The 56700-nt window shown below is 68.4% G+C and carries 51 protein-coding genes and 2 pseudogenes (2 of these 53 cut by a window edge); 24 read left to right on the top strand and 29 right to left on the bottom strand.

The window, feature by feature from the left end; genetic code table 11:
• From ACFVV0_RS11955 to ACFVV0_RS11945, 3 genes are all read left to right on the top strand, one after another.
• Positions 1-601, top strand: partial view of a zinc-dependent alcohol dehydrogenase family protein gene (locus ACFVV0_RS11955; RefSeq protein WP_387062949.1) — the 3' portion only. It extends 446 nt beyond the left edge of the window; the window shows 601 of its 1047 coding nt (coding positions 447-1047); the start codon falls outside the window, past its left edge; the stop codon is at positions 599-601.
• Between the two features lie 4 nt (positions 602-605).
• Positions 606-1211 (top strand): HD domain-containing protein, encoded by a 606-nt coding sequence (locus tag ACFVV0_RS11950; RefSeq protein ID WP_387062946.1) that lies wholly within the window; start codon positions 606-608, stop codon positions 1209-1211.
• A gap of 134 nt (positions 1212-1345) precedes the next feature.
• Positions 1346-2437, top strand: a complete 1092-nt coding sequence (locus ACFVV0_RS11945; RefSeq protein ID WP_387062943.1) for a DUF1611 domain-containing protein — start codon at positions 1346-1348, stop codon at positions 2435-2437.
• A gap of 34 nt (positions 2438-2471) precedes the next feature.
• On the opposite strand, the gene ACFVV0_RS11940 is transcribed toward ACFVV0_RS11945, so the two are convergent.
• Together ACFVV0_RS11940 and ACFVV0_RS11935 are read right to left on the bottom strand one after the other, a co-directional pair.
• Entirely contained in the window at positions 2472-3074 is a 603-nt protein-coding gene (locus ACFVV0_RS11940) for a hypothetical protein (RefSeq protein WP_387062941.1), read from the bottom strand.
• The gene (locus ACFVV0_RS11935) at positions 3071-3550 is read right to left on the bottom strand and encodes a MarR family winged helix-turn-helix transcriptional regulator (RefSeq protein WP_387062939.1); all 480 of its coding nucleotides are present in this window, start codon (positions 3548-3550) and stop codon (positions 3071-3073) included. Before ACFVV0_RS11935 ends, ACFVV0_RS11940 begins: the two co-directional genes overlap by 4 nt.
• Positions 3551-3712: 162 nt before the next feature.
• On the opposite strand from ACFVV0_RS11935, the gene ACFVV0_RS11930 reads away from it, so the two are divergent.
• The 3 genes and pseudogenes from ACFVV0_RS11930 (at position 3713) to ACFVV0_RS11920 (ending at position 5539) form a co-directional block, all read left to right on the top strand.
• Complete coding sequence (locus tag ACFVV0_RS11930; protein ID WP_387062936.1) at positions 3713-4801, top strand: type I restriction endonuclease; 1089 nt, start codon at positions 3713-3715, stop codon at positions 4799-4801.
• A 104-nt stretch (positions 4802-4905) separates the two neighbouring features.
• Positions 4906-5178 (top strand): annotated as a pseudogene (locus tag ACFVV0_RS11925) (dihydrofolate reductase family protein); the annotation flags it as partial.
• A gap of 58 nt (positions 5179-5236) precedes the next feature.
• Positions 5237-5539 carry a dihydrofolate reductase family protein gene (locus tag ACFVV0_RS11920; RefSeq protein WP_387062933.1) on the top strand — a complete coding sequence of 101 codons (303 nt, stop codon included), beginning with the start codon at positions 5237-5239 and terminating at the stop codon, positions 5537-5539.
• A 7-nt stretch (positions 5540-5546) separates the two neighbouring features.
• Here ACFVV0_RS11920 and ACFVV0_RS11915 read toward each other — a convergent pair whose 3' ends face one another.
• The 4 genes from ACFVV0_RS11915 to ACFVV0_RS11900 form a co-directional block, all read right to left on the bottom strand.
• Complete coding sequence (locus tag ACFVV0_RS11915; RefSeq protein ID WP_387063560.1) at positions 5547-6200, bottom strand: DNA alkylation repair protein; 654 nt, start codon at positions 6198-6200, stop codon at positions 5547-5549.
• A gap of 162 nt (positions 6201-6362) precedes the next feature.
• The gene (locus tag ACFVV0_RS11910) at positions 6363-8918 is read right to left on the bottom strand and encodes an ATP-dependent Clp protease ATP-binding subunit (protein WP_387062930.1); all 2556 of its coding nucleotides are present in this window, start codon (positions 8916-8918) and stop codon (positions 6363-6365) included.
• Positions 8919-8981: 63 nt separating this feature from the next.
• Positions 8982-10238 (bottom strand): low temperature requirement protein A, encoded by a 1257-nt coding sequence (locus ACFVV0_RS11905; RefSeq protein ID WP_387062927.1) that lies wholly within the window; start codon positions 10236-10238, stop codon positions 8982-8984.
• A gap of 54 nt (positions 10239-10292) precedes the next feature.
• Positions 10293-11189 (bottom strand): sigma-70 family RNA polymerase sigma factor, encoded by an 897-nt coding sequence (locus ACFVV0_RS11900; protein ID WP_387062924.1) that lies wholly within the window; start codon positions 11187-11189, stop codon positions 10293-10295.
• A gap of 85 nt (positions 11190-11274) precedes the next feature.
• On the opposite strand from ACFVV0_RS11900, the gene ACFVV0_RS11895 reads away from it, so the two are divergent.
• The 3 genes from ACFVV0_RS11895 to ACFVV0_RS11885 all read left to right on the top strand — a co-directional run bounded on the left by ACFVV0_RS11895 (position 11275) and on the right by ACFVV0_RS11885 (position 15040).
• Positions 11275-12120: an SDR family oxidoreductase gene (locus ACFVV0_RS11895; protein WP_387062921.1), complete on the top strand. Its 846-nt coding sequence runs from the start codon at positions 11275-11277 to the stop codon at positions 12118-12120.
• Positions 12121-12259: 139 nt separating this feature from the next.
• Positions 12260-13642, top strand: coding sequence for a DUF222 domain-containing protein (locus ACFVV0_RS11890; RefSeq protein ID WP_387062918.1), 1383 nt, complete (start codon positions 12260-12262; stop codon positions 13640-13642).
• Positions 13643-13954: 312 nt separating this feature from the next.
• A complete protein-coding gene (locus ACFVV0_RS11885; RefSeq protein ID WP_387062915.1) occupies positions 13955-15040 on the top strand; it encodes a DNA glycosylase AlkZ-like family protein in 1086 nt (361 codons plus the stop codon).
• Positions 15041-15082: 42 nt separating this feature from the next.
• On the opposite strand, the gene ACFVV0_RS11880 is transcribed toward ACFVV0_RS11885, so the two are convergent.
• The gene (locus tag ACFVV0_RS11880; protein WP_387062912.1) at positions 15083-15847 is read right to left on the bottom strand and encodes an SDR family oxidoreductase; all 765 of its coding nucleotides are present in this window, start codon (positions 15845-15847) and stop codon (positions 15083-15085) included.
• A gap of 101 nt (positions 15848-15948) precedes the next feature.
• Between ACFVV0_RS11880 and ACFVV0_RS11875 the strand changes: the two genes are divergently transcribed.
• Positions 15949-16788 carry a helix-turn-helix transcriptional regulator gene (locus ACFVV0_RS11875; protein WP_387062909.1) on the top strand — a complete coding sequence of 280 codons (840 nt, stop codon included), beginning with the start codon at positions 15949-15951 and terminating at the stop codon, positions 16786-16788.
• 28 nt (positions 16789-16816) lie between these two features.
• On the opposite strand, the gene ACFVV0_RS11870 is transcribed toward ACFVV0_RS11875, so the two are convergent.
• The gene (locus ACFVV0_RS11870) at positions 16817-17413 is read right to left on the bottom strand and encodes a class I SAM-dependent methyltransferase (protein WP_387062906.1); all 597 of its coding nucleotides are present in this window, start codon (positions 17411-17413) and stop codon (positions 16817-16819) included.
• Positions 17414-17499: 86 nt separating this feature from the next.
• Between ACFVV0_RS11870 and ACFVV0_RS11865 the strand changes: the two genes are divergently transcribed.
• The gene (locus ACFVV0_RS11865) at positions 17500-20808 is read left to right on the top strand and encodes an ATP-binding protein (protein WP_387062903.1); all 3309 of its coding nucleotides are present in this window, start codon (positions 17500-17502) and stop codon (positions 20806-20808) included.
• An 81-nt stretch (positions 20809-20889) separates the two neighbouring features.
• On the opposite strand, the gene ACFVV0_RS11860 is transcribed toward ACFVV0_RS11865, so the two are convergent.
• The 6 genes from ACFVV0_RS11860 to ACFVV0_RS11835 form a co-directional block, all read right to left on the bottom strand.
• The gene (locus tag ACFVV0_RS11860) at positions 20890-22449 is read right to left on the bottom strand and encodes a PH domain-containing protein (RefSeq protein ID WP_387062900.1); all 1560 of its coding nucleotides are present in this window, start codon (positions 22447-22449) and stop codon (positions 20890-20892) included.
• Positions 22446-22958 carry a PH domain-containing protein gene (locus ACFVV0_RS11855; protein ID WP_387062897.1) on the bottom strand — a complete coding sequence of 171 codons (513 nt, stop codon included), beginning with the start codon at positions 22956-22958 and terminating at the stop codon, positions 22446-22448. Before ACFVV0_RS11855 ends, ACFVV0_RS11860 begins: the two co-directional genes overlap by 4 nt.
• Positions 22959-23016: 58 nt before the next feature.
• Complete coding sequence (locus tag ACFVV0_RS11850) at positions 23017-23832, bottom strand: ABC transporter permease (protein ID WP_387062894.1); 816 nt, start codon at positions 23830-23832, stop codon at positions 23017-23019.
• A complete protein-coding gene (locus tag ACFVV0_RS11845; protein ID WP_387062892.1) occupies positions 23829-24833 on the bottom strand; it encodes an ATP-binding cassette domain-containing protein in 1005 nt (334 codons plus the stop codon). The genes ACFVV0_RS11850 and ACFVV0_RS11845 overlap by 4 nt, the downstream gene beginning before the upstream one ends.
• 105 nt (positions 24834-24938) lie before the next feature.
• Positions 24939-25436, bottom strand: coding sequence for a Clp protease N-terminal domain-containing protein (locus tag ACFVV0_RS11840; protein WP_387062889.1), 498 nt, complete (start codon positions 25434-25436; stop codon positions 24939-24941).
• Complete coding sequence (locus tag ACFVV0_RS11835; protein ID WP_387062886.1) at positions 25429-25671, bottom strand: helix-turn-helix domain-containing protein; 243 nt, start codon at positions 25669-25671, stop codon at positions 25429-25431. The genes ACFVV0_RS11840 and ACFVV0_RS11835 overlap by 8 nt, the downstream gene beginning before the upstream one ends.
• A 146-nt stretch (positions 25672-25817) precedes the next feature.
• Here ACFVV0_RS11835 and ACFVV0_RS11830 point away from each other — a divergent pair, with 146 nt between their 5' ends.
• Entirely contained in the window at positions 25818-27203 is a 1386-nt protein-coding gene (locus ACFVV0_RS11830) for an L-serine ammonia-lyase (protein WP_387062883.1), read from the top strand.
• A gap of 142 nt (positions 27204-27345) precedes the next feature.
• Entirely contained in the window at positions 27346-28272 is a 927-nt protein-coding gene (locus tag ACFVV0_RS11825) for a sulfurtransferase (RefSeq protein ID WP_387062880.1), read from the top strand.
• On the opposite strand, the gene ACFVV0_RS11820 is transcribed toward ACFVV0_RS11825, so the two are convergent.
• A complete protein-coding gene (locus tag ACFVV0_RS11820; protein ID WP_387062877.1) occupies positions 28269-28973 on the bottom strand; it encodes an aspartate/glutamate racemase family protein in 705 nt (234 codons plus the stop codon). The two genes, ACFVV0_RS11825 and ACFVV0_RS11820, sit on opposite strands and share 4 nt — an antisense overlap.
• Positions 28974-29113: 140 nt before the next feature.
• Here ACFVV0_RS11820 and ACFVV0_RS11815 point away from each other — a divergent pair, with 140 nt between their 5' ends.
• Positions 29114-29599 (top strand): glutathione peroxidase, encoded by a 486-nt coding sequence (locus ACFVV0_RS11815; RefSeq protein ID WP_387062875.1) that lies wholly within the window; start codon positions 29114-29116, stop codon positions 29597-29599.
• Positions 29600-29687: 88 nt separating this feature from the next.
• On the opposite strand, the gene ACFVV0_RS11810 is transcribed toward ACFVV0_RS11815, so the two are convergent.
• Positions 29688-29963 carry a hypothetical protein gene (locus ACFVV0_RS11810; RefSeq protein ID WP_387062872.1) on the bottom strand — a complete coding sequence of 92 codons (276 nt, stop codon included), beginning with the start codon at positions 29961-29963 and terminating at the stop codon, positions 29688-29690.
• A gap of 202 nt (positions 29964-30165) precedes the next feature.
• Here ACFVV0_RS11810 and ACFVV0_RS11805 point away from each other — a divergent pair, with 202 nt between their 5' ends.
• Positions 30166-30546 carry a TraR/DksA family transcriptional regulator gene (locus ACFVV0_RS11805; protein WP_387062869.1) on the top strand — a complete coding sequence of 127 codons (381 nt, stop codon included), beginning with the start codon at positions 30166-30168 and terminating at the stop codon, positions 30544-30546.
• A gap of 34 nt (positions 30547-30580) precedes the next feature.
• On the opposite strand, the gene ACFVV0_RS11800 is transcribed toward ACFVV0_RS11805, so the two are convergent.
• Both ACFVV0_RS11800 and ACFVV0_RS11795 read right to left on the bottom strand, forming a co-directional pair.
• Positions 30581-33544: an AAA family ATPase gene (locus tag ACFVV0_RS11800; RefSeq protein ID WP_387062866.1), complete on the bottom strand. Its 2964-nt coding sequence runs from the start codon at positions 33542-33544 to the stop codon at positions 30581-30583.
• A 101-nt stretch (positions 33545-33645) separates the two neighbouring features.
• On the bottom strand, positions 33646-33906 hold the full coding sequence (locus ACFVV0_RS11795; protein ID WP_387062863.1) for a hypothetical protein: 261 nt from the start codon (positions 33904-33906) through the stop codon (positions 33646-33648).
• A 133-nt stretch (positions 33907-34039) separates the two neighbouring features.
• On the opposite strand from ACFVV0_RS11795, the pseudogene ACFVV0_RS11790 reads away from it, so the two are divergent.
• A pseudogene (locus ACFVV0_RS11790) lies at positions 34040-34633 on the top strand (NADPH-dependent FMN reductase).
• Here ACFVV0_RS11790 and ACFVV0_RS11785 read toward each other — a convergent pair.
• The 3 genes from ACFVV0_RS11785 to ACFVV0_RS11775 are packed head-to-tail and all read right to left on the bottom strand — an operon-like array spanning position 34630 to position 38788.
• On the bottom strand, positions 34630-36078 hold the full coding sequence (locus ACFVV0_RS11785; RefSeq protein ID WP_387062860.1) for an MFS transporter: 1449 nt from the start codon (positions 36076-36078) through the stop codon (positions 34630-34632). The pseudogene ACFVV0_RS11790 and the gene ACFVV0_RS11785 overlap by 4 nt on opposite strands.
• On the bottom strand, positions 36075-37106 hold the full coding sequence (locus tag ACFVV0_RS11780) for an aldo/keto reductase (RefSeq protein ID WP_387062857.1): 1032 nt from the start codon (positions 37104-37106) through the stop codon (positions 36075-36077). Before ACFVV0_RS11780 ends, ACFVV0_RS11785 begins: the two co-directional genes overlap by 4 nt.
• A 53-nt stretch (positions 37107-37159) precedes the next feature.
• A complete protein-coding gene (locus ACFVV0_RS11775) occupies positions 37160-38788 on the bottom strand; it encodes a methyltransferase (RefSeq protein ID WP_387062854.1) in 1629 nt (542 codons plus the stop codon).
• 91 nt (positions 38789-38879) lie between these two features.
• On the opposite strand from ACFVV0_RS11775, the gene ACFVV0_RS11770 reads away from it, so the two are divergent.
• The 3 genes from ACFVV0_RS11770 to ACFVV0_RS11760 all read left to right on the top strand — a co-directional run bounded on the left by ACFVV0_RS11770 (position 38880) and on the right by ACFVV0_RS11760 (position 40612).
• The gene (locus ACFVV0_RS11770) at positions 38880-39155 is read left to right on the top strand and encodes an acylphosphatase (RefSeq protein WP_387062852.1); all 276 of its coding nucleotides are present in this window, start codon (positions 38880-38882) and stop codon (positions 39153-39155) included.
• Between the two features lie 4 nt (positions 39156-39159).
• Entirely contained in the window at positions 39160-40113 is a 954-nt protein-coding gene (locus tag ACFVV0_RS11765) for an aminodeoxychorismate lyase (RefSeq protein ID WP_387062849.1), read from the top strand.
• Positions 40114-40276: 163 nt separating this feature from the next.
• Positions 40277-40612 carry a hypothetical protein gene (locus tag ACFVV0_RS11760; RefSeq protein WP_387062846.1) on the top strand — a complete coding sequence of 112 codons (336 nt, stop codon included), beginning with the start codon at positions 40277-40279 and terminating at the stop codon, positions 40610-40612.
• 21 nt (positions 40613-40633) lie between these two features.
• On the opposite strand, the gene ACFVV0_RS11755 is transcribed toward ACFVV0_RS11760, so the two are convergent.
• A complete protein-coding gene (locus tag ACFVV0_RS11755) occupies positions 40634-42478 on the bottom strand; it encodes a thioredoxin domain-containing protein (protein WP_387062843.1) in 1845 nt (614 codons plus the stop codon).
• A 137-nt stretch (positions 42479-42615) separates the two neighbouring features.
• Between ACFVV0_RS11755 and ACFVV0_RS11750 the strand changes: the two genes are divergently transcribed.
• The gene (locus ACFVV0_RS11750) at positions 42616-43758 is read left to right on the top strand and encodes a fatty acid desaturase family protein (protein WP_387062840.1); all 1143 of its coding nucleotides are present in this window, start codon (positions 42616-42618) and stop codon (positions 43756-43758) included.
• Between the two features lie 36 nt (positions 43759-43794).
• Here ACFVV0_RS11750 and ACFVV0_RS11745 read toward each other — a convergent pair whose 3' ends face one another.
• The 3 genes from ACFVV0_RS11745 to ACFVV0_RS11735 form a co-directional block, all read right to left on the bottom strand.
• Complete coding sequence (locus ACFVV0_RS11745; protein WP_387062837.1) at positions 43795-45192, bottom strand: NtaA/DmoA family FMN-dependent monooxygenase; 1398 nt, start codon at positions 45190-45192, stop codon at positions 43795-43797.
• 33 nt (positions 45193-45225) lie between these two features.
• Positions 45226-45837 carry an FMN reductase gene (gene msuE, locus ACFVV0_RS11740; protein ID WP_387062834.1) on the bottom strand — a complete coding sequence of 204 codons (612 nt, stop codon included), beginning with the start codon at positions 45835-45837 and terminating at the stop codon, positions 45226-45228.
• 98 nt (positions 45838-45935) lie between these two features.
• The gene (locus ACFVV0_RS11735) at positions 45936-46418 is read right to left on the bottom strand and encodes a hypothetical protein (protein WP_387062831.1); all 483 of its coding nucleotides are present in this window, start codon (positions 46416-46418) and stop codon (positions 45936-45938) included.
• Between the two features lie 93 nt (positions 46419-46511).
• On the opposite strand from ACFVV0_RS11735, the gene ACFVV0_RS11730 reads away from it, so the two are divergent.
• The 3 genes from ACFVV0_RS11730 to hrpA are packed head-to-tail and all read left to right on the top strand — an operon-like array spanning position 46512 to position 51697.
• Positions 46512-47345, top strand: coding sequence for an aldo/keto reductase (locus ACFVV0_RS11730; RefSeq protein ID WP_387062829.1), 834 nt, complete (start codon positions 46512-46514; stop codon positions 47343-47345).
• 17 nt (positions 47346-47362) lie between these two features.
• On the top strand, positions 47363-47770 hold the full coding sequence (locus tag ACFVV0_RS11725) for a hypothetical protein (protein WP_387062827.1): 408 nt from the start codon (positions 47363-47365) through the stop codon (positions 47768-47770).
• A gap of 36 nt (positions 47771-47806) precedes the next feature.
• The gene (gene hrpA / locus ACFVV0_RS11720; RefSeq protein WP_387062824.1) at positions 47807-51697 is read left to right on the top strand and encodes an ATP-dependent RNA helicase HrpA; all 3891 of its coding nucleotides are present in this window, start codon (positions 47807-47809) and stop codon (positions 51695-51697) included.
• A 93-nt stretch (positions 51698-51790) separates the two neighbouring features.
• Here the strand turns inward: hrpA and ACFVV0_RS11715 are convergent, their stop codons facing one another.
• From ACFVV0_RS11715 to ACFVV0_RS11705, 3 genes are read right to left on the bottom strand one after another with little or no spacing between them, the layout of a single operon-like run.
• Entirely contained in the window at positions 51791-52543 is a 753-nt protein-coding gene (locus ACFVV0_RS11715; protein WP_387063557.1) for an amino acid ABC transporter ATP-binding protein, read from the bottom strand.
• Between the two features lie 50 nt (positions 52544-52593).
• Entirely contained in the window at positions 52594-53595 is a 1002-nt protein-coding gene (locus tag ACFVV0_RS11710) for an amino acid ABC transporter permease (protein WP_387062821.1), read from the bottom strand.
• Positions 53596-53601: 6 nt separating this feature from the next.
• Positions 53602-54501: an ABC transporter substrate-binding protein gene (locus ACFVV0_RS11705; RefSeq protein ID WP_387062818.1), complete on the bottom strand. Its 900-nt coding sequence runs from the start codon at positions 54499-54501 to the stop codon at positions 53602-53604.
• Positions 54502-54722: 221 nt separating this feature from the next.
• On the opposite strand from ACFVV0_RS11705, the gene ACFVV0_RS11700 reads away from it, so the two are divergent.
• Complete coding sequence (locus tag ACFVV0_RS11700) at positions 54723-55232, top strand: GNAT family N-acetyltransferase (RefSeq protein ID WP_387062815.1); 510 nt, start codon at positions 54723-54725, stop codon at positions 55230-55232.
• A 9-nt stretch (positions 55233-55241) separates the two neighbouring features.
• Here ACFVV0_RS11700 and ACFVV0_RS11695 read toward each other — a convergent pair whose 3' ends face one another.
• A protein-coding gene (locus tag ACFVV0_RS11695) for an aromatic amino acid ammonia-lyase (protein WP_387062813.1) crosses the window boundary here: on the bottom strand, positions 55242-56700 show its 3' portion. It continues 29 nt past the right edge of the window; only the last 1459 of its 1488 coding nucleotides appear in the window; its start codon lies beyond the right edge, outside the window; it ends in the stop codon at positions 55242-55244.

Below are 56700 nucleotides of genomic sequence, written 5' to 3'. Positions count from 1 at the left end.
ATTCGCCACCGCCTACCGGGCGGTCAACGCCCGCGCTCGCGTGCAACCGGGCGAATGGGTGGCGGTGTACGGCGCCGGCGGCGTGGGGCTGAGCGCCGTGATGATCGCCTCGGCTCTCGGCGCCAGGGTCATCGCCGTCGACCGCAACCCGGCAGCTCTGGAACTGGCGCGTTCGGTCGGCGCCGAGCACGCCCTGCCCGCGTCTGCATCCACCCCGGCCGAGATCGCCGACCTGACAGGCGGCGGCGCGCACGTCAGTGTCGACGCGGTCGGTTCGGCGAACACCAGCACCGATGCCGTGAGCTCTCTCCGTCGCCGCGGACGGCATGTGCAGATCGGGTTGCTCGCGGCCGGTCAGATGCCTGTCCTCCCGCTCGACCGCATCCTCGCCTGGGAACTCGACGTGCTCGGCAGCCACGGGATGGCCGCAGCCGACTACCCCGGCATGCTCGACCTCGTCGCGCGCGGCAGGCTCCGGCCCCAAGACCTGCTCGGAGCGACCGTCAGCCTGGAGGCCGGGGCCGAGCTGCTCCCCCGGCTCGATCAGGTCGCCGGGAGCGGGATCACCGTCGTGCTTCCGGCCGCCCGGGCAGGAGAATAGGCAAATGCGCCTCGCCGACTTCACACCGCCCGACACCCTTGCGGCCCACGCCGCCCTCGAGTTCGCCACGGTCTCGCAGAGCGAATCAATGCTCAACCACTGCGTGCGTTCCTGGCTCTGGGCGGCGGGCTTCGCGGCGGTCGAGTCTCGCGGATACGACGCCGAGCTCCTCTACGTGGCAGCCCTTCTCCACGACATCGGGCTCGTCGAGGCCTTCGACAACCACACCCTGGCGTTCGAGGACGCGAGCGGTCACGCGGCCGATGCCCTCACGGCGGGCGCCGGCTGGCCGGCCGAGCGGCGCATCCGGGTGCGCGAAGTGATCCAGCGCCACAACTGGCCCTCCGTCGATCCCGCGATGGACGTCGAGGGCTACCTCCTCGAGATCGCCACCGCGCTCGACATCTCGGGAGCCCGCGCAGACGTGCTCCCGCTCGACTTCCAGAAGGAGGTGCTCGCCGCCTACCCACGGCTCGACCTCGCCGCAGAGTTCGGGGCGAGTGTCGCCGACCAGGCCGAGCGCAAGCCGGCCAGTGCCGCTGCTCGGCTGATCGGCGGCGGGATGCACCGCAAGCTGGCCGAGAATCCCCTGGAGCAGCGCGGCCGCTGACCGACGGACGACGGCGGTGGCAACGGCGACGGCAACACCCAGGAACCGCTGATAGCTTTCCTCCGTCGGCATCGCGCCGACCTCAGGGAAGATGCCCAGACCGTCGCCTCCTCTGATTCATTCAGAGGAGCATCATGCCCGTCTCAGCCACCGCCGTCATCTATTGCGAGGGCAAGTTCGGCGCCCAGGACGGGAAGACCGCCAACGGCCTCGTCCGGCACTCCGAGAAGTACGAGATCCTGAGCGTTATCGACAGCACCCGCGCGGGTCAGGATGCGGGCGACGTGCTCGACGGCATCGCGAACGGCATCCCCGTGCTCGCCACCCTCACTGAGGCGATCGCGCACGCCGGCGGCCTTCCGACCACCCTCATCTTCGGCATGGCGCCCGCCGGCGGTCTCCTGACGACAAGCCAGCGCACCGACCTCCTCGACGGCATCGCCCGCGGGATGAACCTGGTCAACGGCCTGCACGAGTTCCTCGACGACGACCCCGAATTCGCCTCGGCCGCGCTCCTCGCCGGCGTCACCATCACCGACGTCCGCCGCCCCAAGGACAAGAAAGATCTGAAGCTCTTCACGGGCAGGATCTTCGACGTCACCTGTCCGCGGATCGCGGTGCTCGGCACCGACGGGGCCATCGGGAAGCGGACCACGACCACCCTGCTCGTGCAGGCACTCAACGCGCGCGGCATCCGCGCCGTCATGGTCGGCACCGGCCAGACCGCGCTCATCCAGGGCGCCAAGTACGCGGTGGCTCTGGATGCGACGGTTCCGCAGTTCTGCTCGGGCGAGGTGGAGGCGCAGGTCGTCGCCGCGTTCGAGAACGAGGACCCCGACATCATCGTTGTCGAAGGCCAGGGCGCGCTCAGCCACCCGGCCTACCTGACGTCGGCGTACATCCTGCGCGGCAGCCGTCCGGACGGTGTCATCGTGCAGCACGCCCCGAAGCGCGGGATGCTCGACGACTTCCCCGCGCTGCCGATGCCGACCGCGGCGAGCGAGATCGCCCTGATCGAAGCCTTCGCCGACACGCGAGTCATCGGCGTCACCATCAACCACGAGAACATGACCGACGACGAAATCGCCGAGTCCATCGACGAGCACGAACTCGAACTCGGGATTCCGGCGACGGACCCGCTGACCCGACCGCTCGACCGGCTGGTCGACATGGTGCTGCAGGCGTATCCCGATCTGGCGCACCGAGCGGCGCTGGTCGGACGGTAGCTGCTCGCGCTCGCTTGCACGATTGAGGCTGCTGTCAGATGTGGTGTCTGACTTCGTTCATGAATCCCGTGACGTCGTCGACGAAGATCCGCACCTCGCTGACGGACTCATCGCGTCCCCGAAGACGGATGGATGTCGGCCGTTCCAATCGGATCGCAATATTCGTCTCGAGTTGAACCCGCAGGTGAAGGATGGTGCCTACTTCCGCGACTTCCAGCCGCGGGCTCTTCGACGATTCGACCGTGTGTCGTTCGCGCGCGACCGATTCGACGTCGTCCCAGGCGAGCGGAATGTCGATCCCTGCGCCGTGTCTGGCCCGGATGCCGTCGGGCCCGACACTGTGGGGCCGCGTCACGAAACCGAGCATCAGGCCGACCATGAAGGTCAGACCCCAGAGCCCGAGCACCAGTAATGCGACGCGAACGACCGGCCAGCGGTTCACGATCAGATCGATGATCGGGATCTCCACGGCCGAAAGCACGATGAAGATGCCGAGCACCGTCGCGATCGGCTTGTGATAACTGAAGCCCACCGCGCCCGAGGGAACGCGCGGCCTCCGGAACACGAAGCGGTACAGGCTCTTCCAGACCCCGGCCTCCGATTCCACGGTCCTTGCGAGGGTTTCCCGAACTGTCACGACGCGGCCTCGGGCCTGGACGCAGCCGTCCCACCGTTCTCGAACGTCTCCGGCGTCAGAACGATCTGAAGCCGCCGGATGAGCTCGTCCAGGTCTCCTTCGATACGCTCGACCTCTTTCAATCCGTCCACGAGACCTTCGGAGAGCATCTGGTGCTCCCGTTGCATCCTCGCCATCGTCGCCTCACCGAGCCCGGTGAGCGACACGACAGAGATGCGACGGTCGGTCGGATGCGGTGCTCGGGAGACGTACCCGCCGGCTTCGAGGGCATCGACCAGGCCGGTGACGTTCCTCGCACTGACATCGAGCGCCGCGGCCAAGGCGTTCTGCGGCGACGGCCCCAGCGCGGCGAGCTCCCACAACAGGTGGGTGCGAGCGCCAGTCAGCCCCGTCCCCTCGAACGACTGCGCCATGTCCTTCTGCAGGATTGCTGCTATCTGGAGGAGCTGATCGAAGACACGCGCTTGCTGGGTCATACTAGTGAATGTACTACATCATTACCTACATTCACGACTTTGAACGCGCTTTGCCTGAGTCATTTCACGTGACCCCAGTTCGAGGCACCTTCGTGCCGTCGTGCCGTCGCGCCGGGTGACATGTCGATAACCTTCTGAACGCATCCACAGGATCGGAGAAACATGGAATTCGCGGAAGTTCTCGCAGCGATGGCGCTCAAGGTGAAGAACCAGCGCGACGCGATACAGACGGAGGAAGGGACGAAGAACGCTTTCGTCATGCCTTTCATCTCGAACGTTCTCGGATACGACGTCTTCAACCCACTCGAAGTGGTGCCAGAGTTCACCGCGGATGTTGGAATCAAGAAGGGCGAGAAGATCGACTACGCCATCGTGCGCGATGGCGAAGTCCAGATGCTCATCGAGGCCAAGAAGTCGACCGAGTCGCTCAAGATTGAAAACGCCTCGCAGTTGTACCGATACTTCGCCGTGACCAACGCACGCGTCGCCGTGCTCACGAACGGCGAGATCTACCACTTCTACACGGACCTGGACGCGCCGAACCGGATGGACGCCAAGCCATTCCTGGTTCTGGACCTCCTCGATATCGATGAAACCCTCATCCCCGAGCTTCGGAAACTGACAAAGGATGCCTTCGATCTCGAATCGATCATCAACGCGGCAGGAGAGCTCAAGTACATCGGTCAAATCAAGCGCGCGCTTGCGTCGGAGTTTCGAGAGCCGAGCGATGAATGGGACCGCTTCTTCATCAGCCGCGTCCACGACGGATCGATTACCCAGAAGGTCCGCGAGCAATTCGCTCCCCTCGTTGCCAAGGCGACAAAGCAGTTCCTCAACGATCAGGTCAATGAACGCCTCAAGGCCGCTCTCGGCGGCTCAAACTACGCGACCAACGAGGCCGATCTTGACGCGGTCACGAGCCAGCCCCCGGCGCAGGAAGATCTCGAGCGAGACACTGAGATCGAAACAACTCTCGAGGAACTCGAGGGCTATCAGATCGTGAAGGCGATCGCGTGCAGCGAAGTCAAGCCCCAGCGCGTTGTCCATCGTGATTCGAAGACGTACTTTGCGATCCTCCTCGATGACAACAACCGGAAGCCCATTGCCCGCCTGCACTTCAACGCCAAGTCCAAGAAGTACATCGGTCTCTTCGATGAGGAGAAGAACGAGACAAGGCACGAGATCGGTTCTCTCGATGAGATCTATCAGCATGCTGCGACGATCCGCGAGACTGTGAGACTGTTCGCCTGACGCACGATCGCCTGCGTGCCTGTCGAGATCCGTCGCCGCCGTTCGACGTCATAGTAGGAGGGCGGCTCACTGGGGTCGCCGGCAATGTGGGCGGGGTGTGAATCATGGAACTCAGCGTCAATGTCTTCGTCAGCCTGGACGGCGTCATGCAGGGGCCGGGTGGTCAGGAAGAGGACACCTCCGGCGGTTTCGGCGGTGGGGGCTGGCTGGTTCCCTTCGCCGCCGACATGGGCACAGCGATCGGGGACGACTGGTTCGCCGATACGGATGCGATCCTGCTCGGACGCACGACCTTCGACCTCATGAAGCCGTACTGGACGACCGTCACCGACCCGGACAACGCGGCCGCGGCGGCCCTCAACACCTTCCCCAAATACGTGGTGTCGAACAAGCTCACCGACCCCGATTGGGGCGACACCACGGTTCTCTCCGGGGATGTCGTCGAACAGGTCCGGGGCGCTCAAAGCGAAGCCAGGAGGGGAGATCCAGGTGCACGGCAGCTGGCAGCTCGTCCGGACACTGCACGATGCGGGTCTTGTGGATGTCTACCGCCTGCTGATCTTCCCAGTGGTCGTCGGCGTCGGGAAGCGGCTCTTCCCCGAGGGGAGCATGCCGGCCGCCTTCGACGTCGTCGACCGGCGGGCCACGGCGGACGGGGCGACCTACCTGGTGCTGCGTCCGCGCGAGTTCGCCACGGGCACCTTCACAGTCGACGACGGGAAAGAGTCGGTCGTCTAGGTCCCGGTTAGTCTGCGGGCACCAGGGTTCGGCGGCGGACGATCTCGTTGATCCAGATCGGCGCGTACGGGGACGTGCAGTTCGGCGGGGTGGGGTAGTCCTTGAGCACTTCGAGGCGCTCGCCGATGCCGATCGCGCGGGCGCGATATTCGGGGTGGTGGATGCCGATGGTGGCGAGGCACTCGTTCATCGCCCACTGAAGCCGATCGGGCGCATCCTTCATGTGCGTCTCGATGAGGTCGAGGAGCCCGGGCAGGTCGAGCCCCTCGGGCGCTTTCGCTACGCGGTCACTGGTCAGAGCCCATCCGGCGCTCGCGACGACAGGGTCGGGATCGGCGAACCAGGCGGTGCGAAGCTCTTCGACGTGCGCGTTCTTCTTGACGATGTAGTTGACGAGCCAGTCGTGCACCTTGGGCACGCGCCCATCCCGCAGCATGGCATCCAACTCGGAGGCGGTGTATTCCTTGGGACGGCTGATCAGGATGGCGACGAGACGAGCGGCCGTGTCACCGGTCCCCCACAGTTGAACGGCGAGGTCTTGCTGCACCTTGAGGTCCTTGGCGACCGCGCGCAGCTTGCTGAGGTTGACACCGTGGTCGTCGCCGTGGCGTTGATTCACCGCCCGGATCTTCGGGTCTTCCAATGCCGACAGCTCTGCCATCACGTCGCTGACAGTGGCGGCTGGTGCCGAACTGATCGCCACAACGATCTCCTTTGCTTCGCCGTCGGTCCTCGTTCCCCAGCTTACGGCGAAGACGCGAACGAAAAAGGGGACGCCCCCGAGTCTCCTCGGGGGCGTCCCTTCTTGTCGTACCTGCGAGCCTTACGCCGCGAGCGTCAGACCCACCGGCTCGGCGCTGACGTCGAACACTCCGTCGCGAGCGTCCAGCCGCACCGCTCCCCCGTCCGTGAGCTCTCCGCTCACGAGCAGGTCCGCGATCCGGTCGTCGACCTCGCGCTGGATGATCCGGCGCAGCGGCCGAGCGCCGTACTCGGGCTCGTAGCCGGTGTCGGCGATCCATGCGACCGCCGCATCCGTGACATCCAGCGCGATGTCGTGCTGGCGCAACCGCGCAGCCGTGGCGTCGAGCAGCAGGCGCACGATCCCGTGCAGCTGGTCGGCGTCGAGCTTGCGGAACAGCACGATCTCGTCGATGCGGTTCAGGAACTCCGGACGCATGGCCTCACGAAGCTTGCCCATCACGCGGTCGCGCAGATCCTTCTCCGAAGCGAAGCCGCTGGCGTCTCCGGATGCGCCCACCGGCACGAAGCCGAGCGCACCGCTCCGAGAGGCCAAGAACTCCGAACCGAGGTTCGACGTCATGATGACCACGGTGTTGCGGAAGTCCACCGTGCGACCCTGACCATCGGTGAGGCGTCCGTCGTCCAGCACCTGCAGCAGCAGGTTGAAGACGTCGGGGTGAGCCTTCTCGATCTCGTCGAACAGCACGACGGAGTACGGGTTGCGGCGCACGCGCTCCGTGAGCTGACCGGCCTCGTCGTAGCCGACGTATCCCGGAGGGGCACCGACCAGACGGGCGACCGTGTGGCGCTCGCCGAACTCGCTCATGTCGAATCGCAGCATCGCCTTCTCGTCGCCGAACAGCGAGGACGCAAGGGCCTTCGCGAGCTCGGTCTTTCCGACGCCCGTCGGGCCGAGGAAGAGGAAGCTGCCGACCGGGCGACCCTCGTCGCCCAGACCGGTGCGATTGCGTCGCACAGCCTTGGCGACCGCGACGACCGCGTCGTCCTGACCGATGATCCGCTGGTGCAGCTCCGACTCGAGGTGGCCGAGACGTGCACGGTCGGCCTCGCCGATGCGGGACACCGGAATACCGGTCGCGCGAGAGATCACCGCGGCGATCTCGGTCTCACCGACGACCGCATCCTTCTGGGGCTTGGCGGTCAACGCGTCGAGCGAGGCCTGAACGGACTCGATCTCGTCGCGCAGCTTCGAGGCCTCCTCGTAGTGCTCGGCACTCACGGCCGCGTTCTTCGATGCCTCCAGGGATGCGAGCTGCGAGAGCAGGTCGGAGGCGTCGACGCGCTTGCCGAGAGACAACCGCAGTCGCGCGCCGGCCTGGTCGATCAGGTCGATCGCCTTGTCGGGCAGGAAGCGGTCGGAGACGTAGCGCGCCGAGAGCTCGACGGCCGACCGGATGGCGTCATCGGTGTAGGTCACACCGTGGTGCTCCTCGTAGGCGCTGCGCAGACCCGAAAGGATCAGCACGGCATCCTCGATGCTCGGCTCGCCGACCGTGACCGGCTGGAACCGGCGCTCGAGAGCGGGGTCCTTCTCGATCCGGCGGTACTCCTTCAGCGTGGTCGCGCCGACCAGGTGAAGGTCTCCGCGAGCGAGGCGGGGCTTCAGGATGTTGCCCGCATCCATACCGCCCTCGCCTGAACCGCCTGCGCCGACGACCGTGTGCAGCTCGTCGATGAAGACGATGAGCTTCTCACGGCCCGCACTGATCTCGTCCATCAGCTTGGTCAGCCGCTCCTCGAAGTCACCGCGGTAGCGGGTTCCTGCGAGCATGGCGGGCAGGTCGAGCGCGATCACGCGCTTGTCCCGCAGCTGCTCGGGCACGGCACCCTCGGCGACGGCCCGAGCGAGTCCCTCGACGATGGCGGTCTTGCCGACGCCGGCCTCGCCGACGAGGACAGGGTTGTTCTTGGTGCGACGCGAGAGGATCTCGACGGTCTGCTCGATCTCGTCGAGTCGACCGATCACCGGGTCGAGCTTGCCCTCGCGGGCGAGCTCGGTCAGGTCGGTGCCGAACTGGTCGAGCATCGGGGTCTCGGATGCGCTGCTCGCAGTGCCCTCAGGGGAGACGCCGTCCGCGTCGACTGTCGCCGGCTCGCGCACGATCGACGTGAGTGCCTCGGCCGTGACGCCGGCCGCGTGGAGCACCTGCCCGGCGGGCGAGTCCTGCACGATGACGAGCGCGAAGAAGAGGTGCTCAGGGTCGATGTAGGTGGATCCGGATGCGCGGGCGACCTGGTACGCGTGGAAGAGCGCACGCTGCGCGGCGGGCGTGATGGACGCGGAATCCACATCCACAACAGTGCCGGGCTGGGGCAGACGCTCTTCGGCCGCGAGCGCGACCTTGGCTGGGTCGACGCCGATGCGGCGCATGGCGTCGGCGGCAGGGTCCTCGCCGGCCATGACGCGCAGGATGTGCAGCGCGTCGAGCTCGCGGTGACCGTGCTCGATGGCGAAGCGTCCGGCTTCGACCAGGATCTCCTGGGCGCGCCGGCTCAGGTAACGGCTGATGTCGATGGAGCGCGCGGCGCGCGCACGCTCACCCGCGAGATAGCGGGAGAGGAACTCGTCGAACGAGTTGCTACCGTCACCCTCGGGAGTGAAGTTCTCGGGCACGAAATCTCCTGTTTCTTGAAAGTTGAGTCGTGAACACTCAAGTTCAACAAACGGGGACCGTTGTTATTCCCGGGCCAGCTGACGACTCAGCGCGGCGGTCTGATGTCGGTGCCCGACCAGCTCGTAGCCCACCACGACCACCGTCGGCGACAGGGTGACCAGCACCAGACTCACCCCGAGCGGCCCGCCTGCGGCCACCAACCACACCGACGCCACGAGCATTCCGACCGTGCCGACGAACAGCCCGAGGTGGAGTGGATCGCCCTCATGGATCAGGTAGGTGTACAGAGAGAACAGCACGATCGAGAACAGCAGCACCGGGATCGCGACACTGAGCACTGCCCCCGTCGTATCGATCGACGCTTGACCCTCCACCACGAAGGCGACGACATGGAGACCTGCCCCCGTCGCCGCGATCGCCCCATAGAGAAGGATGTGGCTGTATCCCCAGATCACGGCTCGACGCCGGTACCGGTTCAGAACCTCGGCGGACGGCATGATGAAGTACGTCCACCACAACCCGAAGGTCAGACCCACGCCGGCGACGACGACCAGTACCGCATCCGTGCTCCATCCCTGTTCGGCGACGAGGGCGGCGACCGAGGTCACCGTTCCGAAGAGCACTTCGCCGAGCGCGATGATCGTCAGCAGCCCGTAGCGCTCAGCGATATGGCTCGCATTCCAGGGGGTTCCCCCGAGTTTGGTCTCCGCGAGTGCGGGACCTCCGAGCTCGACGATGAACAGCACCGGCACGAGAATGAGCACCGTCTCGAAGGGAAGGTCGGCGAACGCCAGAAGCACCCAGCCGACCTGGGCCAGCGTCACGAAGCTCGCATAGCTGATCGCCACGCGTCTGCGCGCCGGGTCCTGCGCAGCCGCACGCAGCCACTGGGCGACCATCGCCACGCGCATCACGACGTAACCGGCGACCATCACCCCGTTGTCGAACGACTCGCCGTGTGCGACCGAGGTGAACAACGCAGGCAGCCCCAGTGCGAGAACCACGACTCCGACCATCTGCACCATGGTCGCCACCCGGTAGAACCAGTCGTCGGTGTCGTAGGCCGAGGCGAACCACGAGAAGTTGATCCACGCCCAGCAGATCGCGAACATGGCGAAGGCGAAGGCCCCGAGCCCGGGCAGCCACTGATCCTCGGCGACGAGGTGGGCGAACTGCTCGCCCGCCTGGCTGAAGGCGACCACGAAAGCGAGGTCGAACAGCAATTCCAGCGGGGTCGCAGCACGATGCGATTCCAGCGGGTCCCGCCCCGTCATCCGGTGCAGGCGGTGACTGCGTTCGGTGCTCATGAGCTCGGACACGGTTCTCCTTGGGGAGTCGAACGATCGGCTGCCCCAATTGTGTCGCACCGCGGATCAGACCGCCCAGTCCCCGAGCTCGAGCGTACGCAGACGCTCAGGGTCGGCAAGCACGTCGACGGCCGCGATCCGCCCGTTCTGCACGACGAACGCCATGATCGAGACAGGCTGCTTCTTCGGCGCGACCACCACCCCCGCCGCCCCGTTGACGAGCGCCGGATGCGCGAACGGAGACAGCTGGCCCCACGTGACCGCCTGCCTCGCGAGCGCCGTCGCACCGCGGATGATCTCGGTCGCGACCGGACGGCCGGATCCGCCGTCGGACCGCAGCACGACATCCGGGGCCAGTACACCGATGAGCGCCTCGAAGTCGCCCTCGCGCGCTGCGGCGAAGAAGGCATCGACGACCTGCCGCTGACGCGCCAGATCGGGGTCGGGGGTCGGTGCGGAGCTCACCCGCTTGCGTGCGCGACTGGCGAGCTGCCGCGCGTTGGCCGCTGTGCCGTCCAGAATCTCCGCGATCTCGTCGAACGCGACCCCGAACGTGTCATGCAGCACGAAGGAGAGTCGCTCGGCCGGCGTCAGCGTATCGAGCACGACGAGCAGGGCGAGCCCCACCGCGTCGGCGACCAGAGCCTCGTGCTCCGGGTCCCCGCCGGTCACTCGGCTCACCACAGGATCGGGCGTGTGCACCGGCACGGGATGCTCGGGGAGCGCTGACTCGCGCCTGCTCGCCCGCGACCGCAGCATGTTGAGACACACCCGGGAGACGACCGTCGTGAGCCAGCCGCCGAGATTCTCGACCGCGCCCGCATCCGAGCGACTCACTCGGAGCCAGGCCTCCTGCACGGCGTCGTCGGCGTCGCTGAACGAGCCGAGCATCCGGTAGCCGACCGCACGCAGACGGGTTCTGTGCTCCTCGAACCGCGCTGCGAGGACGTCGATATCGCTCATCTGTCACATTCTGCCGCCGGGGAGTGTCAGAACAGTGAACCCGGCTGATCGAGTCGGACAACCGATCCTTCTGGAGGAGAGAATCATGACTGCACCCGTTCTGGTCACCGGCGGCACCGGCACCCTCGGCCGACTCGTCGTCCCGCGTCTGTGCGCGGCAGGGCGCGATGTGCGTGTGCTCAGCCGTACCCCGCACCCGTCGCGGGCCGGCGTCGACTACGTGATCGGCGACATCTCTACGGGAATGGGCCTCGAGGCCGCGGTGAGCGGCGTCGACACCATCGTGCACCTCGCCGGCAGCGCCAAGGGCGACGACGAGAAGACGAGTCACCTCGTTCGAGCGGCCCTCGCGGGAGGTCGTCCGCACCTCGTGTACATCTCTGTCGTCGGGGCGGACCGCATCCCGATCGTCAGCGGGATCGACCGAGCCGCGTTCGGCTACTACGCGGCCAAGCTCGCCTCGGAGCGGATCATCCGTGAGTCGGGGCTCCCGTTCACGATCCTCCGAGCGACCCAGTTCCAGGAGTCGATGCTGGCGGTGGCGAAGGCAATGACCAGGATGCCCGTGGTGCCGACGCCGGTCGGCAGCTTCCAGCCGATCGCCGCCGGCGAGGTCGCCGACAGGCTCGTCGAGCTCGCACTCGGGTCGCCTGCCGGACTCGTGGCAGAGATGGGCGGACCCCGCACCTACGCGATGGCCGACCTCATGCGGGACTACCTGAAGGCGACCGACCGGAGGCGTCCGATCCTTTCGGTGAAGGTTCCCGGCGGCGCGAGTCGTGCGCTGCGGGCGGGCGGGAACCTGACGCCCTCACATGCGGTGGGACGGCGGACGTGGGAGGAGTTGCTTGCGGAGGATGCTGCTGGGGCTGGGGCTGGTTCGGAGGCGGGCGCGGGTGGCGGTGGTAGTGCCGGTTCGACTACCCGTTGACTGTCAGCCGACTACGTGGTGGCGTTGGGCTGACGTTCCTCCACAGGTGGGGTGATTTCGGAGTTGTCCACAGGTAAATGGCTGGTCAGAGGGTGTTTTAGCGGGTTGGAATGTCGGTGGGTCGTGGTGGACTTGACGCATGACCACCACTCCTGACACTCCCGCCGACCCGGTTGCGGTGTTGCGGGATGCGCTGGACCCGTTCAGCACACCTGCCGGGCTGGGCCGGGACGAGCTGTTGGACCTGTTGACCGTGTTGGGTGATGTGCAGGCGGTGTTGGATGCGGTGAAGCTGCGGGCGGCTGGGGAGTTGGTGGCCCGGTCGGTCCTGGTCGGGGAAGAGAACCCGGTGACCCGGTGCGGGCACAGCAGCCCGGCCGTGTTGCTGGCGGAGCGGTGGCAGATAACGGTCCCGGCCGCCCGACAGTACTGCCTCGTCGGGACGGCGACCGCACCCCGGGTGAGTTTGGTCGGGGAGGTCCTGCCAGCGACGTTCCCGGTGTTGGCGACTGCGGTGTCCGCACCCGTCGACACCCCTTCTGCGGGTTGGGTGAGTGTGGAACAAGCGGCGGTGATCGTCCGCGAACTCCAGAAAGCCGCACCCGGCTGCACTATTAGCGACCTCGCCTGCGGTGAACGGGTCCTGGTGGAGCACGCGCCGAGTCTGACTGTCACCGACCTCCGTGCGTTGGCTGGGCAGGTCCGCGACCGGCTCGACCAAGACGGGATCCTGCCGCGGGAGCACCGGCAACGACAACGCCGGTCGTTGACGATCAGCAGCACCACGGATGGGATGACCCACCTCGACTGGTACTTGGACCCGGAATCCGCCGGGTATGTGATCACCGCCATCGACACCCTCGTCGGACACGAACTCCGGAAAGTCCGATTCCACGATGCAGGCGCCGCCACCGACACGGATGGTGATGAGATGCCGGAGTCTCGGAGTATGGCGCAGATCCGCTCCGACACGGCTGTCGACGTGTTCCGGCACCTCGCCACCTGCACCGCAACCGGAGTGAACAGCAAGCCGCCGGTGACCGTGATCGTCCGCATTCCCCTCGACGCGTTGCAGTCCGGGGTCGGTGCCGGTGAGATCGACGGCATCCCCAGCCCGGTCAGTGCCGGCACGATCCGGCGGATGGCCGCCGACGCCCACCTCATCCCCACCATCCTCGGCACCGACAGCGAAGTCCTCGACCTCGGCCGCAGCCACCGCCTCTTCACCCGCACCCAGAAACTCGCCCTCGCCGAACGTGACGGCGGCTGCGCCTGGACCGGCTGCCCCCACCCACCCGCCTACACCGAAGCGCACCACATCAGATGGTGGGACGCCGACGCAGGGCCGACAGACCTGAACAACGGCATCCTGCTCTGCAGCTCACACCACCACCGCATCCACCACGACAACTGGGATATCCACGTGCGCAACAACGTGCCCTACTTCACCCCACCACCCCACATCGACCCCCACCAACGACCACGACCCGGCGGACGCATACGAATACCCAACGCCGCGTAGGCAGCTCAGAAGTCGGAGGTTCTAGACAAAAGCACTCGGAGAGACGATCACGATCGTTTGCAACACGTCGGTTGAGGCCGCGCCTGTCGTTCGCGGCACCCAGCGTCCAGCACGTGGCACCTGGTACCCAAGCGCCCGGCCCACAGCCCAACCACGGCACAGAGCCCCGGCACCCAGCACACGGCGCCCAGTCCCCGGCACACCCCAACCCACAACCCACAACCCACAACCCACAACCCACAACCCACGCCAGACCCACCCTCAGCCCGAGACCGTCGCCCAACCCGCGGCCGCTGCGTTAGCTTGAGGAGCATGTCAGCTGTGCAGCTCGACCGGGACGAAGCCCGGCGCATCGCCATCCGTGCCCAACGACTCGACGCCGAACGACCGAGCGACCTGCTCGCTCTGGTGCAGCAGTTGACGTTCCTTCAGCTCGACCCGACTGCAGCCATCGCCCCCAGTGCGGACCTCATTGCGTGGTCGCGAATGGGCTCTTCATACCAGCCGGCGCAGTTGAAGCAGGCGATCGAACGAGACCGCACGCTGTGGGAGCACAAGGCCCAGGACGAGATCACGAGCCCGGCCATTGCGATGGTGCGCCCGACGTCCGACCTTGGGCTCCACCTCGCGGAGATGGCATCCGGGGTCCGCTACAAGGACGCTCGTGAGTGGCTCCAGGCGAACGAGTCGTTCCGGCAGGACGTGCTGGCCCGACTCAGGGATGCGGGTCCACTCCTCTCACGCGACGTGGCCGACACGAGCACGGTGCCGTGGGTGTCGACGGGTTGGACGCACAACCAGAACGTGACACGGATGCTCGAGTTCCTGGTCGCCCGCGGCGAACTCGCGACCGCGGGGCGGATCGGCCGCCAGCGCACGTTCGACCTCGCCGAGCGGGTCTACCCACCGGGCGTGGAGACGCTCCCCCTGGAGGAGGCGAAGCGCATCCGCGACCAACGCCGGCTGCGCGCACTCGGAATCGCCCGAGCGCCGATGGTGGGTGAGGCGGGCGAGCCGGTCGAGGTCGAAGGCAGCAGCCGCGAGTGGCGAGTCGACCCGGATGCCCTCGACCGGCCGTTCACGGGACGCACGGCGCTGCTGTCGCCGTTCGACCGTCTCATCCATGACCGCATCCGTGCACAGGAGATCTTCGAATACGAGTACCTGCTCGAGATGTACAAGCCGGCCGACAAACGCCGCTGGGGCTATTTCGCCCTACCGATCCTGCACGACGACCGTCTCGTCGGAAAACTCGACGCGCTCGCCGACCGCAAGGCCGGGGTGCTCCGGGTGAACGCGATCCACGAAGATGTGGCGTTCACGGCGGCGATGACGTCGGACGTGCGATCCGAGATCGAGGCACTCGCGACGTGGCTGGGACTGCGAGTCGCAGACTGAGGCCCACAGCCCCGCCACGCCGACGTCCGTTCGGAGCCGCCCCTACTTCCCGTGCGGATCGGAGCTGTTCAGCACAGCGACGACCTGGTCGTAATCGCCGCGAGCCTCCCCGTAGCGCAGGAACTTCACCCGCTCGACCTGGATCTCTTTGACGTCAGGCTGGGTCTCGAACAGTTCGATGGTCTCGGCGATGAACTCGTCCAGCGGCATGGCCACTTCGTTGCTCTCCTGACCGGGCATGAGGCCGGTGCGAACCGATGGCGGCACCAGCTCGACGACCTTGACACTCGTGTTCGCGAACTGCAGCCGGATGCTCTCGCTGAGCATGTGGATCGCCGCTTTGGTCGCGTTGTAGCTCGGCGTGGCCGCGAGCGGTGTGAAGGCGAGCCCCGACGAGACGGTGACGATGGTCGCATCCGGACGCCCCTCGAGGTGCTCGATGAAGGCACCGATCAGCCGGATGGGACCGAGCAGGTTGGTCGTGACGGTCGCCTCGGCACTCGCGAGGAACCCTGCGGGTGTGTGCCAGTCCTCGGCACGCATGATTCCGGCTACGGCGATGAGCACGTTGAGCTCGGGATGCGCGGCGATGACCTCCGCCGACGCGGACGCGATGCTCGCTGCGTCCGTCGTGTCGATCCGGACGGTGTCGATGCCGGGATGCCCGGCAGCGATCTGCTCGAGCAGCTCGGTGCGGCGACCACCGACGATGACGGTGTTGCCTTTGGCTTGGAAAGCGAGGGCGAGAGCGAGCCCGATGCCGCTCGTCGCACCGGGGATGAAGATGGTGTTCCCTGAGATGTTCATGTCCCCACTGTCTGCCCTATCGACCGCAAGCGGGAGAGGAGGGATGATCGGGGGATCGCGGGTCCCTGGATACGCCGGTCGGCACAGCGCATGATGGATACATGGACCGCGCCGCACTCGCAGACTTCCTCCGCCGCCGTCGCGCGACCCTTCTGCCGACGGATGTCGGGCTGCCGTCGGGCGCCCGCCGCCGCGCACCCGGACTTCGCCGCGAGGAGGTCGCACAGCTCGCGGCGATGTCGGTCGACTACTACACGCGCCTGGAGCAGAAACGCGGACCGCAGCCGAGCGAACAGATCCTCGCATCCCTCGCCCGCGCCCTGCGCCTGACGGATGACGAACGCGACTACCTCTACCGGATGGCCGGACACAGCGCACCCGACCGCCTCACCGGTGGCGCGCACGTCTCCCCCGCACTGCAGCGGGTGCTCGACCACCTCGACGACTCGCCGGCGCTGATCCTCTCGAACCTCGGCGAGACACTGCTGCAGAACGGACTCGCCGCCGCACTACTCGGCGATCGAACGGGCCTGACGGGGCTGGAACGCAGCGAGGTCTACCGGTGGTTCGTGCATCCCGAGACCGAGCGCATCCGCTACCCCGAAGACGACCGCGACCGTCAGAGCCGTGCACAGGTCGCCTCGCTCCGGGTCGCCTACGGCACGATGGGCGCGGACTCGCGGGCGGGCGAACTGGTACGCGCACTGCAGAAGGCGAGCCCCGAGTTCTCCGAACTCTGGGACAGGCACGAGGTCGCCAAGCGGTTCGAAGACCACAAGACGCTCATCCACCCGGAACTCGGACCGATCGAGCTCGACTGCCAGGTGCTGTTCACGGAAGACCAGTCGCAGTGCCTGCTGGTGCTCACGGCCCCGCCACGCTCGGAGGCTGCGGAGAAGCTCGCGCTGCTCGGCGTGCTGGGGACCCAGGCGTTCAGCTAGACCCCGAGGCCCGCCCGCCCGCGCGCGACTAGGCCCGCGCGACCACGTGGAAGACGTGCCAGTGCTTGGGGCCCTCGAACGACATCCCGCGCCGATCGTCCTCGACGAGTTGCACGACATCCAGGCCGACCAGCATCGCCTCGACACCCGCGCGGTCGTGGAAGTTCATGCCGGCGCGACCGAACCACTCGTCGTCCGGCCCGAACAGCTCGCCGGCGAAGACGGCTCCCGGGCGAAGGGCATCCCGGATGTCGGCCCAGAGGTACGGGAAATGGCCGGGGTCGCAGAACGGCAGAGCGAATCCGGCGTAGATGAAATCGCTGGGCGGCAGCTCCCCGAGCGACTCGAAGGACGCTTGCCGAACGTCGACCAGCGAAGCCAGCGCATCCCCCACCTCGGCTCTCACCCGCTCGTCGACGCCGGGGTCGGAGTCGACGGCGAGCACGTGCCAGCCCTGCTCGGCGAGGTGGCGGGACTCGACACCGTCACCGCAGCCGAGGTCGATGGCATCGCCCGGCGCGCTGGTTCCGCTCGCGTCAGCCCACGCCTCGAGCCCGGCCGTGAACGTCGGGCGAACGCTGCGGGCGCCCTGCGCCGAATAGAAGCCGGACCAATCGAAAGCCATACGATCTCCCCATCGAGGTGGCACTGTTCGCCACGAGCCTACGCGCCCGGGTCTTCGACCGGCCGCAAGCTCGCTAAAATCGGCGAGTGGACTCCAAGCCCAGCACACCTCGGATCGCCGTCCTCGGCCCCGTACTGGTCGAGGACCGCTCCGGAGCGCTCACCGAACCGGCGGGTGCGCTCGGGAAGAGTCTGATCGTGGCGCTCGTGCTCGCACGGGGGTCGCTGTCGGTGCAGTCGCTCGTCGCCGACCTCTGGGACGACGCACCACCCCGGCAGGAGAGGGCAGCGCTCCAGACGCTCGTGTCGCGTGTTCGCACAGCCAGCGCCGACGGGCTGCTCGAGTCCACGTCGACCGGATACGCGCTCGCGATCGACCCGAAGCTCACCGACCTGGGCCTTGCCCGCGTGCACCTCGACCGAGCACGCGAGGCGGATGCGGCCGGGGATGCGGTCACGGCCGCGGGCGAGGCGGGCTGCGGTCTGGCGCTCTGGCGCGGGGAGCCGGGCGTGGAGCTCGGAGCGGGTCCGCTCGCCGACGAACTCAGCCGCACCGCTGCAGAGTTGCGCGACGAGCTCCTCCTGCTGCGCGCTCGATCCCGCCGCCTGCTCGGTGACCCGGCGCACGCCCTCGCCGACCTGGAGCCGCTGCTGGCCGAGCATCCGTTGGACGAGCGCCTCCAGCTCGAACGGATGCGCACCCTCGACGCCGCGGGCCGCCGCAATGAGGCGCTCCACGCCTTCGCCCAGTTCAAGGAGGCTCTGCTCGACCTCCTGGGCACCCGACCGGGCCCGGAACTGGTCGCGTTGAATGCGAGCCTCCTGGTCGAGGACGATCGCGACGACGAGGAACCGGCGCCGACACCCTCTTCAGCCAGGGTGCAGCTCGGGCTCCGCAGCGCGCCGAACGAACTGATCGGACGCGAGTACGATCTCGACGCACTCGAGGACCTGATCGCCACGTCGCGCCTCACGACGATCCTCGGTGCGGGCGGACTCGGCAAGACCCGGCTGGCGCAGGAGATCGGCCATCGCGCTGTGCACACGCCCGCGGTGGTGTTCGTCGAGCTGGCGAGTGTGCGATCCGCCGACGACATCACCCTGGCGTTCGCGTCCACCCTTGGGATCCGGGAGGCGCGCGCGACACGCCCCGGCGACCCGCTGGCCGGGATCGACCTGCGCTCGCGCATCCTCGGGGTGCTCTCGGAGCGCGAGACCCTGCTGATCGTGGACAACTGCGAGCACATCGTCGACGGCGCGGCCGCCTGGATCGCTGACATCCTCGAATCCACCACCACCGTGCGTGTGCTCGCTACGAGCCGGGCCCCCCTGGCGATCAGTGCCGAGCGCGTCTACCCGCTGGACTCCCTGGCCAGCATCGACGGTCCCGATGAGGCGGCACCCGCGGTGGCGCTGTTCATGCAGCGCGCGCGTGCCGCGCGTCCCAACGTCGTTCTGCCCCCGGATGTCGTCGCCCGCCTCTGCACGCGTCTCGACGGGCTGCCGCTCGCGATCGAGCTCGCGGCCGCTCGAACCCGCTCGATGTCGGTCGAGGAGATCGAGCGGCGTCTCGGCAACCGGTTCGTCCTGCTCACCGGTGGCGAACGGAACGCCCCCGAACGGCACCGGACACTGCTCGCCGTCATCGACTGGAGCTGGAACCTGCTCGGCGGATCCGAGCGTGCCCTGCTTCGGCGGCTCTCCCATTTCCCTGACGGCTTCAGTGCGGAGGCGGCCGAGATCGTCTCCGGCGACGACGCGGGCACGGTGCTCGACGACCTCGAAGCGCTCGTCAATCAATCCCTGGTGTCCGTCGCCGAGGACCCGGCCACGGGCATCCTGCGCTACCGGATGCTCGAGACGGTGCGCGAGTTCGGCGACCTGGCGCTCGTCGAAGCCGGCGAGACACGACTGGTGCAGGAGGGCATGAACGCCTGGGCGGTGCAGTTCTCCCGCGAGACGCTCGGGAGGATGCACGGCGCGACGCAGGTCAGCTCCTTCAACCTGATCACCGCGGAGCAGGACAACCTGGTCGCCATCCTGCGTGTCGCCATCGACCAGCGCAACGGCCCCGTCGTGGCAGCGGTCTTCGCAGGTCTCAGTTACTACTGGTCGCTGCGAAGCGCCCACACCGAGGTGCTCGCGTTCGGCCAGATCGTGCTGGACGCCCTCGCGGGCTGGCAGCCGAGCGACGAGGAGCGCGACGACGCAGCGGCCACGTACGGCATCATCGCCGGCACGTTCCTCTACACCGGGCTGCGAACCTCCGCGCGGGCGAGTTCCCGACTGCGCCGGGTCAAGCGCGGCCATCCGCTGAAGGACTCCACTCTCGACTCGCTGACGAACCTCATCCTCCTCGCCGGGCGGGAGGAGCCCGGGATGGCGCTTCTCGCGGAATACCGGGTGTCCACCGACCCGGCCATCTCCTCGATCGGCAACCTCATCGCCGCCCAGTTCGCGGAGAACCAGGGTGATCTCGACCTTGCGATGGAGTACGCCACCGTCGCGTACGAGAAGTCCTTGCAGATCGAGGACACCTGGAACACGGCGACGGCAGCCCAGTCGCTCGCGCAGCTGCACAGCCAGCTCGCGCATCCGGCGGAGGCCGTCCACTGGGGCGAACTGGCGCAGGAGGGCCTGTCGAAGCTGCAGGCGGTCGGGGACCTGCGACAGCTGGAGTGGGTCATCGCCATCAACACGATCTCGGTGGGTGACCTGGTGCGCGCCCGCGAGATGCTGGAGCGCTACCTGAGTGCGGAGACTCCCACCAGCGGCGTCGAATTCGTCGACTACTTCGGGATCGGGCACGCCGGGCTTGCCGAGATCGCCCTCGCCGAGGGCAACGACGCTGAGGGACTCGCCCGCTACCGCGAGGCGATCGGACTGTACAGCGAGAGCGACGACCGGACCAACCCCTGGCTGACGATTCTGTCGAGCGCGAGCCTGGCCGCCCATGTGCGCGCTGCTGTCGCGGACTCAGCGGGATCCGGCACCGCGGAGGCCGACCCTCGACGGGTCGACTGGCCGGACATCGACGACATGGCCCGCGCGCTGCGTACGCGCATCCTGGTCAATCATCGGCTGCAGTCGAGCTACATCGACAAGCCTGTTCTCGGTGCAGGCCTGTTAGGGCTGGCCTGCTGGATGCTCGCCCCGCGAACGGATCTCGAGCGCTCCCCCGAGTGGTTCCAGGCCGGTTTCGAACTGTTCGCGATCGCGGACCGGATCAACGCCCGCCAGGACCAAGCGAGCCTCAACCGCGAGCGGCTCCGGAACGAGCTGGCCGGCGCGTGGGGAGCTGAGCGCCCGGATGCTGCGCGGGCGCTATACGCCGAGGTGAGTCGCAACGACGCCGCGAGTCGCGGACTCGAGTTGCTCCACGACCTTCGGTTCTAGCGCGGCTGGATCAATCGAGTCCATGGTCGGTGCGACCGTGGTGCGATCGTGATTCACAGACGGTGATTCACAGACCGCGGCTCACAGCGCTGCGGCGTAGCGGGCGAGGTAGCGGCAGCCGATCAGCTCTTCGTGACGGAGTGAGATCGCCTCGATGATCGGCCAGACCTCGCTCTCGGGCAGGTCCGGGATGATGACGCGGTGACGGCCGGCCGCGGTGGTGGCGATCAAGGTCGCCAGTCCCGCTCGGCGCTGGAAGAAGCTGCGGCGGATGGTCCAGCCGATGATGCCGTCGGTCGCCAGCACCGAGCGGCGCCGGTTCAGCGACCCGCTCTGCGCGATCAGCCAGCCCGGGAGCAGCGCATGACCGAGTCCGCGCCAGCGGTCGGCGGCGAGGAGCGCGGAGGCGGGCACGATCACGACGAACGCCCACCAGACGAGCGGTCCGACGACTCCGGCCAGCTGGAGCACGAGAGCGGCGGCCGCGAGCAGACCGGCGAAGGATGCCGCCCGTGTGTAGCGCCGACGACGGGCCCGCGGACCGTGCTCGGTGAGCGGCACGTCGAGCGGTTCGCTGGTGTGGAGCACCTCGGCGGCGATCCTCACGGCCTCCTCGCGCGGCCCGGGCGGGGCGAGCAGAGCAACCCCGCCACGCTGACGGCCGAGGCCGGTCATGATGGCGTGAGCGGATGCGGCACCCGCCAGCCGGAGTGAGAGCGGCTCGGAGAGCTGGGCGCCGCGGAGGCGCGTCTCGTCGAGGGTGATTTGCCGGGCGCGCAGAAGTCCATGGCTGATGTGCAGGGTCGTTGGCCCCGCGCGGTGGATCGAGAATCTGCCGTAGCCGAGCGCGTAGCGCACCATCGCCACGGCCGAGGCGACGACGATCAGTCCGAGCGACCCCCAGAGCGCGGTCGTCGTGAGCGGGAGACGGGTCAGCCAATCGATCCCCTGCTTCACGACGGGCAGGCGAGTGAGGATGCCGCCCTCGAAGAAGTTGATCTGCAGTACCGCGATCGCCACGAAGACGATCGAGGCGACCCCGCTCAGGGTGAGCGGCGCATACTTCACCCAACCCGGGCGCCAGCGGCTCAGGTTGACCGGCCGCTCAGAACCCTCGACGTCCGAGGGCGGAGCGAGCCGCAGCAGTTCGCTGCGCAGGGTGGGCACATCCCGCAACGCGACGGCGTTGAACTCGAGTTCGTCCTGGCCGTGCGAGGCCCCGGTGCCGACCTTGACGATGGCCAGGCCGAACAAGCGGTGCAGAATCGTCGAATCGACATCGACGCTCCGGATGCGGTCCCGCGGCGCCGAGAGCGTCCGCCGGTTCAGCACACCCCGCCTCACCTGCACATGGGTCGGGGTGATGCGGTAAGTGGTGGTGAAGAAACGCAGGATGCCGAAGACGATGCCCAGTCCGGACAGTACGTACGCCCACCACGGCTCGCCGCCGGCCGCGCCGGCGATGAGCGCGATCAGGAGCACCGGAAGGTAGCGGATGAGCTCGCGCAGCGGGTGCACGAGCAGCATGAGCGGGTTCAGGCGGCGCCAGGGCTCGGTCGACGGATCGGCATCCGGGGCGTCGCTGCCGCTGGTCTCGACGACCGCGTCGGGTTCGACGACCGCATCGGGATCGCCCGTCACGTCGCATCCCCTTCGCTGTGCTGCGCCACCTCGGCGAGCACGGCGACGACGTCCGCGGCAACCGCGTCGTCGAGGGCGTGGATGGTGAGGGCGCCGGCGGAGGACGCCGTGGTGATCGTCACCGTGGTGAGCCCCATCATCCGCGACAGGAAGCCGCGTCGGGAGTCGACGGTCTGGAGCCGCGCGATCGGCGCGACCCGGGTCTCCTGGGTGAACCAGCCGGAACGCACGAAGATGGCGTCGTCGGTGATCTCCCAGCGATGGACGCGGTAGCGCCAGCGCGGCATGACAGCGACGTGCACCGCCGCGGCGACCACGGTGAGCGCGAGCCCGGCGAGGTGCAGCGGCTGCGTCCAGGCGTCGGCGAGGAGCATCCACAGCACTTGCAGTGCGGCGAACACGGTCCAGCCGACCGCCGCGTTCCACGCCCAGAATGTGACGGCGCGCTCGCTGGGGCGGCCCGAAGGCTCCCTGACCATGGCGGCGATGTTTCCGACGATGGTGCTCATGAGCGGTCCTTACTGTCTTCTCTGGGTGGGATGCGGCGGCCGGCTGATGCGGACGAACCTACGCCTTGCGCATATAGGCCCGCACGGTGAGCGGCGCGAAGACGACGACGATGACAGCGGCCCCCAGCAGGGCGAGCCAGGCGTCAGCGCCCCAGGTTCCGTTGTTCGCCAGATCGCGTACAGCCGTGACAAGGTGCGAAACCGGGTTGATGTTCACAAACCACTGCAGCCAGTCGGGCATCGTGTCGGCGGGTACGAAGGCGTTCGAGAGGAATGTCAGCGGGAACAGGATGAGGAACGAGATTCCTTGAACCGAGCTGGCCGTGCGCGCGATCACGCCGAAGAAGGCAAAGATCCAGCTGATCGCCCAGGAGCAGACGATCACGAGCATGCCGGCCAGCACCACGAACCCGAAGCCGCCACCCGGGCGATAGCCCATGATGAAGCCCATGACGAACGTGAGCGTCGTTGCGATCGTGTACCGGATCGTGTCGGCGAGCAGAGCTCCTGCGAGCGGCGCGATGCGGGCGATCGGCAGGGACTTGAAGCGATCGAAGACTCCCTTGTCCATGTCTTCACGCAACTGCACTCCCGTCACGACGGAAGTGGTGATCACGGTCTGCACCAGGATGCCGGGAATGATCGTCGGCAGGTAGTTGATGACGTTGCCCGCGATGGCTCCACCGAAGATGTACGTGAACATCAGCGTGAAGATGATCGGCTGCAGTGTCACGTCGAACAGCTGCTCGGGCGTGCGCTTGATCTTCAGGATGCCGCGGTACGCCATCGTGAACGAGTTCGCCACCGACTGGGTGAGGCTCACGTGGTTCTTGAGCTTCCGCTGCGCGGGCGGGGTGATGGTGATCGCACTCATGCGTTGACCTTTTCTGCTTCTGCGGCGTCCTCCGTGGAGGCGGCCGTCTCGTCTTCGACGCCGTGACCGGTGAGGGTGAGGAACACCTCGTCGAGGGTCGGCTTCTGAACGGACATTTCGGTGAGGTGGATTCCGGCTTCGCGGAACGTAACGAACAGGTCGGTGACCGTGTCGGGGTTGCGCATGGGTGCGGTGATCCGCGAGCCCTCCGGCGAGATGACCGCTTCGACACCGAGCACGGAGGCGATGGCGCGGCGCGCATCCTCCATGTCGGCCGGGTCGGCGAGGCGCAGCTGCAGCGAGGACTCGCCGACCGATGCCTTGAGCTCGTCGGCGGTTCCTTCTGCGACGACGCGACCGGTGTCGATGACCGCGATGCGGTCGGCGAGCTGGTCCGCTTCGTCGAGGTACTGCGTTGTGAGCAGCACGGTCGAGCCGGTGGAGACGAGACGCCGGATGGTGTCCCACATCTGAGCGCGCGTGCGCGGGTCGAGACCCGTGGTCGGCTCGTCGAGGAACAGCAGCGGCGGCTGCGAGATGAGGCTGGCGGCGAGGTCGAGGCGGCGGCGCATCCCGCCGGAGAACTTCTTCAGCGGGCGCTTGGCGGCTTCGGTCAGGCCGAACTCTTCGAGCAGTTCGGCGGACTTGCGCTTCGCGTCGGCGCGGCTGAGGCCGAGCAGGCGGGAGAAGATGACGAGGTTCTCGGTCGCCGAGAGGGTCTCGTCGACGGATGCGAACTGAGCGGTCACGCCGATGAGCTGTCGCACGACCTGCTGCTCTCTGCGGATGTCGTGGCCGAAGATGGTGGCTTCGCCCGCATCCGGCTTCAGCAGGGTGGCGAGCATGGAGATAGTGGTGGTCTTGCCGGCGCCGTTGGGGCCGAGCACGCCGTAGACGGTTCCGGCGCGAACGGTGAGGTCGACCCCGTCGACCGCACGGTTGTCGCCGAAGACCTTGACGAGCCCGTGGGCTTCGACAGCCCACTCTGAGCTGTTGGCCATGGTGGTCCTTCCTGTGGAGGATGTTGATGAGTTCAGGATGCGCGGGCGCGCTTACAGGGCGCTTACGCGGCGCTTACACGCTCCGCGCCCGGCTGTAAGCGGGGCTCAGGCGGCCGACGGACGCGCGCTTGCGTGAGCGAGGATCGCCGCCCGGTCGACGCCGGCGAGGTCGAGCGCCCGCGGAACCGTGCCGAGATCGAGACCGAGGATGGCGGCGAGCAGGTCGGTCTCGGCCGTGCGCCCACGGCGCGTGGCCGTGGCGGCCCTGTGGGCGCGCACCAGCACATCCCGGGCCGACGTCCCCCAGCGAGGGCGGGTGACACGGGGCGCCGCCTGCAGCCGCTCCTCGGGGATCGGTTCGACGCCGGCAACACGGAGGCTCGCGTCTCGTTCTGCCCGGAGCACCGCTTCGATGCCCGCGTGATCGAGTCCGGCGGCGTCGAGCGCTGCGGCGGCGGATGTGCCCTTCTCGAGTGAGAGAGCGAGAAGAAGGTGCTCCGCCTCGACCAGCGCTGCGGAGCGCTGCTGGGCTTCGGTGATCGAGCGGATGACCACCGATCGCAGGGCGCGCGACAGCGGTCGGTCGGCGTTGTTGTCAGCCAAGGCGTCTCCTTGTTTCGATTCCGGCGCCTGCTATGCGGCGCAGGTGCTTCTTGTGCACGGCCTGTCGTGTCACGCCGAGAGCGTCGGCGACCTGGCTCCACGTCCAGCCGGCGCGGAGGGCGCGTTCGACCTCGGCGTCTTCGAGACGGTCCGCGAGTTCGCGGAGGGCGACCACGGCGGCGAGGCCGTCGGCGGCCCCGCCGATGGCCGATGGGGGCGGAGTGCTGGGAACCATGTAAGCAACTTAAGTTGCTAATCCGGATTTGTCAACTCATGTTGCTTAAATGCCCGCGACAGCCGAAGACACCCGTGGTGCATTCGTGCGCGAAAGCGCAGCCGAACGCACGGATCTTGCTCCCCTGCCCACGTAAGCTGGAGGATGTGACAGCGTACGTCTCGGCCTTCGACCTCTTCTCGATCGGCATCGGTCCCTCGAGTTCGCACACCGTCGGACCCCTGCGGGCAGCGAAGTCGTTCGCCGACCACCTCATCGATGAGGGCCTGCTCGATCAGGTCAGCCAGGTCACCTGCACCCTCTACGGTTCGCTCGGCTCGACCGGTATGGGACACGGCACCCCCGACGCGATCATCGCCGGACTCTCGGGTCTCGAGCCCGAGCGCTGCCGCCCCGCCGATGTGAGAGGGGTGTGGGCCGACCTGAGCACGGGCTCGACCCTGCGGTTGGCCGGCGTCCGCGACATCCAGTTCAGCAAGGACGACATCGCGTTCGAACCGCGCACCCGGCTCCCGGGGCACCCGAACGCTCTCACGCTGAGCGCCTGGGGCACCCGCCCGGACGGGACGACGGATGCGCTGCCCCTGATCGAGGAGACCTACTACTCGATCGGCGGCGGCTTCATCCGCCGAGACGGCGAGGAGGCCGCGCTATCGGCCCGCGCACAGCATCCGCTGCCCTATGCCAGCTCGGAGGAGCTGCTGCGTATCTGCGACGAGCTCGGGATTCCGATCTGCGAGGTCGCCCGCCGCAACGAAGCAGCGATCCACGGAGCGGAGGAGACCCGCGAACGCCTCGACCTGATCTGGTCGGCGATGGCCGAGTGCGTCACCAACGGGCTCGCCGGCGACGGCACCCTCCCCGGCGGGCTCGGGGTCAAGCGACGGGCCGCCGCCCTGCGAGAACATCTGGAGGCGGCCGACCGCATCCCCGCCCGGGACACCTCGATCGAGTGGCTGCACGCGTTCGCGCTGGCGGTCAACGAGGAGAACGCGTCGGGCGGTCGCGTCGTGACGGCGCCGACGAACGGAGCGGCCGGCATCGTGCCGGCAGTCGCCCATTACTACCTGCGCTTCGTTCCCGGAGCGTCGGATGAGGGCATCCGGCAGTATCTGCTGACGGCGACCGCGATCGGCTCCCTGTTCAAGGCGAATGCGTCGATCTCCGGAGCCGAGGGCGGCTGCCAGGCCGAGGTCGGCTCGGCGTGCGCGATGGCCGCCGGAGCGCTCTGCGCCGTTCTCGGCGGGACCCCGCGCCAGGTGGAGAACGCGGCGGAGATCGCGATGGAGCACCACCTCGGCCTCACCTGCGACCCGGTCGGCGGCCTGGTGCAGATCCCCTGCATCGAGCGCAACGCGATCGCGGCCTCGACCGCTGTCTCCGCGGCGCGGCTCGCGCTCCACGGCGACGGCTCCCACCTCGTCTCGCTCGACACCGTCATCGAGACGATGCGGCAGACCGGCCTCGACATGTCGACGAAGTATAAGGAGACCAGCGAAGGCGGCCTTGCGGTCAACGTCATCGAGTGCTGAGCGCTGAGTGCTGGGCGCTGAGTGCTGGGCGCTGACGAGACGCCGCGTCCGTCTGGGCTCGTGTCGCCGTGTGACGCGAGCGCGTTACGCCCCGTTGCGCGTCTCGTAGGCGGATGCGCGACCGCTCGTTAGCGTGGACGGCGTGACCAGCGCATCCGACCCCGCGACCCGTGCCTCCGCTTCCGGCGCCCTCGCTGCGGCCCTCGACCGGCCCCTCGTCTCGACCCAGTGGCTCGCCGATCACCTCGGCGCCGACGGCCTCGTGGTGCTCGACGCGACCGTCGTACCGTCTGTCCGGCCCGACGGCGGCCAGGTCTATCTGAGTGGACTCGACCAGTACCTGGTCGACGGGCACGTTCCGGGAGCCGTCTTCGCCGACCTGCTCGGCGACTTCAGCGACCCGTCGGGTGAGTATCCCTTCACCCGGCCGGGCGCTGCCGCATTCGAGGCGGCGGCCGCCGCCGTCGGGATCGACAACGACACGACGGTCGTGGTCTACGACGCGTCCGTCAGCCAGTGGGCGTCTCGCGTCTGGTGGTTGTTCCGAGCGTTCGGCTACGACCGCGTCGCCGTGCTCGACGGCGGAATCGCCAAATGGCGGGCCGAAGGCCGAACGACCGACCTCGGACATGTCGAACCGCGCGCCGGCGTCGTCTTCGATGCCGAGGAACGGCCTGGATCGTGGGTCGACAAAGACATCGTCGCGGCGGTCGTCGGCGGCACGGAGTCTGCGACGCTGATCTGCGCCGTTCCTCCGAAGGAGTTCTCCGGCGAGGCCGGCCAGCGTTCGCGTCGGGGCCACATCCCGGGCAGCCTCAGCGCGCCGGCGGCCCGGCTGGTCTCACGCGAGACCAACGCCTACCTGCCGTTCAGCGACCTGCGGACCATCTTCGCCGATGCCCTGGCGTCACCGGACCGGATCGTCGTGTACTGCGCCGGTGGCATCGCGGCCGCCTCCGATGCCCTCGTCCTGGCGCTCCTCGGCCGTGACGACGTTGCTCTCTACGACGGCTCGCTCAACGAGTGGTCGGCAGATCCGGATGCCCCGCTGGTGACACTGGCCGCCTAGGCGCCGGGCTCGGCTGCGAGCGCCGCCTCCACGGCCGCGTGCGCATGCAGCCGCGTCGTCGGAAAGACCGGCACCGGGCTGTCCTCGGCCCCGACGAGTAGTTCGATCTCTGTGCAACCGAGGATGATCCCCTCCACGCCGTCAGCGACCAGGCCCCGGATGATCGAGCGATACGCCTCGCGCGACGGCTCGGTCACCACACCGAGAACGAGCTCGTCGTAGATGATGCGGTTTGCCTCGGAACGACCCGCCGCATCCGGGACCACCACCTCGAGGCCGCGGGACCGCAGCCGGTCGACGTAGAAGTCCTCCTCCATGGTGAACCGGGTGCCGAGGAGACCGACCCTGCGGATGCCGGCCGCCAGAACCGCGTCGGCGGTGACATCGCCGAGGTGGAGCAGAGGGATGCCGACGGCGGCCTCGATCGCATCCGCCACCTTGTGCATCGTGTTCGTGCAGAGCACGAGGACGTCGGCGCCGGCGCTCTCGAGACGGCTCGCCTCCCGGCCGAGCATGGCGCCCGCGGCCGCCCAGTCGCCGGCGGACTGCATCCGTTCGACCTCGGCGAAGTCGACGGACACCATCAGGCATTCAGCGGAGTGCAGGCCGCCGAGACGCTCACGCACCCCCTCGTTGATGAGCGCGTAGTAGAGCGCGGTGCTCTCCCAGCTCATTCCGCCGAGCAGTCCGATTCGCTTCATAGTCCTGTCCTAGCAGAGCGGCGGGGATCCCGGCCCTGTCAAGCGCCCGCGACCCGTCAGGATGAAGGTTTTCTGAGTCTTGGCTGGAGACATGGAAACGATGCGTACGAATAGTTATATAGCGTGCCTATGCTCACAGTATGAGTCTTACGGACATCCCCCTCACCACCATCGACGGCGAAACCACCTCCCTCTCGGAGTACGACGGCAAAGTCGTCCTGATCGTCAATGTCGCCTCCCGCTGCGGCCTCGCGCCCCAGTACGAGAAGCTCGAGCAGCTTCAGAAGACCTACGGCGACCGGGGCTTCACGGTCATCGGTTTTCCGAGCAACCAGTTCCTGCAGGAGCTCAGCTCGACCGATGCCATCAAGGAGTACTGCTCCACGACGTGGGGCGTGACGTTCCCGATGATGGACAAGGTTCGCGTGAACGGAAAGTCCGAGCATCCCCTCTACACCGAGCTCAAGAAGACCCCGGATGCGGAGGGCAAGGCGGGCAAGGTCAAGTGGAACTTCGAGAAGTTCGTCGTGACGCCGGATGGCGCCGTTCACCGTTTCCGCCCGGCGGTCGAGCCGGACGCACCCGAGATCGTCGGCCTGATCGAGCAGTCGCTTCCGGTTCACTAGGCCATAGACGGTGCTGGGCCGGTCCCGACGCGATGGCGAGTCGGTGCCGGCCCGGTGCTGGGGTTGCCGGTGATCACCCGCCTGAGGGCTAGGCGCGACGGAACCAGCGTCCGCCGACCCGCTCGGTGGCCTGCCACCGCCCGACCTCGGCCAGAGTGCGGATGCGCTCCACGACGTGCTCGGCGACGGTGATCGCTTCGTCGACCGTGTCGGCGGTGAACCGCACGGTGAGGCGCGCCTCGCGGGCGACCACGTCGACACTCGATGCTTCGACCACGGTCAGCTCGGCGCCGGCAGCGGCCGCGGCGGGCAACACGTCGGTCGGCAGCACGCCCGGGCGTAGAGCGCCGACGGCGACAGTCACACGAAAAGACGGCACCATCTGAGAGTACGCGAGCGAGGTTGAGCCAATTTCCGGCGACCGGGGCGTACTCTCGTCTGGTCGGCGAGCGTACGCCGCAACCGTCGGCTTCGCCGCTCGGCGGTCGCGGCACCGGGGTGGCTCGCTTCGAGAAACGATCTGGGGCAGACATGATGAGGATTCGGACGTTCGTGCGGAGCACGACATGGTGACCGACAGCGACCTGACGGAAACGGAGCTCGCCGAGCTGGCCGAGCTGCTGAACGCCCGCCGGGCCGCAGACGTGGCGGAGTCCGAGCACGTCGCCGAGTCGCTCGGCATGGTGCTCTCGGCTCGCTCCGAGGGCACGGCCGACGACGAGCACGATCCCGAGGGCCCGACGATGTCGTACGAGTGGACCCGTCTGCAGACCGTGCGCTCCGAGACGGCCGATGATATCAAGGCCGTGGATGCGGCGCTCGAGCGGGTGGCGAACGGCACGTACGGCGTGTGCATGCGCTGCGGCCGCCCGATCGGAACGGACCGGCTCCGCGCCCGTCCGACGGCCGAGCTGTGCATCGCGTGCGCGCGCACCGTGGACGGCTGAGCCATCCAGTGATCCACCCCTGATCCACCCGTGATCAGAGGGTTGCTCGGGACGCCCGATACACCGCCTCGGTGCGGGAGGTCGCGCCGACCTTCTTCAGGATGCTCGACACGTGGACGCTCGCCGTCTTGGCGCTGATGTAGAGGGTCTCGCCGATCTGCTTGTTGCTGAGGCCCTGCTCGATGAGCGCCAGCACCTGCACCTCCCGTTCGGTGAGGGACGTGTCGGGCGTGCGAGCCTGCGGATGCCGCCCGAGAACGGCCCGCTCCCGCAGCCGGTCGACGGACTGCACGATGAGGCCCAACCCGGCCGAGTTCGCGATCGCGCGGCTCTCCGTCGCGGCCGTCTCCGCCGCCGCCCTGTCTCCCTGCGCGGCGTTCGACTCGGCCAGACGCTGCAGAGCGTAGGGCCGCAGGTGTGCTGGAGCGAGAGACGACTCGGCGGCCTCGGCGGCGCGACGCCACGCGCTCGCCACGACATCGGGATGCGTGGCTTCGAGCTGCGCGGACCGCGGACGCGCGTGCTCCGGATGCGCGTGAGCAGCACTCACGAACCCGGCCGTTTCGCGCACACTGACCAACTCGGCTTCGACGATCGGCGCCCACACCGGGTAGGTCGGCCACTCGGAGAGGGTTCCGAGGATCGCGCGGAGTCGCGCGACCTGGCCGGGCACATCGACTGACGCTCGACTGTCGTCGGTTGCGGAGCCCACTCCGCTGTCTGCGCGTTCGGCTTCGCAGAGATTCGCCAAGGCACGGGCGGCGACCGCGAGGAGCGGCAGATCGTAGGCGGGAATCGACCGCCACTCGGGCGATGTGATGACACTCGCCTCGCCCCAGGCTCGCCGGGCCTCACCGCGTGCGATCGCGACCTCCGCAGCGACCCGGGCGAAACCGAGACGCGACTGCATCTCGATCTCGCTCTGCACGAGCATCCCCGCCCGCCAGCGGCGCGCGAGTTCGTCGGCACGGTCGGGATCGCCCCGCCACAGTGTGACCCACAGCTTCATCCGCTGCAGGTGCACGCGGAAGCCCGGCGGCGCTTCGAGCGCGAGCGCCGGGTCGAGCAGCTTCTCCGCCCGGTCGAGTTCGCCGAGCGCCAGCAGCGGCTCGACAGTGTTGGAGGCGAGCATGACGCCGGAGGTACGCTCCACGCCGCGATGACGAGCCTGCGCCACCCCCGCCTCGGCGATCTCGACGGCGTCGCGATAGCGCCCGAGCACATTCATGGCGTCGGATGCGTTGACCGCGTTGCGCAGGAGCGGACCGACGTCGCTGCCCGCGAGCTCGCGCGCCGCCTCGAGATCGGCGAGTCCCGCCTCGATGTCGCCCCGGTCGATGCGGGCGATGCCGCGCACGGTTCGCGCGACCGACCCGCGAGACCCGCTGACGTCGCTCGCCTCGTCGATGGCGAGCGTCGACATCTCGATCGCCTCTTCATATCGCGCCTCGAGCATCAGACGACCGGCGACCTCCGCGAGGAGTTGCGTGCGCAGGCTGTCCGACGGATCGACGGGGGCCACCGCGAGCGCCTCCTGCAGCAGCTCGACCGATCCCGGTCGGCTGAGGTTGGCGAGGTACTGGGCCTTGTCGCGGAGCAGGCGGGCACGCCGGTCGGGAGTCAGACCGTCCGCGTCGTCGAGGGCGAGATTCGCGAGGGCGAGCGCCCGCTCGCTGTCGCCCGCGTTGCGGAGCGCCGAGGCGGTGCGCGACAGCAGTTCGGTGCGACTGCGGCCGGCGATGGCTTGCGCGTCGTCGACCTGATCCCAGAGCTCGAGCGCGCGGTCCCCCATCGCTGCGGCCGTGCGGTACGCGTACGAGAGGCGCGCCTCTTCCATCGCCTCCAGAGTGGTGATGAACGCGCGACGCAGGTCGTGAGCGGCCATCCAGTGGTATGAGATCTGGCTGGCGGAGCGCTGCCGGGCGTTCTCGAGCGCGACGGCGTAGCGCGTGTGGAAGCGCGTGCGCTCTCCGGGCAGCAGGTCGGCGTGGATCGCCTCCCGCACGAGCGCCTGCCGGAACGAGTAGTCGGTGGTGTCGGTACTGAGCACGTTGGCGACGACGGCTTCGCGCGCGGCGGCGTCGAGCTCGTCGGCCGATCCTTCGAATACCGCTTCGAGCAACCAGTGGTCGACGGAGACGCCACCCGCCGAGATGAGTCGCAGCATGCGCTGAGTCGGCTCACTCAGCCGCTCATACCGGGCCAGAAGCAGTTCGCGGAGAGTCTCGGGCAGGTCTTCGCCGGTGCCGAGGTGGTCGATTCCCACCAGCTCTTCGACGAAGAACGGCACACCCTCGCTGAGCGTGTAGATGCGGTCCACGGTCTCTGCATCGGGCACGCATCCCAGGATCTCCTCGGCCTGAGCCGCGACTTGGGCTCGGTCGAGCCGCGCGAGCTCCCAGCGCGTCACCCGGCGGGTGCGGTCGAGTTCGGGCAGGTAGGCACGCAGCGGATGCCCGCGCAGCACCTCGTCGCTCCGGTAGCTGAGAACGAGCAGAAAGCGCCCGCCGGCCATCATTCTGACGACGAATCGGATCAGTTCGAGGGTGGCCGTATCCGCCCACTGGAGGTCTTCGATCACCACGACGAGGGGTTTCGACGCGGAGATGTTCTCGAGCAGCACCGTCACAAGCTCGTAGAGCCGCTCTGCGCCGGTTCGAGGCGAAGCCGTGGATTCGAGGCCCAATTCCGGAAGGAACACCGAGAGCACGCCACTGCCCGGTCCCGCAGCGTCGAGGACAGCCTCCACACCGACCTCGTCGACCAGCTGACGAAGGATGCCGGTGAACGGGGCATAGGGCGCGCCGTCAGTGCCGAGATCGACGCTTCGCCCGGTGAGGACGACGGCCGAGAGTGCCGCTTCGGACCGGAACTCGTCGAGCAGCCGCGTCTTGCCGATGCCCGCCTCGCCGCCGATGACGACGACGCGCGGCTGACCTGAAACCACCAGCTCCAGCTCGTCGCGCAGGGCACCGAGGTCGGACTCCCGTCCGATCAAGGAAGCACTGGACGCCGGCGATCGCATGGCTTCATCGTGCCACGGACCACCGACATCCTCACTCCCCCGAAACGCCTTCTTCGCCGCCGGCGAGAAGTTGCTCACCTCCCCGCCGATTGCAGCTCTCTGGCGTCTCCCGACGCCTCCGAGACGGCCTCGCTGCGGCGCGTGCCTGCAGGGTGCTCGGCGCGCGCCCGAAGGAGGCTTTCAGCACCGGCGACCACCGCATCCGCCGGCGAGGCGACGATGCGACGACGCGTCTGCTCTTCGCGGACGCGGCGCGCCATTTCGATCTCCCGGTCGCGCTCCACGGTCTCCCGCGCGTTGATCCGGCCGATCGCGAACTCTTCTGACAACAGCATTTCGTTTCCCCATCCCGCTCTTCCTGAGTAGTTCAATGCTGTTCTCTAAGGTGGGCGCGCCACATCGGTAAGATGCCCTATTTGGGCTCCTGAGGCCTCTCGACTTCCTCCGGCCGCGGGGGATGCTGGCGGTATGGCAACAATCAATGAACTCACCCCGCCCTACCGGGTCGGCTACATCGTGGGGAGCCTCTCCACGCAGTCGATCAATCGTCTGCTCTCGAAAGCCCTGCTGCGCCTCGCCCCCGGTGACCTCGAGTTCACGGAGATCCCGATCGGCGATCTCCCGCTGTACAACCGCGATCTCGACGGGGACTTTCCGCAGACGGCGATCGATTTCAAAGCCTCGATCGCTGCCCAGGATGCGCTGCTCTTCGTGACCCCCGAGTACAACCGGTCCCTTCCCGGTGCGCTCAAGAACGCGATCGACTGGGCGAGCCGTCCATACAATCAGAACGTGATCGCGCGCAAAGCCACGGCCGTGATCGGCGCCTCACCGGGCCCGATCGGCACGGCGGTGGCGCAGCAGCAGCTCCGCAGCGTCCTCAGCTTCCTGAACGCGCCTCAGATGAACGCGCCGGAGGCGTAAATCCAGATGACCCCCGGTCTGGTGTCCCCGGATGGCGAGGTCACCGATCCGCGGACGGAGGCCTCCCTCCGCGCATTCATGAACGCCTTCTTCGAGTTCATCGAGCGCGTGCTGACAGTCGTTCCCAAAGCCCACTAGACGCGAGCGCGACGAAGCGGGCGCGCGCGATGCGGCGGCCGGATGTTCTCACCGGCAGTGCGCGACAGGCGCAGGGCCTCGACGACCGACCCCACCGCGACGAGCGCGATCAGGACGAACGCGACGCGATAGGCGCCGGCCGCGTCGTCGATCCCGACCGCTGAGGCGATCGGTGCCCCGAAGCGGAGCGCCACCGCGCCCACGGCCACTCCGAGCCCGGCAGCGATCTGCTGCACCGTCGAGGCCAGCGTGTTCGCTCCGGTCATCTCGTCGGACGGCACGTCGGCGAACGCGATGGTGTTGTACGCGGTGAATCCGCTCGATCGGGTCATCCCGCTGACCAGGAGCAGGGCGACGACCAGTGCCACGGGCGTGAGTTCGGCGATGAAGGCCGAGAGCAGCATCGTGATCACGGCGCCCGCGGTCGACCAGATCAGCACCGTTCGGAAGCCCCACCGGGTGAGCATCGGCGTGGTCGCCGGTTTGATCACGAGGTTCCCGACGAAGAGGGCGAGCACCACGGCGCCGGCCTGCACGGGCGACCAGCCGAGCGCGTCCTGGAAGAAGAGCGGCAGCAGGAAGGGGACCGCGGAGATCGACAGACGGAAGAGGGATCCGCCCGCGTGTGTCACCCGGAACGTCTCGATGCGGAACGCCCGGAGATCGAGCAATGGATGCTCGGTGCGGCCCAGATGCCAGATCGCGGCGGCCGTGAGCACCGCACCCGCCGCACCGGCCACGATCGTGGCGACGGCCGGGGCGGCCGGATCGGCCAGGAGGGCACCGAAGACCACCACTCCTCCGACCCCGGTGAACGTCAGCACGAAGCCCAGCCAGTCCAGCGGCTTGCGTGATCGTTCGGCTTCTGCCGGCGTCAGGCGCAGCGCCGCGCCGAAGGCGACGACGCCGAGCGGTATGTTCAGGAGGAAGATCCACTGCCAGCTCGCGTAGGTGACCAGCAGTCCACCGACCAGCGGCGCGAAGATCGGCGCCGCGAGGGCCGGCCAGGTGAGCCATGCGATCGCGCGCACCAGATCGCGCTTCTCGGTGACCCGCAGCACAGCGAGCCGGCCGACGGGGACCATCATCGCGCCGCCCGCGCCCTGCAGGATGCGCATGGCCGTCAGCTGCGCGAGGTCGCCGCTGAGCGCGCACAATGCGGAGGCGATCGTGAAGATCGCGATCGCACCCGCGAACACGGTGCGCGCGCCCAGCCGTTCGGTGAGCCAGCCGGAGATCGGGATGAGCACCGCGAGGGTCACGAGGTAGGCCGTGATCGCGATGCCGACCGCTGCCGAGTCGATCCCGTAGGCGCGCCCGATGGTCGGCGCCGCCGTCGCGAGGATCGTCCCATCCAGGTTCTCCATGAAGAACGTTCCCGCGACCAGCAGCGTCAGCGCGAGATGCCGGCGGTCGAGGCGTGCTCGGGAACCCTCCGCGATCATCGACCGCCTTCGAGCTTGCGGTGCCGCTGCTGACGGCCCGGCTCGCCGTACGGATAGTCCTCGACGACAGGAGCGCTTGCGAGCGTCAGCGCGGCGAGGTGGTGCGGTTCCAGGCGCAGATCACCCGCGCCCAGGTTGTCCTCGAGCTGCTCGGTGGTGCGGGCGCCGAGGATCACCGAGGTCACGGCCGGCTGTGCGAGCAGCCAGGCCAGAGCGACCTGCGACGGCGATGCGCTCTCCTCGGCGGCGATGCGGGTGACGGTGTCGATCACCTTCCAGGTGCGCGGGTCGGCATTGCGCTTCTCCCACGCCTCCATGCCGCGCGTGGGGTTCTCACCGAGCCGCGTGGCACCCGTCGGAGATTGGTCGCGCCGGTACTTTCCGCTCAGCCAGCCGCCGGCGAGGGGCGACCAGGGCAGCAGGCCGATGCCCTGGTCCAGCGCCGCGGGAACGACCTCGTGCTCGATGCCGCGCACCAGCAGATTGTATTGCGGCTGCAGCGTGACCGGCGGCGCCCAGCCGTGCAGCCGCGCCGTCGCAGCCGCCTTGGTGAGCTGCCAGCCGAGGTAGTTGGAGAAGCCGTAGTAGGAGATCTTTCCGGCCGTGACGGCGTCGTCGAGAAAGCGCAGGGTCTCCTCGATCGGTGTGCGCGCATCCCAGGCGTGCATCTGGTAGAGGTCGATGTGGTCCACCCCGAGCCGGGCGAGGGAGGAGTCGAGGGCTTTGCGAAGGTGCGTGCGGGAGAGCCCGAGGTCGTTGGACCCCTGGCCCATCGGGAAGCGGCCTTTCGTGGCGATGACGATGTCGTCACGCCTGCCCGGATGCGCCGCGAGCCAGCTCCCGATGATCGTCTCGGAGGTTCCCGAGCTGTAGACATCGGCCGTGTCGAGGAAGGTGCCGCCCGCCTCCAGATAGGTATCGATGAGAGTGTGCGACGTCGCCTCGTCGGCCTCCGCTCCGAAGGTCATGGTTCCGAGGGCGAGGGAGGAGACGACTGTTCCGCTGTTTCCGAGAGTTCGAAGGTCCATGATTAGACGCTAACGCTCGCGGCCGCGTTTGCGAACCGCTTGCCACCGGTCGGTCACTCGACAGGCCGGAGGAACCCGTCGACGACCAGCGCTCGAACGACGGGCAGGAGCTCGGCCGCGAGTTCGGGTTCGCCGACCTCCAGGAGCTGTGCAAGCGCTCCGACGATCGCTCCGGCCGTCAATTCGCCGTCGCAGGCGCCCACCAACGCGATCAGCGCCGTGCCACCCTGGATCGTGCGGCCGAAGCCACCTCCCTGGCGCAGCAGCATGGCGGTGGGCGACTCGTCGCCCGGCCAGAAATGGCGTTCCTCGGTTACATCATCCGACACGACGTAACGGGTCGCCGCCACGGCCGCATCGTCGAGGTCCGACTGCCAGTCGTGGGCGGCCAGGGCGGCTCCCAGGTGCACTCCGAGGCCGGCCTCGCTCGCTCCGAGGGCACCGTGCATCCGTTCGAGCCGGCGAAGCGTCGGGGTTCCGTCGGCAGGCCGTCGGAGCAGCACGTAACCAAATCCGACCGACTCGACGCCGCGGTCGGCGAAGTCGGACAGCCAGGCGTCGTAGAGCCGGTCGAAGTCGACCGTGCCCGGCCGGGTGCCGCCGTCGCGGATCCAGGTCTCCGCGTATTCGGCCGCATCCTGCGCTTCCCGTTCGATGATCCAGGCGTCCAGTGCCACCGGAGCGGTGTCGATCCAGTCGGCGACCCGGTCGAACGCGTCGACGGCAGCGGACGCGGCCGGCGAACCGAGCACGGGTGCGGGCACGCGATACTCCCAGTTCGCCAGCAACTGAGCGACACCTCCCGGTGTCAGGTGCTCACCCGCCGACCGGATAACGGCCTCGACGAGCCCGTCGCCGACCATCCCGCCGTCCCGGTACTCGTACTCGGGAACCCCGTCGGTGCGCGGCGTGATGACGAACGGCGGGTTCGACACGATGTGGTCGAACGTCTCCCCGGCGACGGGTTCGAAGAGACTGCCGAGCCGGAATTCGACGTTGCCGATCCCGTTGAGCTCGGTGTTGAGCGCGGCGAGGTCGAGCGCGCGCACGGAGATGTCGGTCGCGACCACGTGGCGGGCGTGACGGGATGCGTGCATGGCCTGGATCCCGCATCCGGTGCCGAGGTCGAGCGCGCGCTCGACCGGAGCCTGCAGCATGAGTCCGCTGAGGGTGAGGGATGCTCCTCCGACGCCGAGCACATGATCGACGGGAAGGGCGTGACCGAGAGCGAGCTCGCCCAGGTCGGACACGATCCACCACTCGGCCGCCCCGAGCGCATCCACGAAACTGTACGGACGAAGGTCGACCGCCGGTTCGACGGATCCCGCCTCTCCGTCACCCTGTTCCGGCTGCCGCACCAGGCCGAGCTCTCGCGCGCCGGCGACCCCTGCGGTGGGGAGGGCGCGCGCGAGCGCGTCCACCGTCACGGGTCTTCCGAGCACGAACAGTTCGGCCAGCGTTGCGATCGCTGAATCGCCCGACTGCCCGCGCCGGGTCTCCAGCGCACGCAGGGCGGGGATGCGCTGCCCGCGATGCAGGGCTTCCGCACCGGTGCTCCCCCAGAGTTCCGACAAGGCTGCGACCGTGAAACCGGCGGCCTGCAGGTCGGCACGGAGCGCCGCGATGGCAGCGGTCGTTTCGGCAGGTGCGGCTGGCTGGTCGGCTGGACGCGAAGAAGTCACCGCACCATTCAAACGCACTCCACCTCGAACGGACTCCACGATTCGGGAGCGCCACCACCGCCTCGGCGGCGGCAGGAGCAGAATAGGGGCCATGATCCGCAGACACGCGATCGTGACAGGAACGGTGCAGGGCGTCGGGTTCCGATGGAGCGCCCGCGAGATGGCGCACCGCCTCGACGTCTCGGGATTCGCCCGCAACCGGCTCGACGGAACGGTCGAGGTGGAGGTAGAGGGCGAGCCGGAGGAGGTCGACCGAATGCTCGGGTGGCTCCGCACCGGCCCTCCCGGTTGCCGGGTCGAAAGCGTGACGGTGACGGAAGTCGCGGCGCTCGGCGAGGACGCCTTTCGCGTTCGCGAGACACAATAGAGAGATGACTCGCGCAACGCTGCTCAGACTCACGAAGCCGACCTCCGCTCCTGGCGCCGAATCCGTCCCTGCCGGCGGCAGGCCGCCCGCGGGCGGCGACATCGCCGACGTCGGTTTCGTCGCCGTCGACGCGTCCGCGCCCCAGGTGAACCTGATGGACCTCGGCCTCACCCGTGGCGACGGGGTGTTCGAGACGATCAGCGTGGTCGACGGGCACCCGCAAGCGCTCGAACCCCACGTGCAGAGGCTCGCGCACTCGGCAGCGCTGCTCGACCTGCCGGAGCCCGACCTGGACGTGTGGCGGCGCGCGGTGCACGCGGGAATCGAGCGGTACCGGCTCGAGAACGACAGCCAGCTCGAGCACGGCACGGCCCGCGAGCTGTATGCGAAGCTGATCCTCACCCGCGGCATCGAGGGCACGCGCCGGCCGAGCGGCTGGGTCTTCGTCGATGAGGCCGAGGACTTCACCGCAGCGCGTCTCGGGATCCGTGTCGTCACCCTCGACCGCGGATACCGCCACGATGTCGCCGAGACCTGCCCGTGGCTGCTGCAGGGCGCGAAGACCCTGTCGTATGCCGCGAATCGCGCCGCACTCCGCGAGGCCGCCCGCCGTGATGCGGACGACGTGATCTTCGTCAGCTCGGACGGCTTCGCCCTGGAGGGCCCGACCTCGAACGTGATCGTGCGCAACGGCGACTCCGTGCGAACGCCGCAGACCGACCAGGGCATCCTCGCCGGAACCACCCAGGCCAGCGTGTTCGCCTTCTTCGAGGAGCGCGGCTTCACCACCGCCTACGAGCGCATCACGGCCGACGATCTCCGCAGTGCCGACTCCCTCTGGCTGGTTTCGAGCGTTCGCCAGGCCGCTCCGGTCATCGCCCTCGACGGACGGCCCGTCACTGTGGATGCGACCGTCACCGCCGACCTGAACGCCTTCCTGCTGGGCCGTTCGGCCTGAGCGGCACAGGCCGTATCCACACGCCCGTCCGCCCCGCGCCGCCGGCGGCGGGTCTGGCGGCTTTCCACAGAATCTCCTGTGACGACGTGCCCGTGGAGCGTCGTAGGCTGGATGAACCGACGGAACGAGGCTGAACACGACGAGAGGCGCAAGGAGGACGACCGTGGCGGATCCAGTGCCGACGAGCATCGAAGTCCTCCGTCAGCAGGCCAGGGACGAGCTCTCCGCGATCATCGAGCACCGCTGCCGCGCCGGCGAGGACCCCTGGCAGTTCATCCCCGAGCTGCCGAGCGTCGACGAGCAGGTCGTCATCGCCCTTCGGCTGACCGCGATCGACGCGTTCGATCTGGCGGAGGAACAGTCCCGTGCCCACCATCCCGCCGCCGGTCGCGAGACGTTCGCCCGTTTCGAGTACAGCGTCCTCCGGCGGATCGCCCTCGAGCATCCCGAACTCAGTGAAGCGGTCTGGGGGATGCTCGACAGGGTCGAGCGGGCGTGACCCCGATCGGCCCGGGCTGCTCTACAGCCCCGCGGGGTCGGTGACCGGCAGTCGGCAGACGAAGTCGCGGCAGAGGTATGCGGTGGGCAGGGCCTCGCGTGTCGTCCGCGCAGCGAACAGCTCGAAGCCGTCGGCGGCGAATGCGGCGGTGGCGGTCTCGTCGGCGACAGCGACCAGTTCGGTGGGCCGGATGCGTGCAGCATCCACGAGCGCTCCCCCCATCGCGCCGTCGGGCAGCACGAGAAGGAGCTGCTCCGGCTCACCCGACAGCCGCGACATGAGCTCGAGCGCCGAACCGAAGGCGTTCGGCGTCCGCAGGGCGTGAGCCGAGACGTGACGCATCGCCTCGCGCGCTGCCCGCTCATAGCGGCGTTCCGCGGTCAGCAGGTAGAGCGTGTGGGCGGCGGATGCGGTCACCGACAGTCCGGACGGGTACGCGCCTTCGGACGGGTCGACGCGGATCCCCATCCCGTTTCCCTGCAGTACCGGGTCGCCGCCGCCGGGCACTTCGAGCGCACAGCGGTCTTCGTCGGCCGCGTCCATGCAGAGGTCAACGAGGTCGCGGGCGGCGGATGCGTAGCGCGGCTCCCCCGCGAACAGCGCCAGATCGAGCAGCCCGCCCGCCAGTCCGCCGTAGTCCTCGAGGGTCGCCGACGCCTCGGAGATCCGGTCGCCGAGGGAGGCGCGCGCCAGCGTCCCGTCGGCCCGGCGATGCCGTGCGAGCAGCAGCTCGGCCGCGTCGCGTGCGGCGGCCGTCCACTCCGGCCGGTCGAGGATGAAGCCCGCTTGGGCGAGCGCCCCGATCGCGAGCCCGTTCCAGCCGGTGAGGATCTTCTCGTCGAGCGGAGGCGGATCGAGCAGGGCACGCTCCGTCGTCGACGCCCGGTAGTACCCGCCCTCGACGCGAAGGCCATCGATGAGGCTCTCCGAGTCCTGCGCCGACGCGAAGCCGCCGCTCGGTCTGCGCAGCACCGTGAGCAGGAACTGCGCGATGCCCTCGGCCGCTTCCCTGGCCCAGTACGCACCGGTGCGCTGCCAGGCGAGCGCGTACTCGCGCAGCAGCAGGGCGTTGTCGTAGAGCATCCGCTCGTAGTGCGGCTCACTCCAGTCACGGCGGGTCGCATAGCGGAAGAACCCGCCGTCGACCGGGTCGCGGAGCGGGGAGGCGGCGATCCGCTCGAGGGTGCGCACGGCGAGGTCGGCACCCGCCTCACGCGCGAGCAGGAACCCCAGGACCGGTGCGACGGGAAACTTGGGCGCCGAGCCGAAACCTCCGAACTCCCGGTCCTCGGCGTCGGCGAGAAGCGCGATCGCCTCGTCAAGGGCAGCGCCGTCCGGGAGCTCGACGACCTCGGTGGCGGCCGTGGATGCGGCCTCCAGAGCCGCGGCGACCGTGGCCGCGTTGTCCTCGACCTCCTCGCGACGGTCGGTCCACGCATCCGACACCGCGTCGAGCACCTGCCGGAACGACGCCCGGCCCGCGACGGGAACGGGTGGAAAGTACGTGCCGGCGAAGAACGCCCGCCCGCGCGGCGTCGCGAAGACCGTCAACGGCCAGCCGAGATTGCCGGTGAACGCGCTGGCGGCCGACAGATACCCGGCGTCGACATCCGGATGCTCCTCCCGGTCGACCTTGATCGCCACGAACCGCGCGTTGAGCTCGGCGGCGAGTTCCGGATCGCTGAAACTCTCCCGTGCCATCACGTGACACCAGTGACAGGTCGCGTAGCCGATCGAGATCAGCACGGGCACGTCGCGCCGCTCGGCCTCCGCGAAGGCCTCCGAACCCCAGGGGAACCAATCGACCGGATTGCCGGCGTGCGACCGCAGATATGGACTGATCGCATCCGCGAGCCGATTCGCCATGCCGCCACCCTACGTCCGGACGCGCGCGTACCAAAGCGCTGCGAGTTCACTGGCAGCCGGGGCCGCGCATCCGGCACGAGCGTAGACTGGGTTCAGTGCCCCGGACCCCGGCGCGACGAGCGTTGTGGGGAGTCACAATGGCACTTGAAGTCGATCCCGCCCCGGCCGGAACTGTTGTCCGAGCGCTCCCTGCCGAGGGCCCGTCGAGACCCGAGCACGCGGAGGACTTCACGGCTCTGGCGTCGATCGTCCGCTCCTCCGGTCTGCTCCGGCGGCGGTACGGCTACTACTGGGCCAAACTGATCGCGGTCCCCGTCGTGACCATCCTGTCCATCGGGCTGTTCCTGGTGCTCGGAGACAGCTGGTGGCAGCTGTTCACGGCGGTCCTCTTCGCGTTCGTCTTCACCCAGATCGCGTTTCTGGGCCACGATGCCGCTCACCGTCAGATCTTCCGCTCCGGGCGTTGGAACGACTGGACGAGCCTGGTGATCGGCAACCTCTTCGTCGGGATGAGCTACGGCTGGTGGCAGCACAAGCACACCCGCCACCACGCCAATCCGAACCGGGAGGGCGTCGACCCCGACATCGACCTGCCCGTGGTGGCGTTCACTCCCGCGCAGGCGACCGTTCCGCGCCCGCCCGTGTTCCGCTGGGTGATCGGGCACCAGGGCTGGTTCTTCTTCCCGATCCTCCTTCTCGAGGGACTGTCGCTGCACGCGTCGAGCGTGCGGCGGGTCCTCTCCCGAGCCCCCGTGCAAAGGCGCCCGGTGGAGATCGCCTTCCTCGCAGTGAGGATCCTGGGCTTTCTGGCCCTGGTGTTCGTGGTCCTCTCTCCGGGGAAGGCGGCGGTCTTCCTCGCGGTGCAACTCGGGCTGTTCGGCTTCTACATGGGGATGTCCTTCGCTCCGAACCACAAAGGGATGCCGCTCGTTCCGCATGACCTGAAGATCGACTTCCTGCGCCGGCAGGTGCTGATGAGCAGGAACATCCACGGCAGCCGTGTTCTCGACTTCATGATGGGCGGCCTGAACTACCAGATCGAGCACCACCTGTTCCCGTCGATGCCGCGACCGCACCTGCGCCGGGCGGCTCCGACCATCCGGGAGTTCTGCACGACGGCCGGGGTGCTCTACACCGAGACGACCCTGATCGAGTCGTACGCCATCGTCACGCGTTATATCAACCGGGTCGGGCTCGGCGAGAAGGACCCGTTCGCCTGTCCGCTCGTGGAGCTCCGCGCGACACCGGGTGCGATCATCCTCACCCGCCCGAGAGCCTGACCTTTTCGACAGTCTGCCGCGCGACAGCCCGCCGCCTCATCCGGCGTGGCGGGCTCGCGCGGTCAGTGCCTCGGCGACGTGCAGGTTCTGCGGGCGCTCCAAGCCCAGGTGCTCCCGCAGCGTGGTGCCCTCGTACTCCGTTCTGAACAGTCCCCGGCGCTGCAGTTCCGGCACGACCGATGATGTGAACGCGGTGAACTGCGCCTGCAGGAACGGGGTCTGGATGTTGAAGCCGTCGACCGCTCCCGCGCTGAACCACTCCTCCAGGTGATCGGCCACCTCGTGCCCGCTGCCGACGATCGCCGACGTGGGTACGGCATGCGTCGCGAGGAGGTGCCGGTAGGTGATCGCGAACTCGCCTCCGACGCTCCTCCCGGTACGCGCGGCGACCGTCTCGAGGATGCGCTGGCCGCCCTCCGCGAACCGACGGGCGACCCGGAGCGGGACCTCGTCGTCGAGCTCGGGCGTCCCCAGCGGCACGCCGACGGCCGACGACAGCGCCCGGATCGACCGGTTGGCCGGAAAGTCCGGTGACCGAGACAGCGGCGAGCCGTCGTCGAGCGGAACGAGCCGGAGGAGCTGGTCGTAGATCCCCTGCGCCCCGGCCTTCGTCTCCGCCACGACGGGCAGCACGGGCGTGACGACGAGCGGAGCCCCCTCTTCCCGGCCGAGCGCTCGGGCCTGCGCCCGGAGGTCGGCTCGGAACGCGACCGCCTCCTCCAGCGTGGGCTGGGCCACGAGCGCCAGATCGGCGAGCTCGCGCGACAGCTGCCGCGAGCGCGTCGACGTTCCGGCATGCACGATCGGCAGATGGCCCTGCACCGGTCGGGGCGTCGTGAGCGGACCGGTCACACGCAGGTAGTCGCCGACCGCATCCGTTCGATGCACCCTGTCGGGGTCGATCAGTCTGCCGGTGCGCTGGTCCCGCACGAACGCTTCGTCCTCCCAGCTGTCCCAGAGCAGCCGCAGCGCCCGCACGAGCTCGCCGGCCTGATCGTAGTTGGGCTCGGTGCCTGCGCGACCCTCGCGTCCGTGGTTGCCTGCTGCACGCGGATCGGCGCCCGTGACGATGTTGAGTCCGGCACGACCAGCGCTCAGCCTGTCGATGGAGGCGGTCTGCCGCGCCAGTGTGAACAAGTCGACGAACGTGGTGTTCGCCGTCGCGATCAGGCCGATCCGCTTGGTGACCCCCGCGAGGTAGGCGATCGAGCTCACCGGGTCGATTCGCGCCAGCAGATCGGGGTCGCGAAACTCGAGGTCCGGACCGGTGGCGAGCCACTCTCCGAAGAAGAGGTAGTCGAACTTGGCCGCCTCGGCCGCGCGCGCCGTGCGTCGCAGCACCGCAGCATCCTGAAGCGGGTCGCGGTGGGCCCCGGGCATACGCCAGCCTGCAGGATGCGCACCGAGCGCTCGGAACACCGCCCCCAGGATCATGGCGAGCCCGTCAGAGCGTCCCGGCCGCAGTGCTCATCGGCCGAGGTACTTCGCGATCGATTCGGCTTCGGCGACGTTGCTGCGGATGAGCGGTAGCGACCGGGCGACGGCGAGATCGATCCGTTCGTGCAGCTCGAGGCTGGAGACAGCACCGGCCGTGAAGTCGGAGTCGTTGGCGTACACGCCGATCGGCAGGGTCAGCGCCTGGAAGAAGCCGAACAGCGGGCGGAACTGGTGCTCGATGATGAGGGCGTGCCGGTCCGACCCGCCCGTCGCCGCCAGCAGCACAGGCTTGTCGACGAGGGCGTACTGGCCGACGAAGTCGAACAGGTGCTTGAACAGACCGGTGAAGGATGCGCGGTAGACCGGGCTGGCGACGATCAGCAGGTCGGCGCTCTCGATGCGCTGAAGCTCCTCCTCCACCGAGGCGGGGAGCTGGTCACGCTGAAGCGTGCCGGCGAAGTCGGGCCCGATCTCGCTGACGGCGATGAGATGCGCGTCCACGGCGACCTCGCGACCGAACGAGGCGAGGATCTCCTTGACGAGGGCGGTCGTCTTCGACGGTGCGTGCAGGCTTCCGGAGACGGCGACGATGCGCAGAGGCCGACCGGCAACGGCGGGGGACGCAGGTGAGAACTCGGGCATGGCACGACGCTAGGCCTGTGCTCGGGTGCGCGCCAGGGCGGGCGTCACACGGCGTAAACCAGGGCGTCACGCGACGTCACACACGTCGCTGCATCACCTCAGCCGAGGGTGTCCGTCGTGGCGATGAGCGACTCGCCGAGCACCTCCGGCACTCCGGGCTGGAAGTCGCTCGACAAGTACAGCCTGACGCCTCGTGAGGCACGCGCCGGGTCGAGCACCTCGGTGCGGTCGCGCAGCGACAGCGTGAACCAGGAGTCGCCGAGCAGGGCGAGCGAGAATGCGAGCGCCTCCTCGTCGGTCGGGCTCAGCTCCTCCTCGTCCCGGTCCACCGCACCCACTCGGGTCGCGATCATCGTGATGGGCTGCCCCTCCGACGCGGCCACGCAGACGCAGGAGACGACGCAGAGCACGCCGTCGCGCGTCGGGGAGAGGATGCCGACGGCCTCGGTCGGGCGTGGCGTGCTGTCCTCCGACGCTGCGTCGATGAGGTGGAACATCTCCTCGCGCACCGTGGCGATGCGCTCCCCGCTCTCGACGAGGACCCGCTGTGCCAGTTCTTCGACCCGTTCGCGCGACGCCATGGTCCCTGACGTTACCGGATTCATAGCGGCTCTCTCTGAGTCCATGACCGAGGACAATTGGAACAGGATGGGGGCACCGATTACCGTGGAGGGATGGTTGCAAACGCAAATATCCCCACTCTGACTCTGAACAACGGCACGACCATCCCGCAACTCGGCTTCGGCGTCTTCCGCGTCGACCCGGCCGAGACGACCCGTATCGTCACCGACGCGCTCGAAGTCGGCTACCGCCACATCGACACCGCGGCGATCTACGGCAACGAGGAGGGTGTGGGCCAGGCGATCGCCGCCTCCGGCATCCCCCGCGACGAGCTGTTCGTGACGACGAAGCTCTGGAACGACCGGCAGACGGATGCGCAGGCCGCCTTCGACGAGTCGCTCGCCAAGCTGGGCCTCGACTATGTGGACCTGTACCTCATCCACTGGCCGGCACCGCAGAACGACAACTATGTCGAGGCCTGGAAGTCGCTCGAGAAAATCGCCGCGACCGGCCGCGCGAAGGCCATCGGCGTCTCCAACTTCCTCGTACCGCACCTCGAGAAGCTCCTCGCCGCCGGCGAGGTGGTCCCCGCGGTCAACCAGATCGAGCTGCACCCGGCACACCAGCAGCCCGAGGTGACCGAGTTCTCGCGAGCGCACGGCATCGAGATCGAAGCCTGGGGTCCGCTCGGCCAGGGCAAGTACCCGCTGTTCGAGGCTCCCGAGGTCGCCGCCCCGGCCCAGGCGCACGGCAAGACGCCCGCTCAGGTCGTCATCCGCTGGCACCTGCAGACCGGGAACATCGTGTTCCCCAAGTCGAACCGCCGTGAGCGCATGGCCGAGAACTTCGACGTTTTCGACTTCGAGCTGACCGACGCCGAGGTGGCCGCCATCAGTGCCATGGAGCGCGAAGGTCGCGTCAGCGCACACCCCGAAGAAGTCAACTAGTTCGTTAGGCTCGCCGTGTGCGCATCGTGACGATCACCGGGAAGATCATCTACATCGTCGGCGGCTATGCCGTGCTGCTGGTCCTGAACGTGTTCGTCTTCCAGCAGCTGGTGAACCCCACGATCGACGTGATCATCGTCGCGGTGCTCAACATCGCCTTCGTCGTGATCGGCGTCCGCACTTTCCGGGGTGCGGAAGAGAATCGCGAAGACCCGCGTGCCTGGTGGCGCGCGACCGCCAGGCCGGCAGCCGGCTTCTGGATCGGCTCCGGCCTGGCGGTGGCCACGGGAATCTCCCTGCTGGGCGCGCTCGCGTCGCGACCCGACAGCTCGTTCATCCCTGCCGTTGCCTGCATCGTCTACGGTCTGTTCGCAGCGTTCTACCTGCACTCCTCGTACCGGCTGCGCACCCTCGACCTGGCGTAGTGCGCCTGTGCGGCGACGCCGTAGGATGGAAGGCTGATGTCTTCTACGGTCTCCCCCGCCCGCCTGCACTTCCCGCCTGAGCTCCCCGTCAGCCAGAAGCGGGAGGAGATCGGCCGCGCCATCCGGGAGAACCAGGTCGTCATCGTCGCCGGTGAGACCGGCTCGGGCAAGACGACCCAGCTGCCCAAGATCGCGCTCGAGATCGGCCGCGAGAACATCGGGCACACGCAGCCACGTCGCCTCGCCGCGCGCACGATCGCCGAGCGCATCGCGGAGGAGCTCGGCGAGGACGTCGGTGGTCTCGTCGGGTATCAGGTGCGCTTCACCGATCGTGTCGGAGCGGGCACGCGCATCAAGCTGATGACCGACGGCATCCTGCTGAACGAGATGCACCACGACCGGATGCTGCGCAAGTACGACACGATCATCATCGACGAGGCGCACGAACGCAGCCTCAACATCGACTTCCTGCTCGGCTACCTGCGACAGCTGCTGCCGAAGCGTCCCGACCTCAAGCTCATCATCACCTCGGCGACCATCGACCCCGAGAGCTTCGCCGCCCATTTCGCCGACGCGGACGGCAAGCCCGCCCCGATCGTCGAGGTCTCCGGGCGCACCTTCCCGGTCGAGGTGCGCTACCGCCCGCTGGTCGCGGAGTCCGTGCTCGACGAGGACGACGAGGATGCGGACCCGATCCCCTCGGCCGATCGCGACTACCTGCAGGGCATCAACGACGCCCTCGACGAACTCGCACGCGAGGCACCCGGCGACGTGCTCGTCTTCCTCTCGGGCGAGAACGAGATCCGGGATGCGGCCGACGCGATCCGCGGACGAAACCTGCCGTACACCGAGGTGCTCCCCCTCTACGGGAGGCTGTCGAGCGCGGAGCAGCACCGCGTGTTCCAGCCGTCGACGATGCCGGGCGTGCGGCGGCGCATCGTTCTCGCGACGAACGTTGCCGAGACCAGCCTCACCGTGCCTGGCATCAAGTACGTGGTGGATGCGGGAACGGCGCGAATCTCCCGCTACAGCGTGCGAGCCAAGGTTCAGCGGCTGCCGATCGAGGCGATCTCGCAGGCGAGCGCCAACCAGCGGTCCGGCCGCTCGGGCCGCACCAGCGACGGGATCGCCATCCGGCTCTACTCCCAGGAGGACTTCGAGAAGCGCCCGGAGTTCACCGAACCTGAGGTCCTGCGCACCAACCTGGCCGCCGTCATCCTGCAGATGATCTCCCTCGGCCTCGGAGACATCGCGGCGTTCCCGTTCCTCACCCCGCCCGACTCGCGCGGCATCAAAGACGGACTCGACCTGCTGGCCGAACTCGGCGCGGTCGTGCGCGCCAAGGACGGCAACTCGGCCCTCACGAAGGTGGGCCGGCAACTCGCGCAGCTCCCGATCGATCCCCGGTTCGCCCGGATGGTCGTCGAATCCAAGAAGCACGGCACGTCGCGCGAGGTGATGGCGATCGTCGCCGGTCTGACCATCCAGGACCCGCGCGAACGACCCGTCGAGAGACGCGGCACGGCGGATGAGCTTCACGCGCGGTTCGCCGACCCCACCAGCGACTTCCTCACCCTGCTGAACCTCTGGAACTACCTCGAGGAGAAACAGAAGGAGCTCTCGTCGAGCGCGTTCCGCCGTCTGCTCAAGAACGAGTTCCTCAACTTCCTGCGCGTGCGCGAATGGCAGGACGTGTACCGGCAGCTGCGTCAGCTCGCCAAGCCGCTCGGACTCACGATGGGCGACCCCTCGGTCAACCCCGACGGCATCCACCGCTCACTCCTGGCCGGTCTGCTCTCGCACATCGGGCTGAAGGATGCGACCGCATCCGGCAACAAGGCGGGCTCCGGGCGCGGCACGGGCAGCGCATCCGCTCGCGCCGGCCGTAACGCCGAATACCTCGGAGCGCGCCAGACGCGTTTCGTGATCTTCCCGGGATCGACGCTCGCCAAGAAGCAGCCCAACGCGCTGATGAGCGCCGAGCTCGTCGAGACCAGCCGCCTCTTCGCCCGCATGAACGCCTCCATCGACCCCGCGTGGGCGGAGCCGATCGCCGGCGACCTCGTGAAGCGCAGCTACAGCGAGCCCCACTGGGAGAAGAGCCAGGGCGCCGTCGTCGCGTACGAGCGGGCCACACTCTACGGCGTGCCGATCATCCCGCGCCGCCGGGTGCAGTACTCGCGCATCGACCCCGGACTCGCCCGCGAGCTCTTCATCCGCCACGCGCTCGTCGAGGGTGAGTGGGATTCGCACCAGGCGTTCGACCGCGCGAACAAGAAACTGCGCGCCGAGCTGCGCGAGCTCGAAGAGCGCACGCGCCGCCGCGACATCCTCAACGACGACGAGGCCGTCTTCGACTTCTACGACCAGCGCATCCCCGCCGACGTCGTCTCCACCCGCAGCTTCGAGGGCTGGTGGCGCACCGCGAAGAACGAGACGCCCGAGCTGCTCACGATGACCCAGGAAGCGCTGCTCGCCGAGGATTCGACGCCGGTCGACGACGAAGCCTTCCCACCGGTGTGGCGCCAGGGCGATCAGCAGCTGACGCTGCGCTACCGGTTCGAGCCGGGAGCCGAGGACGACGGCGTCACCGTGCAGGTTCCGCTCCCGCTCCTTGCCGGACTGGTGCCCGACGGATTCGACTGGCAGGTTCCCGGGCTTCGCCAGGAGCTCGTGACGGCGATGATCAAGTCGCTGCCGAAGGCGATCCGCCGGCTCGTCGTTCCGGCGGGCGACTGGGCGACGCGTCTGCTCGGCGACCTTCGGGAGAGCTCGGGGATGCGAGCCCACGAGGGCCAGCGGCCCGCCGCCTCCCTCGCGGACACTCTCGCTGCGGCCATCAACCGCTTGACCAGTTCGCGGGTGACCGGCGAGGACTTCGATCTGGAGCGCATCCCCGCCCACCTGCGGCCGACGTTCCAGGTCGTCGGCGAGCGCGGGCGGCCGATGGCGTCGGGCAAGGATCTCGCGGCGCTCCAGGACCAGCTGCGCTCGCGCGCCCGCGACTCGGTGGCCCGCGTCGCCGAAGCCCGCACACCCAACGCTCTCGAGCGCGCAGGCCTGACGACGTGGGATTTCGACGAGCTCCCGCGCTTCCTCGACACCGAGCAGAAGGGTCCGGGCGGGGCGACCAACGTCATCCGCGCCTACCCGGCGCTCGTCGACGACGGGTCGAGCGTCAGCATCCGCCTGATGAGCACCCCCGCCGACCAGGCCGCCGCGATGCCCGGCGGCGTGCGTCGTCTGCTGCTGGCCTCCATCCCGTCTCCCGTCGCCTACGTGCAGCAGCACCTCACCGCGAACGAGAAGCTGACCATCGCCGCCAGCCCGTACCCCACCACCAAGGCCCTGTTCGACGACGCACTGCTCGCCGTCATCGACAGTGTGCTGTACCGGATGAAGCCCGACGGCCAGGTCTTCATGCGCGCCGAGTTCGAGGATGTGCGCGATCGGGTGTCAGGGATCGTCATGGACTCGATGTTCCAGACCATCGCCCTGGTCACGCGCATCCTGACGGCCGCGCGCGCCGCCGAGAAGGCGATCGGTGGCGCGACCTCTCTGGTGTTCCTGTCCGCGCTCAACGACGCGAAGACCCAGCTGGCCGGACTCGTCTACCCCGGATTCGTGTCGGCGACCGGCCTCGAGCGGCTCCAGCACATCCCGCGCTACCTCAACGGGATCACCCAGCGCATCGCGGCCCTCCCGGTGAATCCGGGCCGCGACCGGGCCTGGCAGACGCAGGTGGAGACCGCGCTCGCGCTCTACACGGACGCGGGCGGGCGCATCCCGCCGGCGCCGGGGTCGAGCGAAGCGATCGTCCACGCGCGCTGGATGCTCGAAGAGTTCCGCGTCAGCCTGTTCGCCCAGGGCCTCGGCACGGCCGAGACCGCGTCGCTACAACGCCTCCGCAAAGTCCTCGGCGGCTGACCGCCCTCGAGTCCGCGGAAAGTTACTGCCGAGTACGCGCGAATTCGCCCGAAAACCGCCGAGTCCACAGACAGTTCGTGGACTCGGCGGCTCTCAGAGCACCTTGGAGAGGAAGGCCTGGGTGCGGGCGTGCTGGGGGTTGGCCAGCACTTCGCGCGGATCGCCCGACTCGACGACGACGCCGCCGTCCATGAAGACGATCTCGTCGGCGACCTCGCGGGCGAAGCCCATCTCGTGGGTGACGACGATCATGGTCATTCCGGATGCGGCCAGCCCCTTCATCACGTCGAGCACCTCGCCGACGAGCTCAGGGTCGAGCGCCGAGGTGGGCTCGTCGAAGAGCATCAGCTTGGGGTCCATGGCGAGTGCGCGGGCGATCGCGACGCGCTGCTGCTGACCGCCCGAGAGGTGCGCCGGATAGTGGTCGCCCTTGTCCCCGAGACCGACCCGGGTGAGCAGTTCCTGCGCGCGTGCCGCCGCCTGGGACTTCGGGACGCCCTTGACCCGCATCGGAGCCTCCATGACGTTCTCCAGCGCCGTCATGTGCGGGAACAGGTTGAACCTCTGGAACACCATCCCGATCTCGCGGCGCTGCTTCGACGCCTCCTTGGGCTTCAGTTCGTACAGCTTGTCGCCATGCTGGCGGTAGCCGACGAGTTCGCCGTCGACGGAGAGGCGGCCCGCATCCACACGCTCGAGGTGGTTGATGCACCTCAGGAAGGTGGACTTGCCGGATCCGGACGGGCCGACGATGCAGAGCACCTCGCCCCGCCTCACCGACAGGGAGATGCTCTTCAGCACCTCGTTCGATCCGAAACTCTTGGAGACACCATCGGCGAGGACCATCGGGGGCGCGGTGGCCGACGAGGCCGTGCTTCCGGTCAGGGTCGTTTCGCTCATCCCTTGCCTCCCAGATCGTTGCCGGCCGGTCCCTCGATGCTGGCGCCCGCGATCGCGCCGGTGGTCGCGCCGCCGTCGCCGCGGTCGGGCCTGCGCGCCGAGACTCCGCGCGAGAACCGCTTCTCCAGGAAGTACTGGCCCACCATGAGGATCGACGTGAAGAGCAGATACCAGAGCGACGCGACGATCAGCAACGGGATGGGCGTGAACGTCACCGCGGAGATGTCGCGCGCGACACCGTAGAGGTCGGTGGTCAGCGGAATGGCCGCGACCAGCGAGGTCGTCTTCAGCATCGAGATGACCTCGTTGCCGGTCGGCGGGATGATCACGCGCATCGACTGCGGGATGACGATGCGGGACATGGTCTGGCCCCAGGACATCCCGAGAGCGGTCGCCGCCTCTTCCTGCCCGGCGTCGACCGACAAGAGTCCCGCGCGCACGATCTCCGCCATGTAGGCCGCCTCATTGAGAGCCAACCCGATGATCGCGATCACGAACGCGTTCTGCATGAAGCCGAGGTCGAGGTTCACGCCGAAGTCGGTCCACGGCACGCCGAGGAAGATCTGCGGGTAGATCAGCGAGAACAGGCCCCAGAACACCAGCTGCACGTATACAGGCGTACCGCGGAAGATCCAGAGGTACAGCCAGGCGACCGATTTCACGACCGGGTTCGGCGAGAGGCGCATGACCGCGAGGATGAGCCCGAGCACGACGCCGATGATCATCGAGTAGATCGTCAGCTGCAGGGTGACGAGCGCAGCAGCACTGATGCGCCTGTCGAAGATGTACTTCCCGACGTTCGGCCAGCCGTATGCCTCGCGCTGGGAGGCATCGATGATGAACCAGACGAGGAGGAGGATGAGCACCGCGGCGATGATGATGCGCCACGGGTGCTTGAGCTTGATCGCCTTGATCGGCTCAGACGTCGCGGGTGGAGCGGTGGTGCCGGCCGGCGACGGGGTTCCCGTCGCCGACCGGTCCTGGTTGCCCAGGGACATGGTTCATCAGCCCTTCGAGGCGGCGTTGACCTCGACGGTCGTGACGGCGCCGTCGGAGACGCCCCACTTGTCGAGGATCTTGCCGTAGGTTCCGTCGTCGATCAGCGCCTGGATCGTCTTCTGGATGACCGGGGTCAGCTTCGAGTCCTTGGCGATCGGGATGCCGTACGGCGCGACCTCGAAGGCCTCTCCGGCCGTCTGCAGCTTGCCCTCCGACTTGGAGATCGCGTACAGGGTGACGGGCGAGTCGGCGCTGAGCGCATCCGCCTTGCCGAGGATGACGGCGTTGGTCGCGTCGTCCTGGGTGTCGTAGCGCAGAACCTCGATCGCCGCCTTTCCGGCGTCGGTGCAGGTCTTCGACTTGGCGGGGACCTCGTCGGTGTCCTCGTAGGTGGTCGCCTGCACGGCGACCTTCAGCCCGCAGGCGTTGTCGGGGTCGACGTCCTTGCCCTTGGCCGAGGCCCACATGATGCCGGCGGTGTAGTAGTTGACGAAGTCGACCTGCTGCTCGCGCTCGGTGGTGTCGGTGAACGACGACATGCCGATGTCGTCCTTGCCGCCGGCGACGCTCGGGATGATGTTGTCGAACTTCGCGATGGCGAACTTGGTCTTGAGGCCGAGCTTGGCGGTGATCGCGTTGGTGAGTTCCACCTCCCAGCCGACCGGGTTGCCGTTGTCGTCCTTGAACTCGTTCGGCGGGTAGGTGTCGTCCATCCCGACCGTCAGGGTGCCGGCCGACTTGACGTCCTCGGGAAGCTGGGACGCGAGGCTGTCGTCCTTCTTCACGTCGGCGGCGCTCGACGCAGAGCCGCCGCTCGAGGGGGTGGAGTTGTCGACACAGCCGGTCAGCGCGAGCGCGGCGATGGCGACGAAGGCGGCCGCGGGGGCCACATATCGGATGCGCATTGTGTGTTGTCCTTCTTCCGGGTGCAGGGGATGCAGGAACGCAGTAGCTGGAGCATACCTCAGCCGCCACGCGGTACATTCACACTAATTCGCGCGTGCGACGCCACTTTTCGCAGAGATTTCCGACACATTTCGTGATTTCTTGCACGGAATCGGTTGTCGATGACGAAGTGTGAAACCGGAAGGCGCACCCGGCGCGCCAGGCGCGTTATCGTCGAATCGTGACCGAATCGTCAGCCGACTTCGCGGCCTCCACTGTGGTAGTCGTCACCAGCCCCACCGACCCGCTGGCGACGCCCCTCGTCGAGGAGCTCTCGCGCGAGTACGACGAGCGCTACGGGCTCAACGACGGCATCCCGTCCTCCGCCGAGCTGTCCCGCTATCCCGCCGAGATCTTCAGCGCCGCCGAGGGTGGAACGTTCATCCTCCTCCTCGCCGACGGCGAGGCGGTCGCCGGCGGAGCCTTCAAACGCGAGGACGCCGAGACGGTCGAGGTCAAGCGGGTCTGGACGCACTCGGCGCACCGCCGCAGGGGCCTCGCGCGGCGCGTGATGGCCGAACTCGAGGCGGAGGCCGTCCGTCGCGGCTATCGCACCGTCGTGCTCACGACCGGGGCGCGTCAGCCCGAAGCGGTCGCCCTGTACCTCTCCCTCGGCTACGAGCCGGAGTTCGACCTCGATGGGGACTGGGAAGCGGTCTCGTACCTCAGCTTTCGCAAGACGCTCCGCTGAGCGGACCGGTCAGCGGCCTGTCAGCACGCTGAGCGCGGCGGGCACGAGGTCGGCGGATGCATCCCCGCCGGCGATCAGCGCATCCAACGCCCCGAAGACCGGCGCGGTTCCGTCACCTGTTGGCGTCGCACCGGCAACGCGGAGCGCATCCGCGGCGTGCAGCGCCTCGATCGCGAGCACCTCGCCCGTGAGCGCCAGCGAACGCTGCAACAACCGCAGGGCGAGCGGCGCGAGCGTCGCGTGATCCTCGACCCCCGACAGCGTCGTGATCCCGAGCGTCGCTGGAGCGGCCAACTGCCGCAGCTCGGCCACAGCCGCCGCTGCCGAGTACAGCAGCAGGCCGGGAACGCGGGTACGCCCCTCGGAGCGTGCGGGCGCGAGCGCGAGTGAGAGCGCGGCGGCGCGGCGCTCGGAGGCGGAACCGACATGCGCGAGCACGAGCCGGAGACCCTCGAGCGACAGCGCGAGCGGCAGGGCCTGGAAGTTGCCGCCCGAGACCATGGCGCCGCTGGCCGTGTCGACCACGGGGTTGTCGCTGCGGGCTGCCAGTTCGAGGTCGAGCTCGGCTTGGGCGCGGTCGACGGATTCGCGCAGAGCGCCATGTAGTTGTGGCGCCGTCCGGAAGGCGAGAGGGTCTTGCACGGTGACCGCGCGCTCCGGCTTTTCGAGGGCGCTCCCGGCGAGAGCCGCCCGGATCGCTGCGGCCGACATCCGCTGCCCTGCCCCGCCCCGCGCATCCGCGACCACGGAGCTGAACGCGCTGAGGTTGCCGGCCGGTCCGGATGCTGCGACCGCCTCGAGCGAGAGCGCGATCGCGAGATCGGCGGCGGCCAGCGACCGCGCTTCGGTGACCGCCAGCGCGCCGACGCCGATGCTGTAGGCGTTGGAGCTGAGCACCGCCAGTCCTTCGTGCGGCGCCAGCTCGACCGGCACCAGTCCGGCGGCTTCCAGGGCGGTGCGCCCGTCCACGATCCCGCCCGAGCCGTCGAAGGCGCGACCCGATCCGGTCACGACCGCAGCGACCTCTGCGAGGTGGGTCAGGTCGGCAGCACCGACCGAACCGCGAGCGGGGATCACCGGATGCACGCCCGCGTCGAGCATGGCGGCATACGCCTCGGCGAGCTCGGGTCGCACCCCCGATCCCCCGCGCGTGAAGCCGATCAGACGCGCGGCGATCACCGCCCGGGTCTCCCGAAGCTCCAGCGACTCCCCCACACCGCCCCGGTGGTTCGCGATCGTGCGCCGCTGGAACTCGGCGAATTCCGCCGGATCGACGACGGTATCCCTGCCGGCACCCAACCGGCGGTTGAGCCCGTAGACCGGACGTCCGGCCGCGATCGCCTCCTCGACCACTGCTCGCGACGCGGCGAGCGTCGCGAGCACGTCCGCCCCGAGCGACACGCGAGCGCCGTCTGCGATGGCGACGAGGTCGGCGACGGTCGGCGCGTCCGCCGTCAGCTCGACGAGC

Source organism: Leifsonia sp. NPDC058230 (genome assembly GCF_042882245.1).
GTDB lineage: Bacteria > Actinomycetota > Actinomycetes > Actinomycetales > Microbacteriaceae > Leifsonia.
The sequence above is the reverse complement of the archived record's forward strand: the minus strand, read 5'-3'. Positions and strand labels throughout refer to the sequence as shown.

Coding starts and splice junctions, on each gene's coding strand:
- ACFVV0_RS11885 (WP_387062915.1), top strand. CDS start 13,955: ATGTCAGCTGTGCAGCTCGACCGGGACGAAGCCCGGCGCATCGCCATC.
- ACFVV0_RS11770 (WP_387062852.1), top strand. CDS start 38,880: ATGATCCGCAGACACGCGATCGTGACAGGAACGGTGCAGGGCGTCGGG.
- ACFVV0_RS11715 (WP_387063557.1), bottom strand. CDS start 52,543: ATGGTCCTCGCCGATGGTGTCTCCAAGAGTTTCGGATCGAACGAGGTG.
- ACFVV0_RS11945 (WP_387062943.1), top strand. CDS start 1,346: ATGCCCGTCTCAGCCACCGCCGTCATCTATTGCGAGGGCAAGTTCGGC.
- ACFVV0_RS11705 (WP_387062818.1), bottom strand. CDS start 54,501: ATGCGCATCCGATATGTGGCCCCCGCGGCCGCCTTCGTCGCCATCGCC.
- ACFVV0_RS11875 (WP_387062909.1), top strand. CDS start 15,949: ATGGACCGCGCCGCACTCGCAGACTTCCTCCGCCGCCGTCGCGCGACC.
- ACFVV0_RS11805 (WP_387062869.1), top strand. CDS start 30,166: ATGGTGACCGACAGCGACCTGACGGAAACGGAGCTCGCCGAGCTGGCC.
- ACFVV0_RS11880 (WP_387062912.1), bottom strand. CDS start 15,847: ATGAACATCTCAGGGAACACCATCTTCATCCCCGGTGCGACGAGCGGC.
- ACFVV0_RS11895 (WP_387062921.1), top strand. CDS start 11,275: ATGACTGCACCCGTTCTGGTCACCGGCGGCACCGGCACCCTCGGCCGA.
- ACFVV0_RS11795 (WP_387062863.1), bottom strand. CDS start 33,906: ATGCTGTTGTCAGAAGAGTTCGCGATCGGCCGGATCAACGCGCGGGAG.
- ACFVV0_RS11735 (WP_387062831.1), bottom strand. CDS start 46,418: ATGGCGTCGCGCGAACGGGTCGAAGAACTGGCACAGCGGGTCCTCGTC.
- ACFVV0_RS11785 (WP_387062860.1), bottom strand. CDS start 36,078: ATGATCGCGGAGGGTTCCCGAGCACGCCTCGACCGCCGGCATCTCGCG.
- ACFVV0_RS11900 (WP_387062924.1), bottom strand. CDS start 11,189: ATGAGCGATATCGACGTCCTCGCAGCGCGGTTCGAGGAGCACAGAACC.
- ACFVV0_RS11815 (WP_387062875.1), top strand. CDS start 29,114: ATGAGTCTTACGGACATCCCCCTCACCACCATCGACGGCGAAACCACC.
- ACFVV0_RS11750 (WP_387062840.1), top strand. CDS start 42,616: ATGGCACTTGAAGTCGATCCCGCCCCGGCCGGAACTGTTGTCCGAGCG.
- ACFVV0_RS11730 (WP_387062829.1), top strand. CDS start 46,512: ATGGTTGCAAACGCAAATATCCCCACTCTGACTCTGAACAACGGCACG.
- ACFVV0_RS11870 (WP_387062906.1), bottom strand. CDS start 17,413: ATGGCTTTCGATTGGTCCGGCTTCTATTCGGCGCAGGGCGCCCGCAGC.
- ACFVV0_RS11930 (WP_387062936.1), top strand. CDS start 3,713: ATGGAATTCGCGGAAGTTCTCGCAGCGATGGCGCTCAAGGTGAAGAAC.
- ACFVV0_RS11850 (WP_387062894.1), bottom strand. CDS start 23,832: ATGAGTGCGATCACCATCACCCCGCCCGCGCAGCGGAAGCTCAAGAAC.
- hrpA (WP_387062824.1), top strand. CDS start 47,807: ATGTCTTCTACGGTCTCCCCCGCCCGCCTGCACTTCCCGCCTGAGCTC.
- ACFVV0_RS11915 (WP_387063560.1), bottom strand. CDS start 6,200: ATGGCAGAGCTGTCGGCATTGGAAGACCCGAAGATCCGGGCGGTGAAT.
- ACFVV0_RS11935 (WP_387062939.1), bottom strand. CDS start 3,550: ATGACCCAGCAAGCGCGTGTCTTCGATCAGCTCCTCCAGATAGCAGCA.
- ACFVV0_RS11845 (WP_387062892.1), bottom strand. CDS start 24,833: ATGGCCAACAGCTCAGAGTGGGCTGTCGAAGCCCACGGGCTCGTCAAG.
- ACFVV0_RS11780 (WP_387062857.1), bottom strand. CDS start 37,106: ATGGACCTTCGAACTCTCGGAAACAGCGGAACAGTCGTCTCCTCCCTC.
- ACFVV0_RS11835 (WP_387062886.1), bottom strand. CDS start 25,671: ATGGTTCCCAGCACTCCGCCCCCATCGGCCATCGGCGGGGCCGCCGAC.
- ACFVV0_RS11890 (WP_387062918.1), top strand. CDS start 12,260: ATGACCACCACTCCTGACACTCCCGCCGACCCGGTTGCGGTGTTGCGG.
- ACFVV0_RS11920 (WP_387062933.1), top strand. CDS start 5,237: ATGTCGTCGAACAGGTCCGGGGCGCTCAAAGCGAAGCCAGGAGGGGAG.
- ACFVV0_RS11755 (WP_387062843.1), bottom strand. CDS start 42,478: ATGGCGAATCGGCTCGCGGATGCGATCAGTCCATATCTGCGGTCGCAC.
- ACFVV0_RS11855 (WP_387062897.1), bottom strand. CDS start 22,958: ATGAGCACCATCGTCGGAAACATCGCCGCCATGGTCAGGGAGCCTTCG.
- ACFVV0_RS11765 (WP_387062849.1), top strand. CDS start 39,160: ATGACTCGCGCAACGCTGCTCAGACTCACGAAGCCGACCTCCGCTCCT.
- ACFVV0_RS11820 (WP_387062877.1), bottom strand. CDS start 28,973: ATGAAGCGAATCGGACTGCTCGGCGGAATGAGCTGGGAGAGCACCGCG.
- msuE (WP_387062834.1), bottom strand. CDS start 45,837: ATGCCCGAGTTCTCACCTGCGTCCCCCGCCGTTGCCGGTCGGCCTCTG.
- ACFVV0_RS11745 (WP_387062837.1), bottom strand. CDS start 45,192: ATGATCCTGGGGGCGGTGTTCCGAGCGCTCGGTGCGCATCCTGCAGGC.
- ACFVV0_RS11710 (WP_387062821.1), bottom strand. CDS start 53,595: ATGTCCCTGGGCAACCAGGACCGGTCGGCGACGGGAACCCCGTCGCCG.
- ACFVV0_RS11950 (WP_387062946.1), top strand. CDS start 606: ATGCGCCTCGCCGACTTCACACCGCCCGACACCCTTGCGGCCCACGCC.